42 protein-coding genes and 1 pseudogene are annotated in these 44,913 nt (G+C 49.6%); 35 read left to right on the forward strand and 8 right to left on the reverse strand.

What is annotated here, in order from left to right; all coding sequences use genetic code 11:
* From WMO29_RS15790 to WMO29_RS15800, 3 genes are all read left to right on the forward strand, one after another.
* The coding region (locus tag WMO29_RS15790; RefSeq protein WP_349165449.1) for a DNA cytosine methyltransferase at positions 1-465 on the forward strand (465 nt) is incomplete at its 5' end.
* A 72-nt stretch (positions 466-537) separates the two neighbouring features.
* Positions 538-846, forward strand: a complete 309-nt coding sequence (locus WMO29_RS15795; RefSeq protein ID WP_186871860.1) for a type II toxin-antitoxin system RelB/DinJ family antitoxin — start codon at positions 538-540, stop codon at positions 844-846.
* Positions 843-1,172 carry a type II toxin-antitoxin system RelE/ParE family toxin gene (locus WMO29_RS15800; RefSeq protein ID WP_186871859.1) on the forward strand — a complete coding sequence of 110 codons (330 nt, stop codon included), beginning with the start codon at positions 843-845 and terminating at the stop codon, positions 1,170-1,172. Before WMO29_RS15795 ends, WMO29_RS15800 begins: the two co-directional genes overlap by 4 nt.
* Positions 1,173-1,467: 295 nt before the next feature.
* Here WMO29_RS15800 and WMO29_RS15805 read toward each other — a convergent pair whose 3' ends face one another.
* Positions 1,468-1,638, reverse strand: a complete 171-nt coding sequence (locus tag WMO29_RS15805; protein ID WP_186871858.1) for a toxin-antitoxin system protein — start codon at positions 1,636-1,638, stop codon at positions 1,468-1,470.
* 255 nt (positions 1,639-1,893) lie between these two features.
* On the opposite strand from WMO29_RS15805, the gene WMO29_RS15810 reads away from it, so the two are divergent.
* The 6 genes from WMO29_RS15810 (at position 1,894) to xylB (ending at position 9,146) form a co-directional block, all read left to right on the forward strand.
* Positions 1,894-2,328: a bacteriohemerythrin gene (locus tag WMO29_RS15810; protein WP_349165450.1), complete on the forward strand. Its 435-nt coding sequence runs from the start codon at positions 1,894-1,896 to the stop codon at positions 2,326-2,328.
* 396 nt (positions 2,329-2,724) lie between these two features.
* Positions 2,725-3,327 (forward strand): Type 1 glutamine amidotransferase-like domain-containing protein, encoded by a 603-nt coding sequence (locus WMO29_RS15815; RefSeq protein WP_186871855.1) that lies wholly within the window; start codon positions 2,725-2,727, stop codon positions 3,325-3,327.
* A gap of 837 nt (positions 3,328-4,164) precedes the next feature.
* Positions 4,165-4,677: a flavodoxin gene (locus WMO29_RS15820; RefSeq protein ID WP_178039520.1), complete on the forward strand. Its 513-nt coding sequence runs from the start codon at positions 4,165-4,167 to the stop codon at positions 4,675-4,677.
* A 72-nt stretch (positions 4,678-4,749) separates the two neighbouring features.
* On the forward strand, positions 4,750-5,337 hold the full coding sequence (locus WMO29_RS15825) for an HD domain-containing protein (protein ID WP_178039521.1): 588 nt from the start codon (positions 4,750-4,752) through the stop codon (positions 5,335-5,337).
* 99 nt (positions 5,338-5,436) lie between these two features.
* The gene (locus tag WMO29_RS15830) at positions 5,437-7,413 is read left to right on the forward strand and encodes a hybrid sensor histidine kinase/response regulator (RefSeq protein ID WP_349165452.1); all 1,977 of its coding nucleotides are present in this window, start codon (positions 5,437-5,439) and stop codon (positions 7,411-7,413) included.
* 245 nt (positions 7,414-7,658) lie between these two features.
* On the forward strand, positions 7,659-9,146 hold the full coding sequence (gene xylB, locus WMO29_RS15835; protein ID WP_349165453.1) for a xylulokinase: 1,488 nt from the start codon (positions 7,659-7,661) through the stop codon (positions 9,144-9,146).
* A 64-nt stretch (positions 9,147-9,210) separates the two neighbouring features.
* Here the strand turns inward: xylB and WMO29_RS15840 are convergent, their stop codons facing one another.
* Both WMO29_RS15840 and WMO29_RS15845 read right to left on the reverse strand, forming a co-directional pair.
* Positions 9,211-10,050 carry a Cof-type HAD-IIB family hydrolase gene (locus WMO29_RS15840; protein WP_178039524.1) on the reverse strand — a complete coding sequence of 280 codons (840 nt, stop codon included), beginning with the start codon at positions 10,048-10,050 and terminating at the stop codon, positions 9,211-9,213.
* Between the two features lie 11 nt (positions 10,051-10,061).
* Positions 10,062-11,984: a PTS sugar transporter subunit IIA gene (locus WMO29_RS15845; protein WP_178039525.1), complete on the reverse strand. Its 1,923-nt coding sequence runs from the start codon at positions 11,982-11,984 to the stop codon at positions 10,062-10,064.
* 264 nt (positions 11,985-12,248) lie between these two features.
* Here WMO29_RS15845 and WMO29_RS15850 point away from each other — a divergent pair, with 264 nt between their 5' ends.
* The 5 genes from WMO29_RS15850 (at position 12,249) to WMO29_RS15870 (ending at position 17,250) form a co-directional block, all read left to right on the forward strand.
* Positions 12,249-12,566, forward strand: coding sequence for a PTS sugar transporter subunit IIB (locus WMO29_RS15850; RefSeq protein WP_178039526.1), 318 nt, complete (start codon positions 12,249-12,251; stop codon positions 12,564-12,566).
* Between the two features lie 148 nt (positions 12,567-12,714).
* Entirely contained in the window at positions 12,715-13,953 is a 1,239-nt protein-coding gene (locus WMO29_RS15855) for a PTS transporter subunit EIIC (protein WP_178039527.1), read from the forward strand.
* Positions 13,954-13,980: 27 nt separating this feature from the next.
* Complete coding sequence (locus WMO29_RS15860) at positions 13,981-14,319, forward strand: PTS sugar transporter subunit IIA (protein ID WP_349165454.1); 339 nt, start codon at positions 13,981-13,983, stop codon at positions 14,317-14,319.
* Positions 14,320-14,336: 17 nt separating this feature from the next.
* Positions 14,337-15,779: a family 1 glycosylhydrolase gene (locus WMO29_RS15865; protein ID WP_178039529.1), complete on the forward strand. Its 1,443-nt coding sequence runs from the start codon at positions 14,337-14,339 to the stop codon at positions 15,777-15,779.
* A 19-nt stretch (positions 15,780-15,798) separates the two neighbouring features.
* A complete protein-coding gene (locus WMO29_RS15870) occupies positions 15,799-17,250 on the forward strand; it encodes a glycoside hydrolase family 1 protein (RefSeq protein WP_349165455.1) in 1,452 nt (483 codons plus the stop codon).
* A gap of 71 nt (positions 17,251-17,321) precedes the next feature.
* Here the strand turns inward: WMO29_RS15870 and WMO29_RS15875 are convergent, their stop codons facing one another.
* From WMO29_RS15875 to htpG, 3 genes are all read right to left on the reverse strand, one after another.
* Positions 17,322-17,738 carry a putative toxin-antitoxin system toxin component, PIN family gene (locus WMO29_RS15875; RefSeq protein ID WP_178039531.1) on the reverse strand — a complete coding sequence of 139 codons (417 nt, stop codon included), beginning with the start codon at positions 17,736-17,738 and terminating at the stop codon, positions 17,322-17,324.
* A 2-nt stretch (positions 17,739-17,740) separates the two neighbouring features.
* A complete protein-coding gene (locus WMO29_RS15880) occupies positions 17,741-18,061 on the reverse strand; it encodes a type II toxin-antitoxin system RelB/DinJ family antitoxin (protein ID WP_178039532.1) in 321 nt (106 codons plus the stop codon).
* 183 nt (positions 18,062-18,244) lie between these two features.
* Positions 18,245-20,296, reverse strand: coding sequence for a molecular chaperone HtpG (htpG, locus tag WMO29_RS15885; RefSeq protein ID WP_178039533.1), 2,052 nt, complete (start codon positions 20,294-20,296; stop codon positions 18,245-18,247).
* A 198-nt stretch (positions 20,297-20,494) separates the two neighbouring features.
* Here htpG and WMO29_RS15890 point away from each other — a divergent pair, with 198 nt between their 5' ends.
* Genes WMO29_RS15890 through WMO29_RS15910 form a run of 5 tightly spaced genes read left to right on the forward strand, consistent with a single transcriptional unit; the run spans position 20,495 to position 26,459 of the window.
* Positions 20,495-22,561, forward strand: coding sequence for a hypothetical protein (locus WMO29_RS15890; RefSeq protein WP_349165457.1), 2,067 nt, complete (start codon positions 20,495-20,497; stop codon positions 22,559-22,561).
* Between the two features lie 60 nt (positions 22,562-22,621).
* Positions 22,622-23,383, forward strand: a complete 762-nt coding sequence (locus WMO29_RS15895; RefSeq protein ID WP_349165458.1) for a GDSL-type esterase/lipase family protein — start codon at positions 22,622-22,624, stop codon at positions 23,381-23,383.
* Positions 23,380-23,865, forward strand: coding sequence for a DUF4358 domain-containing protein (locus tag WMO29_RS15900; protein WP_349165460.1), 486 nt, complete (start codon positions 23,380-23,382; stop codon positions 23,863-23,865). Before WMO29_RS15895 ends, WMO29_RS15900 begins: the two co-directional genes overlap by 4 nt.
* Before the next feature lie 22 nt (positions 23,866-23,887).
* Positions 23,888-25,279, forward strand: a complete 1,392-nt coding sequence (locus WMO29_RS15905) for an MBOAT family O-acyltransferase (RefSeq protein ID WP_349165461.1) — start codon at positions 23,888-23,890, stop codon at positions 25,277-25,279.
* A 31-nt stretch (positions 25,280-25,310) separates the two neighbouring features.
* Positions 25,311-26,459 (forward strand): DHHW family protein, encoded by a 1,149-nt coding sequence (locus WMO29_RS15910; protein WP_349165462.1) that lies wholly within the window; start codon positions 25,311-25,313, stop codon positions 26,457-26,459.
* Positions 26,460-26,497: 38 nt separating this feature from the next.
* On the opposite strand, the gene WMO29_RS15915 is transcribed toward WMO29_RS15910, so the two are convergent.
* A complete protein-coding gene (locus WMO29_RS15915) occupies positions 26,498-27,001 on the reverse strand; it encodes a DUF5721 family protein (RefSeq protein ID WP_349165463.1) in 504 nt (167 codons plus the stop codon).
* Positions 27,002-27,206: 205 nt separating this feature from the next.
* Here WMO29_RS15915 and WMO29_RS15920 point away from each other — a divergent pair, with 205 nt between their 5' ends.
* From WMO29_RS15920 to WMO29_RS15930, 3 genes are all read left to right on the forward strand, one after another.
* Positions 27,207-28,490, forward strand: coding sequence for a M18 family aminopeptidase (locus WMO29_RS15920; protein ID WP_349165464.1), 1,284 nt, complete (start codon positions 27,207-27,209; stop codon positions 28,488-28,490).
* A gap of 148 nt (positions 28,491-28,638) precedes the next feature.
* Complete coding sequence (locus tag WMO29_RS15925) at positions 28,639-29,478, forward strand: DegV family protein (RefSeq protein WP_178039540.1); 840 nt, start codon at positions 28,639-28,641, stop codon at positions 29,476-29,478.
* Between the two features lie 112 nt (positions 29,479-29,590).
* Positions 29,591-29,824 (forward strand): hypothetical protein, encoded by a 234-nt coding sequence (locus WMO29_RS15930; RefSeq protein WP_178039541.1) that lies wholly within the window; start codon positions 29,591-29,593, stop codon positions 29,822-29,824.
* A 109-nt stretch (positions 29,825-29,933) separates the two neighbouring features.
* Here WMO29_RS15930 and WMO29_RS15935 read toward each other — a convergent pair whose 3' ends face one another.
* Positions 29,934-31,757, reverse strand: coding sequence for a Na/Pi cotransporter family protein (locus tag WMO29_RS15935; protein ID WP_178039542.1), 1,824 nt, complete (start codon positions 31,755-31,757; stop codon positions 29,934-29,936).
* A 282-nt stretch (positions 31,758-32,039) separates the two neighbouring features.
* Between WMO29_RS15935 and WMO29_RS15940 the strand changes: the two genes are divergently transcribed.
* From WMO29_RS15940 to WMO29_RS16000, 13 genes and pseudogenes are all read left to right on the forward strand, one after another.
* Entirely contained in the window at positions 32,040-33,161 is a 1,122-nt protein-coding gene (locus WMO29_RS15940) for a M20 metallopeptidase family protein (RefSeq protein ID WP_349165465.1), read from the forward strand.
* Positions 33,162-33,193: 32 nt separating this feature from the next.
* The gene (locus WMO29_RS15945) at positions 33,194-34,921 is read left to right on the forward strand and encodes an ABC transporter ATP-binding protein (protein WP_349165466.1); all 1,728 of its coding nucleotides are present in this window, start codon (positions 33,194-33,196) and stop codon (positions 34,919-34,921) included.
* Entirely contained in the window at positions 34,921-36,789 is a 1,869-nt protein-coding gene (locus tag WMO29_RS15950) for an ABC transporter ATP-binding protein (RefSeq protein ID WP_349165468.1), read from the forward strand. Before WMO29_RS15945 ends, WMO29_RS15950 begins: the two co-directional genes overlap by 1 nt.
* A 352-nt stretch (positions 36,790-37,141) precedes the next feature.
* The gene (rsxC, locus tag WMO29_RS15955) at positions 37,142-38,506 is read left to right on the forward strand and encodes an electron transport complex subunit RsxC (protein WP_178039546.1); all 1,365 of its coding nucleotides are present in this window, start codon (positions 37,142-37,144) and stop codon (positions 38,504-38,506) included.
* A pseudogene (locus WMO29_RS15960) lies at positions 38,503-39,423 on the forward strand (RnfABCDGE type electron transport complex subunit D); the annotation flags it as partial. The gene rsxC and the pseudogene WMO29_RS15960, both read left to right, overlap by 4 nt.
* Positions 39,424-39,426: 3 nt before the next feature.
* Positions 39,427-40,050, forward strand: coding sequence for an RnfABCDGE type electron transport complex subunit G (locus tag WMO29_RS15965; protein ID WP_349165475.1), 624 nt, complete (start codon positions 39,427-39,429; stop codon positions 40,048-40,050).
* 3 nt (positions 40,051-40,053) lie between these two features.
* The gene (gene rsxE, locus WMO29_RS15970; protein ID WP_349165469.1) at positions 40,054-40,731 is read left to right on the forward strand and encodes an electron transport complex subunit RsxE; all 678 of its coding nucleotides are present in this window, start codon (positions 40,054-40,056) and stop codon (positions 40,729-40,731) included.
* Complete coding sequence (gene rsxA / locus WMO29_RS15975) at positions 40,732-41,313, forward strand: electron transport complex subunit RsxA (RefSeq protein ID WP_178039549.1); 582 nt, start codon at positions 40,732-40,734, stop codon at positions 41,311-41,313.
* 10 nt (positions 41,314-41,323) lie between these two features.
* Complete coding sequence (locus tag WMO29_RS15980; RefSeq protein ID WP_349165470.1) at positions 41,324-42,112, forward strand: RnfABCDGE type electron transport complex subunit B; 789 nt, start codon at positions 41,324-41,326, stop codon at positions 42,110-42,112.
* A gap of 26 nt (positions 42,113-42,138) precedes the next feature.
* A complete protein-coding gene (locus WMO29_RS15985) occupies positions 42,139-43,209 on the forward strand; it encodes an FAD:protein FMN transferase (protein WP_349165471.1) in 1,071 nt (356 codons plus the stop codon).
* A gap of 127 nt (positions 43,210-43,336) precedes the next feature.
* Positions 43,337-43,735: a NusG domain II-containing protein gene (locus WMO29_RS15990; RefSeq protein ID WP_349165472.1), complete on the forward strand. Its 399-nt coding sequence runs from the start codon at positions 43,337-43,339 to the stop codon at positions 43,733-43,735.
* A gap of 118 nt (positions 43,736-43,853) precedes the next feature.
* Positions 43,854-44,342 (forward strand): Gx transporter family protein, encoded by a 489-nt coding sequence (locus WMO29_RS15995; protein ID WP_349165473.1) that lies wholly within the window; start codon positions 43,854-43,856, stop codon positions 44,340-44,342.
* 328 nt (positions 44,343-44,670) lie between these two features.
* Positions 44,671-44,862: a hypothetical protein gene (locus tag WMO29_RS16000; RefSeq protein WP_349165474.1), complete on the forward strand. Its 192-nt coding sequence runs from the start codon at positions 44,671-44,673 to the stop codon at positions 44,860-44,862.
* The last annotated feature ends 51 nt before the right edge of the window (positions 44,863-44,913 follow it).

A 44,913-nucleotide genomic window follows, 5' to 3' on the forward strand; every position in this document is an offset into this window, starting at 1 on the left:
TTATTTAAGTGCCGCCCAGTGCTCCCGGATTCTAAGGTATGCGGCCAGTCTGGGCTGCCGTCCGTCGGAGAAAGTGGAATATTTTTTGAAGAAACAGGGCGGCACATACCCGTCATTCTTCCCATGCAGGAGCGGCAAATGCGTGGAGCGGTCAAAGAAAAAGACGAAGCCAAGTTCCTTACCAGCTTTGGACGGCCAGATGAGCCTTTTCCCACACTTCTTGCCAGCAGCGCAAATAGCTTTAGCTTCTGGTACGAAGGAGAAGACTGGAGAAAAGAGGGAGGTATCCGATACCTGACACCACTGGAATGTGAGCGCCTGCAAGGACTGCCGGATCACTGGACGGCCTACGGGTGCGAAGGAGAGACGATCAGCGACAGTGCCCGGTACCGGGCACTGGGTAATTCCATTGCCCTGCCATGCGCGGAGTATGTGATGGCGGGAATTTGTGAGGTTGAAAAATGACTTGCTATTGTGCGGACATTTGCGTATAATAAGGGTAGAAGAAAATGCAGCATAAGAAAGGAGACATTCTATATGGCAGCAAAATCAGCGAATTTATATGCGAGAATAGAACCGGATGTGAAAGAGCAGGCGGAAAGCATTTTATCTACCCTTGGGATTCCGGCTTCTAATGCAATCAATATGTTTTATAAACAGATTATTTTACAGAGAGGACTTCCGTTTGAAGTAAAAATTCCATCTGCAAGACCTGTTGATATCAGCGCATTATCGGAAGCAGATTTCCATGAAGAATTGGAAAAGGGATATGCAGATGTGCAGGCGGGACGCACAAAAAATGCAAGAGAAGTATTTGATGCGATACGTAAGGATTATGGCTTATGATATATGAAGTAAAAATGACGGGGCAGGCGGAGCTTGATTTAAGAGGGATCTATGAATATATTGCCTTTGAATTACAAGCACCAGAAAATGCAGCCGGACAAGTTCGACGCCTGGAAGAACAAATCATAAGTTTGGAAACCATGCCGGAACGATACAGGAGATATGAAACGGAACCATGGAAAAGTAGGGGACTTCGTATATTACCAGTAGATAACTATGTGGTATTGTATATTCCGGATGAAGATAGGAAAACAGTTGAGATCCTGCGTGTGATGTATGGCGGACGCAATATTGATAAGCAATTAAATCTTTATACAAAGCAATAAAAACCAGTGAGGTGTGTATGGAAAAAAATTTTCCATACACACCTTTTTCATTTTGGCGTGAAATCAGCTTTCAAAGATATTCTGGATTGTACCTGTAGCAGGTGTAGTTCTATAGTTAAGAAAAATAAATAAAAATTTTGTAGCTATTCAGAACAGCCCAAAGTACTAGCTGCTGAGTGCGTATGAACATGATATATATTGCTAAAAGTAAAAGAGAGGTATTACCGTTGGTAAGTGAAGTGAGCAAAATACTGGAAACTATGTAACTCCATAGGGAGTGGGAAAGGCTATATTCCTAGGTGGGGAATTTTTTGTCAAAGGTAAATTTTTGAATATGCTCTTTTAAGACCTTGTTGATATAGGAACTGAAATTCCGGTCATCCTGTTCAGCGAGGGCTTTTATTATTTGAATAATATCCTCATCCGGGGAGACGGATACTTTAACTTTATAAGGTTTATTTTTCATACTAATTCTCCTTTTTTGCTACTTTACTATTGCATAAAGTAGTAATAAATATGGAGCGAAGGAAATGAAAAGTAAGATTTTTTATAAACTATTCCCATGATATATACAATATGTAAATGTGCAATTCAAATAGCAGTTTATGCTAAGTGTGAAAGAAAATAATAATAATTACTATTATTGACAAAAGAATAATTATCATGTATAATACAGATATACAAGAAACAAAGTATTTATAAAAGAAATGGAGGTCAAATTATGACTTACGATTTAAACATTACCTTTGATGACAATTTAGTAACAGGAAATAAAACAATTGATACACAGCACAAAGAATTGATTGACCGTATTCAGAACTTTGTAATTGCCTGTCAAAATGGCGACAGCAAGGTAAAGGCGATCAAACTTCTGGATTATCTTAATGAGTATACTGACTTTCATTTTAAAGAAGAAGAAGCACTTCAGGAAAAAGCCGGTTATCCAGAGCGTGAAAAACATTATGAAAGACATGAAGAGTTTAAAAAGACAATTCAGGAACTGTATGAATACCTTCAGGAGTATGAAGGACCAACAGATCGGTTTAGTGAACTTGTACAGAAAAATGTAATCGACTGGCTGTTTGGACACATTAAAACATACGACCGCTCTGTGGCAGAATTTATCTTTATGAGACAAAATCCAGACCGATGCTAAAATAAACTAGGGGCTGTTACACAAATACAGCCCCTTTCCTGTTATAGCGATATTCTAGGTAATATATTGCGCTGGCATGCAGGATTTGATAATCCTGACCCGGCTGTGCAGGAAGAATGGAAGAAAATGGCACTTAAAGGAGACAGGCCCACACCGGAAGAAGTAATCAATTACGCAGTAAAAAAATTAGTCCCTATTTACATTTGTGTGTCTGATGTATCAACAGTATAATGATACATTTCACGAATTGCGTATGCAATTAGAAAATCAAGTAGTCCAAATTCCATAAAATGAAATTTTAGGGCAAATTACAGACATTGGCTTGGCTGTAGTATTTTTAAACAACGTGTGTTAGACTACTGTTATACAAATCGGAATTTATAAAGGAGAATATTGATGAAACTATTTTTATGTTCGCACTTTTCAAGTGTAGGAAGTCTGATAAAGGAAGAAATTGAAAATAAGAAAGTCGCATTTATTCCAACAGCTTCACTGCGTGAAGGCTACACCGGTTATGTCGGCTCGGCTCGAAAATTATTCAAAAAGTTGGGAGCAATCGTAACTGAAATTGATATTTCAACGGAGGCTTATTCAACGATACAGTCTGTTTTTGAAGAAGCAGATGTGATATATTTTACCGGCGGAAATTCTTTCTTTCTTATGGACCAGCTCCGTAAAACGGGAACTGATGGACTGCTGAAAAAGGAATTGGTAAATGGAAAATTGATGATCGGCGAGTCGGCAGGCGCAATTATATGCGCTCCAAGCATCCAATATATCGAGCAAATGGATGAAAAGCCGGAGGACTACTCACAAGAAGATGATGCAGGGATTGATTTGATTGATTTCTATGTTCTTCCGCATTATCTTACAGCACCATTTAAAAAAGTTACCGAGAAAATAATGACTGAGTTTTCGGATTTGAATCTATGCCCAATTAACAACCGTCAGGGAATTGTAATTGATGGTGAAGATTCAAAGGTTATTTGCAAAGACTAATTTGAAAATTCCTGTTTTTTGTTGATGCAGAGCAGAGGCGGTAACTATTGATAAGTTCCCACAAACCGATGAGGCACTGGACATGTTTCCACAAACCGATGAGGTAAAAAAGAGAGCAGTTCAGTCGTCTCAACGCATGTCGAGACGGTAGTCTTGATGTCAAGAAAAGATAAATAAGTGCCAGAAAGCGGCGTATTTCCGGGCTTTTTCGGAAGTTGGGATGTAAAGCCTAACCTCTGAAAAAAGCTCGGTTTTCTTATATGGAAACATATCTACTGCGAAATGTGTGTCAGGTTGTAACCTCGGATTAGATGTCACGATTTGAGACAGTGGATTAGATGAAAAATGAGGTGTTGAAGGTGGAGTATGTGGTCTAAACTGACGACAGAGCTGACGACAATTCTGACGACAATCTCGAAAAAAGAGACAAAACGAGATAAGAAGCAAAATGCTGAAAAAGCCTTATTTTATAAGGAAAAATGGCGTTTGACAAGAGGAGATAAAGGGTAGTTGAAAGTATTTCATTCATAACACTCGGGGACTTCCGGGAGGAAGCCCCCACTCCCTCGAACTTAGCGGGTTTCTCAGAAATGTGAAGCCCTTTTTTAATGCCAATTTTGGTCGTTTGAGAATAAATGAAAATCAAAAAAATTAAAATTTATCTGTTTACATGTTATGTTCTTGAGGATTATACTGGAAACAGTGCAATATATAAGCTGTGTAAAAGAAAGTCTGACAGCTGGAGTCGGAATTTTGGTAATACCGCATTTTTTTGTATACCGTATTTGTAATAGAAGGAATTATCAATACAAATAAAGAATAAAAAGGAGTAAAGCTATGAACCATATTTTAATCGCTTATTTCTCCAGAGCCGGAGAAAATTATTTCGGAGGTAAAATCAAAAGCGTAGAAGTGGGCAATACCGAAATTTGCGCAAAGGAGCTTAAGAAGGCTATCGAGGCGGATCTTTTCAAAATCGAGATGAAAGAGCCCTATTCGGACAACTATAAAAAGTGTGTGGCGCAGGCCATGAAGGATATGACCATTAAGAGGCGCCCGGAGCTGAAAAAATTGCCGGAGAGTATCGAACCCTATGATACGATCGTTCTGGGCTATCCCAATTACTGTGGAAGCATGCCGCAGGCGGTCACCACATTTCTGACGGCCTTTGATTTTACAGGGAAGAAGATTCTGCCCTTCTGCACCAACGAAGGAAGCGGCATGGGCCGGAGCGAAGGCGTGATCAAGAAGCTCTGTCCGACGGCGGAAGTGAAAGAGGGACTGCCCGTACATGGAAGCATGGCAGCTCAGGCAGGTCCGACCCTGGCAGAATGGGTGAAAAGAAATTGATAAAGTTATCAAAATGATGGAAAAAATCATGGTAAAGTACAAAAAGAAAGTAAGTAAGGGAGTGGAAAACTCATGGATGAACGCCTGAAACAACAGCTCGAGTTTGCCCTGGAAATCGATAAAGAGAAAAATATCTTCCGACAGACCCATCTGTCCGGACACGGGAGAAATGAGAATGACGCGGAGCATGCCTGGCATATGGCGATTATGGCTTATGTTCTGCGGGAGTACGCCAATGAACCGGTGGATATCGCGCGGGTCATGCTCATGTGCCTGATTCACGATATCGTGGAAATCGACGCAGGCGACACCTACGCCTACGACGCGGAGGGCCTGAAGACCCAGAAAGCCCGGGAGAACGCGGCTAAGGAGCGTATTTTCTCTCTGCTTCCGGATGAACAGAAGCAGGAATTGATGCAATTGTTTGATGAATTTGAAGAATTTGCAACCCCGGAGTCCAAATTTGCCCATGCCATGGACAATCTGCAGCCGTTGCTCCTGAACAACAGCAATGGCGGCGGAGACTGGAAGGAGCATGACGTATCGGCGGAGCAGGTCTACGGAAGACAGCGGAAAACCCGGCTTGGTTCCGAACGGCTCTATGAAGAAACCGATCGCATTCTTCAGGAAAATATTCGGAAGGGCAGCCTGAAAAAGTAAAAAATGAGGAGTGACTGGCTTGCAAATCCCCCTCGGATATACTATGATAATCTTAGCGAAAGACGCGAAAAATCATCGTGTATTCGAGGGGGATTTTATATGAATCAGCTGAATGAGACAGATGCTGAGAAGATACTTTCTGCGGTCCGGATCGGTCTGTGGCGGGTGGAATTTGAGGAAGGAAAACCGACCCGTTTTTATGCGGACGCAGTGATGGACGAGCTGCTGGGTGTGACCGGGGATGTGACGCCGGAGGAGCGCTTCCGGTTCCATATCGCCCATGTGCATCCGGCAGATATGTCCATGTTTCAGGAATATGCGGATAAACTGGCGGAAGTACGGACAGAGATTGTATACCGGTATCTGCACCCCTTAAAAGGGGAAATGATCGTGCGCTGCGGCGGTGTGCGAGACGTGTCGGAGAAGGGCTTTATCTATACCATGGGGACGCATCAGGATATCTCTGAAACCGTAAGGCTGGAGCGGGAACGGGAGATGGAGCGGCGGCTGACGGAGATGAATAAGAGCCTTCAGAGGAATCGGGAACGCCGGGAGGATTATTATCGTGAGCTTCTGGATATACAGAGCTGTGGAATTCTTGCCTATACCATACCGGATCACCGGGTCGTCCATATGAATGCGGAAGCACTTCGCATGTACGGGATAAAGAATATAGGTGATGCACAGGGAAAAATCGGGAATGCCTTGCGGAGCGTATACTATCCGAAACCGGGGACTGTGGAAAGACTGAGAAAGCTTCAGAAAGAAGATGATTCCGTGGATTACGAGTGTATCATCGGAAAAGGCAGTTCCAATGAGAGCCATATTGTGGCCAAGACGAAGATTGTGCAGATTCCGACCGGAGAGCGGGCTGCCCTTACCACCTTTGTGGATATCTCAGAAATGATGGTTCTGAAAAACGCCCTGCGGCAGGCAGAGGAGGGGAGCCGGGCCAAATCAGCCTTCCTCTTTGCCATGTCCCATGATCTTCGGACGCCCATGAACGCGATTATCGGCTACGCGAATCTGATGGAGACCCACTGGGGGGAGCAGGAGCTTACCGCCGGATATCTGAAGAAGCTGAAAGAGGCCAGTCAGTTTTTGCTTGGTCTTATCGGAAATGTGTTGGAGCTTGCGCGGATTGAGAGCGGAAAAGAAAGCTTAAGCGAAGAGGTCTGGGATATGCGGAAGCTGGAAGATACCATTGATATGCTTCTGAATGATGAGATAGTCAGAAAGCATCTGAAGCTGGAAAAGCATATGCGTGTGACGCATCCCTATATCTATTGCGACGCCATGAAGCTGCGGGAGATTCTGATGAATCTCATGAGTAACGCAGTGAAATATACGCCTGCAGGAGGAAAGGTCTGCCTGACAATGGAAGAACTGCCCTCTGAGAAAGCTGGATATGCGCAGTTTCGCGGGATTGTAGAGGACAGCGGCATCGGTATCAGCGCGGAATATCTACCCCACATTTTTGAGGAATTCACAAGAGAACGGAATTCATCGGAAAGCGGAATTCAGGGAACAGGTCTGGGACTGCGAATTGTGAAGTCCTTTGTGGATATGATGGACGGAAGCATCCTGGTAGAAAGCGAGCAGGGAAAAGGAACCCGGTTCACAGTTTTACTTTCCTGCCGGATTGCGGAGAAAAATGCTCTGAAGCAGAAGGAAGCCTCCACGGACAGACTTATGCTTTCGGGAAAACGAATTCTTCTGGCGGAGGATAATGTGCTGAACGCGGAGATTGCCATGACGCTGCTTGCGGACGCCCAGGCGGAGGTGGACCTTGCGGAGGATGGCGTCTGCGCAATTCAGAAACTTCGGGAGGTGCCGGAAGGGTATTATGATTTGATCCTGACGGATATTCAAATGCCGCGGATGAATGGATATGAGATGGCGAAGACCATTCGGGCACTTCCTGACGCCAAAGCGTCCATACCAATCATTGCCATGACGGCCAATGCTTTTGAGGAAGATCGAAGGGCAGCCCTGGCAGCCGGTATGGATGGCTATGTGGTGAAGCCGGTGGAGACGGCAGCGCTTGGAAAAGCCATAGCGGAGCTTAAAATTTAATCTTCTGTAAGGGAAGGCAGGCCGGATAGCCTGCCTTAAATTTCGGGAATATCTGTATTTGCCATAAAAGAAACCCTTTCTTTTGTGAAAAACATACTAAAAAAGCATAGTACAGGGATGAAAAGTTGTCAATAAAAACAGAAAGGTCGTTACAGGAGGTTTACAGATTCCCCTTCCCGGGAGTATAATAGAAACCGGCAAGAAAGTATTGGGAAATATTATGACTACAAGGAGGAGAAGATAAAATGGAACAGTTTCTGATTGCACATGATTTGGGAACCTCGGGGGATAAGGCGACGCTCTTTACCACAGAGGGACGGCAGGTGCGAAGCTACACTGCATCCTATGATGTGCATTTCTTTCATGGTAATTACGCGGAGCAGGATCCGGAAAACTGGTGGGACGCAGTCTGCGAGGCCACAAAGGCAGTGCTGGAAGGGGAAGACGCAAGCCGTGTGGCGGCCATGTCCTTCAGCGCCCAGATGCAGGGTTGCCTGCCGGTGGATAAGAACGGAATACCCCTCAGGGATTCTATGATCTGGGCGGATATGCGCGCGGTGAAAGAGGCGAAGCAGTTAGAGGATGCTATCGGCGCGGACCGAATTTACCGGATTACCGGACACCGGGTAGCTGCCAGCTACAGCATTGAGAAGCTGATGTGGCTGAAAGCCAATGAGCCGGAGGTCTATGAGAAAACCTATAAAATGCTGCAGGCCAAGGATTATATTATCCAGAGAGCGACCGGTGAGTTTGTGACCGATTATTCCGACGCGTCCGGCACCCAGGCGCTGGATCTTCGGAGACTGGAGTGGTCAGACGAGATTTTAAATGCGGCAGGCATTGACAGGGAGAAGCTGCCGGCCTTAAAGCGCTCTATCGATGTGGCAGGCTATATTCAGGACAGGGTAGCCGGTGAAATCGGGCTTCCCGCAGGGACTCCGGTTGTCTGCGGCGGCGGCGATGGCCCGGTGTCCGCAGTGGGCGCAGCCTGCATTAAGGACGGAGAGTTTTACCTGACCTATGGAACCTCCGCATGGATCGGCGGAACCACCACAGAGCCCTTTATTGACCCGGATAAGACGGTATTCTGCTTTGCCCATGTAATCCCGGGTAAATACATGCCCTGCGGAACCATGCAGGCGGCAGGCAGTTCTTATGCTTACATACGGCGGGCTCTCTGCGACGATATGCCCTACGACGAGATGAACAAGCTTATCGAGAAGTCCCCGGCGGGCGCGCAGAATCTGATTTTCCTGCCTTATATGCTGGGTGAGCGGAGCCCCCGATGGAATCCGGACACCAGCGCGGCGTTTCTGGGAATCAAGCCGGAGCATGAAAAGAAGGATTATGTGCGCGCGGTGATTGAGGGAATCGCCATGAACATGGAGCTGATTCTGAAGGCCTATCGGAAGCAGGCGAAGATTGAGCAGATGAACCTGACCGGAGGCGGAGCCAAGGGCGAGGTGGTAACCCAGATCCTGGCAGATGTGCTGAACGTGAAATTTGATATGCCGGACTGCGTGGAAGCGGCCACTTCCATCGGCGCGGCGGTTATAGCAGGCGTCGGCGTAGGCGTCTTCGACAGCTTCGACGAGATCAAGCGCTTCCTGAAGTTTGAGAAGCATGTGGAGCCCAAGAAAGAGAACCAGAAGGTTTACGAGGAGCTGAAGCCGGTCTTTGATGAGGCATATCATTGCCTGGTTCCGCTGTATGAGAAGTTTGCAAAATTGTAAAAGTATATAAAAATTCCCGGGTGAGTTGATTCACCCGGGAGTTTTTTGAAAAAACGCAGGAATCTTATATCAGACACAGTTGTCGTAGAGCGTGCGCGAACCCGTCGTCTGCGATATCCTTTGTAACGTAATCGGCGTTTTCTTTCAACGCATCCACGGCATTTCCCATGGCGATGCCGACGCCCGCGTGGCGAATCATTTCCATGTCGTTCAGGCTGTCGCCCAGCGCAATCGTATCCTTCAGCCCACAATCCCCATAAAACGAAAGCACCCGGTCGATGCCAGCCGCTTTCGTGATATTGCGCAGCGTAATTTCGCCATTGGCGAGGTCACGCTCCATATTTTCATAGAGAAAGCATTGGATATGAGGCGGCAGAGCCTGACTCAGCGCTTCGAGGGCGCTGGGGTCTTTCGAAAAGAGATAGAGCTTCAGAATCTGCCCGAGGTCTGCCTCTGCGATGTCGGAAAAAGGAAACATCCCTACGTCTGCCATAGCGGCCCTTGCCAGTTCGCTGTCATCCGGCTGTTCCGTGAAGATTCCCTGAAAGAGGGAATACGCAAGGGGAGTCAGATAATTGCGCCTGCTGCCCTCCAGCTTAAATTCGATGTGGTGCTCCTGCATAAAAGCGATCAGCCGCTTCAGATCCCCGGTGGGAAAGTTCTGCTCGAAGATAGTCTCGCCCTCTGCAATGATATGCGCACCGCAGGCAAGCACCATACCGCTTAAGGGGAGCTGGCGCAGATCCCCGGTAATATCAGGAAGAGGCCGCCCGGTACACAGAAAGATGCGATGCCCGTTCTCCCTGGCCTGCCGCAGCGCCTCGCATGCGGATGCCGGAATTTTCCCGGTCTCATGGTCAAATAAGGTGCCGTCGATGTCGGCAAATATGATTTTTTTATTCATAAGATGCTCCTTTATTCTTGATTGATGTTGCTGTAGACCAGGGTCTCAAACTCCTCGAAGGTGGTACAGCTGCGGGCCTCCTGCAGGATAGAATCGTTGCTGAACAGTGAAATCAGAGATTCATACAATTCCCGGAATGTTTTCTTATCCGCCTTGTTGATAGCCAGAAGAAATACCAGATGGACGGTATTGTTGTCCCATTGAAAGCCCTTCTTGCTGACGGCGACGGCAATGCTGGTTTTGATGGCGTCCATATCCGTCGAATGGGGGATGGCAATATGGCCGAAGGCGGTGGTAGAGGCATTTTCCCGCTTGTAGACCTTTTCTTCGAAGCCGGCGTCTGTGTAACGCTTCACTTGCAAAAGATCACAGAGATAGGTAAGAATTTGATTTTTGCTTGTCATGTTCGTGTTGGCCACAAACAGATCTTTTTCGAAGAAAGCGTGGAAGTTGGTCTTCAGCTTATGATTCTTATAACGGTTCTGACTGTTGACAATGGTTTCCTGAATGACACTGTATTGCTGCGACAGATTGAACGGTGAAATCTGAATGGTATCGCAGTCATAGGTGTGATATAGCGGAACAGTCGTGAACAACAGACCGAAGGACGAGATGTCCAGGGACTGTAAAGCCTCCTCGCTGTGGACGCTGGACACGATATTGATCTGATTTCCGAAATTCAGCAACAGTTTGTTCAGAAGGTCCACGCCGAGATTACGGTATTCCGGACACAACAATACAGTGGGAATTTTGGAACGGTTGATAGTCTGACGTTCAATCTCCGCGCCGATATGCATGGCCAGAAAAGCTGTTTCATCCTCTGAGACATAGAAATGGTAGCGTTCCATGATATCCAGAGTGATATAAATTGCCATATCGAAGACCACCGGGCTGTTCAGCTTAATGGATTTTGTCAGTGGATTCGCGATATTCTGTCCGTTGCGCAGTCGGAACAGGAGGTTCTTCAAATGCAGGGAAAACGGAGTCACAAAGGATTCATCGGATAAATCAATCAAATAAAGGGTATTGATTTGTCGGATATAATATTCCGTCAGGGATATGACTTCATTGCCTACAAGACTTTTAAGCTCCGCTTTTGAGTCCACGATGGAATAGTTGGCGTTGGCTTTGATCAGCATATAAATCTCATAGCGCTCATAAGAATTCAGCGAAATACCGAACAGAGAATCCAATTCCGCTATCAGCTGCTGAAGTAACGCGTTTTCCTGTTCAGTTTTTATGGAAAAGGTAAATGCGCTGGAATCTAACGGGTTGCCGTTGAGCTTCCGATCGATAATAATGACGATGTGCAGCAGTAAATTAGCGGTGGCAAAATCGTTCAGATAAAAGTTATGCGCCTTAAAGGAGCTGACGACAATGTTATGTAACTGATCGATATCCAGGTCAGGGAAACATTGCTTCAGTTGCTGCAGGGTGATAAAGCAGTTCTTGGATTCCTCGCTGAGGACATAGCTGATAAGTTTCCGCTTATTCTTTTCTTCCCCTTTGATATACAGACAGTCGTTCTCACAGAGAAACTCCACGCCATAAGTAGAAAAGGCTTTATTCATTTTGGAAATCACGGCCTTTACCGTGGAATAGCTGATACACAGGTTTTCGCATAGCTCGAATAAATCCAGATGTGAGGTATGATAGAGAATCAGTTCTTTGATGATAAAAAAGGCGCGCTCTTCACCGGTCTGAGGAATACTCTCGCTGTTGTCGAGGGTCAGAAGAGAGGAAGCCTGACGGTTGAGTTCATACCCGTTTCTGGAGGACAGAATGAGCTTGGTATTGTATAAGGAATTGATATCGCTGACATAATTCTTTACAGAACGCGTGGAGATGGACAGCGCGTTGGCGATTTCTGTACTGGTTATGGGTTTGCTCTGGGATAAGAGATATTTCAGCAGATCATGCTGTTTCTTTTTCACAAACAGTTCGCTTCCTTTCCTTTTTCTATAACATACAGGTGCAAAAACAGGTACTTCGTTTTTTACACTGTTTAAGTACGTATATAAAAACAAGCTTCTTATATTATAAAAAGTCCGATTTGGCTTAGCAACCATTTTTTTTCACTTTAAGGGGCAAACGGAGAGTCTTTTAATTGCCCGTCAGGGTGCAAAAGACAGGATGAAAAAAAGAATTTCGTGAGGTATACTGTGGACACAGACAAAAACAAGAAAGGAGAAAGAAACATGGAAAACCTGAAGGTAATGCTTTGCTGCGGCGCGGGAATGTCCAGCGGATTTCTGGCAAGCAACGCGCGGAAGGTCGCAAAGAAGCAGAAGCTGGCAGTCAGCATAGAGGCGAGAAGTCAATCGGAAGTAGCGGAATATTTATCCTCCATTGATGTCCTGCTTCTGGGACCGCACTACGCAGTGGATCTGGACAAGTTTCAGGATCTGGCGAAGCCGTATGGGGTGGCTGTAGCCGTGATACCCCAGGATGTGTATGGAGCGTTGGACGGCGCGCGGATTCTGGAGATTGCTATGGAACTGGCAAAACAAAAGTAAGAGCTAAGACCGCCATCTTAGCCCTTAAAAGAAATCAAAAATTGCGTAAGACTTCTTTCTGCCTATTATACCCTATCAGGAGAAAATGTGCAAGATAAAGCAGAAAGAGACTACTGAATGACTACTGAAAAAGGGGGACATTTTACAAATGAAAAATATTATGAAATGGCTGTCGGAATCCTTCGCGCCAACCATGAACAAACTTTTCAGCAAACCCTGGCCGTCGGCCATCTCAAGCTGTATGCAGAAGATTATTCCGTTTATCTTAACCGGATCCCTGATTTATTTCTATAACGTATTTGTATCGTTTATACCGGCGCTTCCGGATTTATCACCGATTCTGAATTACAGTTTCGGCGTCATTACCCTGATCGTCGCATTTATGATGGCAAATCAGTGCATGGAGAAACTGAATCATCCGGCTTATGTCATCAATGCGGGAATCACTTCCATCGGAATACTGCTGATGGTCGCAATGCCGGTGGGAGAAAGCGCGGACAGCATTTCCGCACTGCTTTCGAACCTGGGACCTTCGGGAATCGCCGTTGGTATGGTAGTCGGTCTGTATGTGGCAGTGATCTTCCATAACTGGGGAAAACTCCGTTTTTTACAGGACAGCAGCATTCCGGATTTCGTAACAGCCTGGATCAATACCATCGTGCCGAACGTGGTTTCCCTGGGAATTGCGATGATTCTGGTTCATGTTCTGCATATCAATTTATATAATGCGATTATTTCTGTATTCATGCCCATCGCGAACATCGGACAGACGCTTCCGGGCTTTATTCTGTGCTGCCTGGTTCCGGCGTTCTTCTATACCATGGGTATCTCCAGCTGGATGTTCGGAGCGGTTACAACGCCGATTTTCATGGCTGGTATTCAGGCGAACATTGATGCGGTTGCCGCAGGAGGCATTGCGACCAACATCGTGACAAGCGAATCCACCTTTACACTGGCCTTTGTTACCATGGGCGGCATGTGCGCTACACTGGGACTGAATGTTTTAATGTGCTTTTCCAAATCCAAGCAGTTAAAGACACTGGGACGTATCTTTATCGCTCCGTCCATCTTTAATATCAATGAGCCGGTGATGTACGGCGCTTCGGTTGTGTTTAATCCGTTGTTGATGCTTCCGGCCTGGATCAATTCCGTTGTGGGACCGGTGTACGTATGGATTCTGATGAGTACCGGTCTGCTGAACATCCCGTCCAAGATGATTCAGGTGGGACAGATTCCGGCTCCGATTTGCAGTGTGATGGTTACGGAGGATATCCGCGCGCTGTTGTGGTGGGCGATCCTGTTCGTGATTTACCTGGCGATCTGGTATCCGTTCTTTAAGGCATATGAGAAGCAGAAGCTGGAAGAAGAGGCTGTCGCAGAAGCGTAGCCGTTATATGACATAGGAGGAATTGCAATGGGCGAATTTGCAGAAGAAAATGAATTAATATCCGTGGCGATGCAGATTATTTTGCATGCGGGAGACGCCAGAGTCAAGGTGACAGAGGGCCTGCAGGAAGCAAAACGATTTGACTTTGAGAAAGCGGAAGCTTTGATGGAGGAAGCGGAAAAGGCATTCGTATTGGCGCACAAGGCGCAGACAGAAATCATCCAGAATGAAGCGAGCGGCGAGAGTTATGAGTTTTCTCTTCTGTTTGCTCATGCGCAAGATACGCTGATGACCATTCACTCCGAGCTGCGTATGGCGAAGGAAATGGTCGATATTCTGAAGATTATAGAAGAAAAAACAAAGTGAGACAAAGAGGAGAGAGTATGAACAAAGCATTTCCCGATAATTTTTTGTGGGGTGCCGCTACCAGCGCCTATCAGGTAGAGGGCGCCGCCTATGAAGACGGCAAGAAGGCCAGTCAGCAGGACGTGATCAATAAAGAGAATTATGAAAAGCGCGGATTTGCCACGGCGGATATTGCCAGCGATCAGTATCATCACTACAAAGAAGATGTGGCGCTGATGAAAGAGATGGGATTTACGGCCTACCGCTTTTCCATCGCCTGGTCCCGGGTATTCCCGGACGGTGTCGGCGAGGTCAATGAGGCCGGTATCCAATACTATCGTAATCTGATCGACGAACTGCGGGCAAACGGGATCGAGCCTATCGTGACGCTCTACCATTATGATTTGCCCTGGGCGCTGGTGGAAAAGTATAACGGATGGCTGAGCCGTCAAGTGGTGGATGACTTCGCGTATTATGCCCGCTATATTATCAATGAATTTAAGGATAAGGTCAAATACTGGACCACAATCAACGAACAGAGCATCATTGTACAGTTCTGGACACAGAAGTGCTATATTCCGGAAGAACTGCGGGGAAATAATCAGCTGCGTTACCAGATCAACCATCATATGAATCTGGCCCACGCCATTGCCTGCAAGCTGGTTCACGAGCTGGTACCGGGCGGACTGGTGGGCGCGGCCCTTGGCTACGCGCCGGTGTATCCGCTGACGTCGAAGCCGGAGGATGTGATGGCGGCCCAGAACGCCCATGACCTGCGCAACGCCTATTATCTGGATATCTATTTCAAGGGCATGTATACAAAATCCGCGATGATTTATCTGGAGGAGCATGGACTGGCACCAGTGATTGAAGAAGGCGACATGGAGCTGATTAAAGAAGGCTATTCCGATTTCCTGGCACTGAATTATTATGCCAGCGAATGCGCGAAGGCGTGTCCGATGGAAGAAGGAAAAGAGATTCGTTACAGCGGCGTGAACTGGTCCGGTAAAAAGGGCGATATGAACGGCTTTGAAACCCACCCCGGTTTCTATGAGATGTGTAAAAATCCGAATCTGGATACGACGGACTGGGATTGGGCCATCGATCCGACTGGTCTGGAATATATCTTCCGGGATATTTATACGCGCTACAATAAGCCCCTGATGATTACGGAAAATGGTCTGGGCGCTTATGATACGCTGACTGAGGACGGACATATCCACGATAAATATCGGATTGCGTATCTGCGGGATCATATCAAGGCCATGAAAAGAGCCATGGATTATGGCGTGGAGGTACTGGCGTATTGTCCGTGGTCCGCAGTGGATCTGTTATCCACCAGCAACGGAGTCAAAAAACGCTACGGTTTTATCTATGTGGACCGTACAGACGACGATCCGAAGGAATGCGCCCGTCTGCGCAAGGATTCCTTTTATTGGTATCAGAAAGTGATTCAGTCCAGGGGAACAGAGTTGGATTGAGAAAGCAGGAGGAGAAGTAATGAAAAAAGTACCGACCGGATTTCCGGAGAATTTTATGTGGGGCGGCGCTGTGGCGGCCTGCCAGATAGAGGGCGCGTATGATGTGGATGGCAGAGGGCTGTCCACATCCGATATCCATGCCTTTGACAAGCACCTGGATCGGGCGCACATCAAAAAAGAAGGCGGAGGAACGCTGGCGGCTATTAAGGCAGCGATGGAGGATAAAGAAAGCTATTTTCCGAAACGCCACGGCATTGATTTTTACCATACCTATAAAGAAGATCTGGCACTGATGAAGGAAATGGGCTTCCGCGCGTTCCGCACCAGTATTTCCTGGTCCCGGATCTTCCCGAACGGCGATGAAGAGACACCGAATGAAAAGGGGTTGGAGTTTTACGATCGTCTGATTGACGAGATCAAGAAAGACGGCATGGAGCCGATTATCACCATGTCGCACTACGATATTCCGTTGCATCTGGTGACAGAATATGGCGGTTTTGCGAACCGGAAAATGATTGATTTCTTTGTGCGCTACGCAGAGGTGTTATTAAAAAGGTACAAGGGAAAAGTAAAATACTGGATTGTATGCAATCAGGTAAACCTGGTGCCCACAGTGCAGTTCGGAAGCCTGGGAATCTACGATGATCAGGCGGCGCCGGAAAAGATGGAAGAATTAATGTATCAGGCGGTACATAATCAGTTTATTGCCGGTGCGAAGGTGGTGGCGCTGGCAAAAGAGATTGATCCGGACGCTGTAATGGGAACCATGGTTGCTGATGGCACGGCATATCCGGCGAGCTGCAAGCCTGCCGATGTGGTCATGACAATGAAGAAAAACCGTATGCAGTATTTCTTCACCGATGTGCAGCTGAGAGGCGAGTATCCGGTATTCGCGCTTCGTTATTTCAAGGATCATGATATCTGCATCCGGATGGAAGACGGAGATGAGGAACTGTTAAAAAAGAATACGATGGAGTTCCTGGCTATTTCCTATTACTACAGCGGTATCGTAGACGCAGAGAAAAATACCATGAAGCCCTTTGATACCTGCCAGAACCCGTATCTGGATCCGACGCCATGGGAGTGGAGAGCGGATCCACTGGGCTTCTACAACTGTCTGTCCCAGTATTGGGATCGTTATGAAAAGCCGTTGATGATTGCGGAGAATGGTTTTGGCGCGTTGGATAAGGTAGAAGAGGATGGCAGTATCCACGACGATTACCGCATCGATTATCTGCGTAAGCATATTGCGCAGCTGAAAGAGTGCGTAAAGGATGGAGTGGAAATTCTCGCTTACTTGAGCTGGGGTCCCATCGATCTGGTGTCCAGCTCCAGCGCGGAGATGAGCAAGCGCTATGGCTATATTCACGTAGACCTGGACGATTTGGGGCAGGGAAGTGGTAAGCGCAGGAAAAAGGATTCCTTCTACTGGTATCAGAGAGTTATTGAGACGAATGGCGAAGAGCTATAACATTTGCCAGAACTGAAAAAGAGAGGCAGCAGATCATATCTGTTGTCTCTCTTTTGGAAAGTATCATAGCTTTAAGTCTCATTTTCATTCAGAATATCCAACATTTCTTTTGGAGTCACCACATAAGGCTTAACTGGGAAATGCTTAGTATTGCCGGTTACAAGATAAGCGTCAGCGTTTTTCCTTGCTTCCATAACGACTTCATAAAAAATTGCGTCATCGGGGTCAGGAATGGACTCCTGAGTGGTAGCTGCATCCAAAAAGATGCTCCGTTTAATTAAGCCTGTCAATATGAGTTCGATATTATGTCGATCAAATTTAAATTTAGGACGATGCAGAACTTCTTTGTATTCGTCCAGAATATCTTCATGCAACAAAGGAATCACACGGCCTGCGAGCGCTTCCTGCAGAATCATACCGGGAACGGAGGAAAAATTAAATAAAGCGGAAACAACCACATTTGTGTCAAGGACAGCATAGTATTTCATAGTTACACTCCATTCTGAACAGTTCTTGCTGCCCGGGTGGCTCTGGATGCGGCAATTTCAGCATTGATCTCGTCCAATGTCATATCGGATGTGTCATTTTGCTGTGCAGCTTCACTCAGGCTTTGCATGGCGCGAATTGCCCGCTCGGCGTTGTAGTCCTGTCTGGGCAGCGTCATGGAAAATGGAACGCCGTTCACAGCAACAGAACGTTTTAAAAACATGCGGATGGCAGTGGGAAGGTCGATGCCTAGCTCCTCGTAGACAGCGGTAGCCTGGGTACGCAGTTCATTATCAACACGCACTTGCATTACACTTGTAGCCATAAAAACACTCCTTTCAAATATAAATGTATTGGTTTATAATACAATTATATTTGGATATAGAAAAAAAGTCAAGGACTGGATAGTTACTAATATGCTGAATAAAGAAATTATTTTGTCAGAGTTGAAAAAGAGAGGCAACAGAACATTCATCTGTTGTCTCTCTTTTGTAAGTGAATTAGTAATTTATTTCGCCAGCAGCATCATAATCTCATTACTTCTGCTGATGAACTTGGTCATTTTCTCCGGCGCCAACGGCTGGTGGCTGATCATAGCCAGATCGTAAAGCTGCTCGCAGAACAGATTTACATGTTCGCCGTCTTTGTGCTCCAGAATGTACTGAACTAGCTTGTTGTTGGCGTTCAGGACCAGAGTTTCTCCACCGCCGAACATACCCAGATCCATGCCGTTCATGCTGTACATCTTCATCATATCCTGCATTCTGCGGCTTTCCTCGGAGAGGGTAATCATGGAGGAGATATTTTCGTTCTTCATCTTCTCTACTTTCACGTCCAGCTTGTCATTGCCCAGAGCCTTCCGGAAGATTTCAGTCAGGGAATCGGTGGTCTCCTTCAGCTCTGCCTCGTCGGTGGCTTCCACGAAGTCCTCGGTCAGATCTGCGTCGATCCGCTGGAACTTGATCTTGTCATTCTTCATTTCCAGATGGGAAATGAAGGGAGCGTCGATATTGTGCTTCAGGATGACAGCGTTCTTGCCTTCCTCGCGGAAGAGATTGATATACTGGCTCTGCTGTACCTCGTCGGTTACGTAGAAGATGGTCGTCTTTTCCGGCTCCTTCTCCTCGGTATCCTCCTGCTTGTCGTCCGGGTTTTCCACCACGTCCACATCGGCGGCCTCCTCCTCCGGAACCAGATCCTTCAGAGTCTGATACTTGCCGTCCAGATCCTTGAACAGGATATAATCGCTCATCTTGTCACAGAACTTCTCATCCTTCAGGCAGCCGAATTTGATAAACGGGCTGATGTCGTCCCAGTACTTCTCATAGGTTTCCCGATCGGTCTTGCACATACCGGTCAGCTTGTCTGCTACCTTCTTGGAGATGTAATCGGAAATCTTCTTTACAAAGCCGTCGTTCTGCAGGGCGCTTCGTGATACGTTCAGCGGCAGATCCGGGCAGTCGATGACGCCCTTTAAGAGCATCAGGAATTCCGGAATGACTTCCTTGATATTATCTGCGATAAATACCTGGTTGTTGTACAGCTTGATGGTTCCCTCGATGGAATCATACTCCGTATTGATCTTCGGGAAGTACAGGATACCCTTCAGGTTAAAGGGATAATCCATGTTCAGGTGAATCCAGAACAGAGGCTCCTTGTAATCCTGGAACACCTTGCGGTAAAAGGCCTTGTATTCCTCGTCAGAGCACTCATTGGGGTGTTTGGTCCACAGCGGGTGGATATCGCTTAAGGAAACGGGACGCTTGTTGATTTTGACCCGATCCCGGGCCGGGGATACCTCTTTGGTCTCTTTGGTGCCGTCCTCTTTTTCGATCTCCTCCGTCTTGGCGTCCTCATGGATATGCTCGACCACCACGTCGTCTTCGCGTAACTCGGACTCGTCGATGGTTTCGTATTCCTGTTCCGCATTTGCCTTCTCCAGGAAAATCTCTACAGGCATGAAGGAGCAGTACTTACTGATAACCTCCCGGGCGCGGTATTCATTGGCGAACTCCAGGCAGTCCTCATTGAGGAACAGGGTAATCTCTGTACCGATCTCTGTGCGGGTTCCCTCAGACATATCGTATTCGGTACCGCCATCGCACTCCCAGTGAACGGCTTTCGCGCCATCCTTATAGGAAAGGGTGTCGATGTGAACCTCGTCTGCTACCATGAATGCGGAGTAGAAGCCCAGTCCGAAATGACCGATGATCTGGTCGTCATTGGCCTTATCCTTGTACTTCTCCAGGAAATCAGCCGCTCCGGAAAATGCGATCTGGTTGATGTATTCCTCGACTTCTTCTGCGGTCATACCAAGTCCGGTATCGATGAATTTCAGAGTTTTCTCTTCCGGGTTCACAATCACGCGGACGCTGTCCTTGTGGCCTTCCGGATAGTTGTATTCACCAATCAGGGCAAGCTTATGAAGCTTCGTAATCGCGTCGCAGCCGTTGGAAATCAGCTCGCGGAAGAAGATATCGTGGTCGGAATAGAGCCACTTCTTGATAATCGGGAAAATATTTTCGCTGTTAATGGAAAGACTTCCATGTGTATTTGCCATTTTCGTTCACTCCTTTAAGTAGGTATGTTTCGTAACTGATAAATATTGTAACGCGGCGGAATGGAAAAGTCAATAGAAAATCAGCACTCTAATCAGGCGAGTGCTAACAAAATTTCCGTAAAGTTTATAAAAATTCTATAAACAGGGAAAAGAAGATCTGGTATAATAAAACATATATGAGCGAGGGAGATACAAAGGATGAAAGAGTGGAAGAAAAGCAGATGGCTGATGCCGCTGCTGTTGATTTTAGCGGGCATTCTTCTGGAAATATTCGTATTTAATTTCCGACATTGGGAAGCATATCTGTGGAAGGACGAGCATAGGAATTTTGAGGAGCAGATACTGGGCGAAGGCCTGGAGCAGGTGAATGATAGCCTGTATCGTGTTACAGCGGAGAATGGAGAGGAGACATCCTGTATCGAACTGCTCAATATACAGCAGAAGCTTTACAATATTCAGATTGATATGCGTGTGGAAAATCCGGTTTCACCGGAAGACCGGGCTGTCAGTGTTCAGGTGAAGGCGTCGGACGAGGCCAATGAAAAATATTTTCGTCTGCCGGAACGTAAGATCGTAAATGGTGTGGAAAAAAGCCAGTATATGCGGCTGCATCTGAGCGGAAGCTCCCCGGAAATGCTGATTATCATTCACGCGTCCAAAGGACAGCTCATTCGGATTTCCGACATCAGCGGCAATGTGTCCGTGCCGTTTTTCTACTCTCTGGCGCGGCTGCTGGCTGTATGGGGGCTGCTTATCGCTGGCTGGTATCTGCGCCCGTCTTCGGAGGTTCACCGGAAAAAATATGTGGAATGCGGCTATAAGGGCGTTCTTTTTGCGGCAGTGCTTCTCGGACTGGAATTCGCGGCGGCCTTTGCGGTGCAGCAGGAGAATCTGACGGCGGTGGAGCAGGCGCCCACCATGACCTGGATGACCCAGTACCAGCTGCTGGCCCATTCCCTGGCGAAGGGCGAGACACGGCTTGAAATAGAGCCGGGTGAGACATTAAAATCCCTGGAGAACCCTTACGATTACCGGATGCGGAGCGCGGTGATGGAAAATGCGGATGAGAGCTATATGTGGGATACCGCTTATTACAGGGAACATTATTACGTCTATTTTGGAGTCGTACCGGAGCTTCTGTTTTTCCTGCCCTGTTATCTGCTCACAGGCGCGGATTTTTCGACGCTTACGGCAGTTTGGCTGTCCTGCAGCCTGTTTATGGCCGGTGTATTTGTATTACTTGGAGAAATTGTAAAAAATTGGTATCGCAATACGTCCTATTCGGTCTGGCTGCTTTTGAGCCTTTTGATTGCCAATGGCAGCGGTGTCTGGAGCTTTTACCGATATCCCACCTTCTATGACATCCCATTGATGCTGGGCATGGCCTGCGGCGTCTGGGGACTGGCTTTCTGGATGAAATCGCTGAAAGGGGAACGGGTCAATCGGTTGGAAATGGCGGCAGGTTCTTTTCTGATTGCGCTAATTGCGGGCTGCAGACCCCAGCTGGTGCTGGTGAGCGCGCTGGCGCTGCCGCTGTACGGAACTGCGATTCGACAGGGAAAGGTTCTGAAAGAAAAGAAGGTATTAGATTTATTTGCCTTTGCGTTTCCGGTGCTTCTGGTGGCGGCGGGCCTGATGTATTACAATCAGATTCGCTTCGGCAGCGTCACGGATTTCGGAGCCGCCTACAATCTCACCCTGCAGGATATGACCAGGCGGAAGCTGGAAATGGGCAGGACGGTATTCGGCTATTTTACTATGCTGTTTCAGCCGCCGGTAATTACGGGCGTATTTCCCTATTATGAGCAGGTGGCGGTGAAGAGTCAGTTTTACGGCCAGGCCATCATTGAGAGCGGCTTCGGCGGCATCATGGTCAACAATCTGATTTTGTTCCTCAGTCTGATTCCGTGGAAATGTAAGAAGCTGATTCGGCAGAAGGAAGCTTATCTCTGGGCGTGGATGTTTCTGATTCTGGGGCTTGTGACAGCTTTTATTGATATCCAGATTGGCGGTCTGATTCCCCGTTATACGGTGGATGTAATCTGGCTGTTTTACCTGGCAGTGGTGCCGGTGGTGCTGGGAGCGTTGGAAGAAAGCGTGGGTATGGAGCGATGGAAGCTTCTGTACGGTCTGTTTCTGCTTTTGTTTATTCAGGCTATGCTGTTCCATTTCCTGACCATATTTACAGATATCTATGATAAAGTGAAGGATATGAATCCGGTCTGGTTCTACAGGGTAGAGCATCTGATCGAATTCTGGCTGTAGGCTGAAACTTTTTGTAATGCGGATCCGTCTATATACTATAAAGGTAGGAGTGCTTGTAGGATGAGACAGAATGTGAGAATTGCCTGGTATTTTCTGGTGCTGGCGCTGCTTGTCGGCGTATGGTTTGCGCACGGCAGGGCGGACGAAAAAAAGACAGAACCGGAAGGTGGTTTCCCGGCGGTGGCATGGATAGAAGCGCAGGAAAATGCAGATGTAAATAAAATAGAAGTAAAGCTGGAACAGAAAGAAGCGGCAGAGCAGCAGCTGTCAGATCCGGGAAATCCGGACAAAGGTACGTTAAAGGAGCGCTTTGCGGGCGCGGTTCTGGTGGGTGATTCGGTGGCGACAGGCTTTCTGGATTATGAGATTCTGGACGCCACAGAAATCGTGGCGCTTCGGGGACTGCGGACTGACTCAGCCGGACCGGAGATCGAAAAAGCGCTTTCGCTTGCGCCGAAGGTCTTATTTTTATCCATCGGGTTAAATGATCTGGAATACTGCCGGGGTGACAGCAGGCTTTTTATCCGGCATTATGAGGAGCGGCTCACAGAGATCCGGGCTCAGGCGCCCGATCTGCCCGTTTACATCAATGGAATTTTGCCGGTGCTTCCGGAGGCCGTGGAGAAGAAGCCTGCCCTTCAGAATGTGGATACCTTTAATCAGGCCCTTCGGGATATGTGTAAAAAATGGAACCTGACCTATATTGACAACAGTGAGCTGCTGCAGGATCACGCGGACTGGTATCAGAAGGATGCAGTACACCTGAAAAGTACGCCCTATCCGCTGTGGCTGGAGCGCATGGAGGAGGCGGCTGGCTTATGAGAGACTGGATTTTGCGGATAGCGAAGCTTATCCTTCTGGGGCTTCTGGTGTATGGCGGTGTCCTGGTGGTTAAGGGAACCGCCCGGCATGTGGACTTCGGAAAGCTCCGGGCCGATGTGGAGGCCGTAGCGGATGCATCGGATATGAAGCAGGGCGACGCGCAGCTTCTGAGAAGGCTTTACGGGCTGAACGGTGGGGAACTGGCCCATTGGGTACTCTATATTTCTTCTGACAATATGGCCGTAGAGGAGCTGCTTTTAGCGGAGTGTACCTCGACCGCACAGGCGGAGCAGGTGCTTCAGGCGGCCCGGGATCGAAAAGCCACGCAGATTCGGAATTTCGATGGTTACGGTCCGGAACAGGTGCAGCTGTTGAACCAGAGCGCCCTTCGAAGCGACGATGTGTACGTGCTGTTTGCGGTATCGGATCACGTGTCGGATATCAAAAAGGCATACCGAAAAGACCTGTTTCAGACAGAATAAATGAGATATTAGGAGCATAAAAATGGTTTTCAGCAGTATTGTCTTTCTCTTTGCGTTTCTGCCGCCGGTGCTGGCGGTTTATTATCTGGCTCCGGTGAAGCTTCGGAATCTGGTGCTTCTGGTGGCAAGCCTGATTTTTTATGCCTGGGGCGAGCCGGTCTATATCGGGCTCATGGGCTACAGTATCCTGTGGAATTACGTGATGGGACTGGATATTGCGAGATTTAAGGAAAAGGGAAAATCTGGAAAATGGAGCCTCGCACTTGGCGTGGCGGTGAATTTACTGATTCTCGGGTTCTTTAAATATTACGGATTTTTGGCGGAGAATCTGGAGGCACTGCTTCCGGTAAAGCTGCCGGAGCTGACGCCCCGCCTGCCCATCGGACTGTCCTTTTATACCTTTCAGTCCATTTCCTACCTGGCGGATGTGTACAGGGGGAAAGCGAAGCGGCAGACGAATCTCATTTCCTTTGGTCTCTATATCTCCATGTTCCCACAGCTGGTGGCGGGTCCCATCGTCCAGTACGCGGATGTGGACGCCCAGTTTCAGAAGCGGGAAATGTCCCCGGAGAAGTTTGGAAACGGAGTCCGGTATTTTATAAGCGGCCTTTCGAAGAAGGTGCTTCTGGCCAACAATCTGGGCGTTATATTTCAGGAAATTACGGCCCTTTCCGGCCTGTCGGTACTGTCAGCCTGGCTTGGCGTGCTGGCCTATACTCTTCAGATTTATTTTGATTTCAGCGGCTATTCCGATATGGCCATCGGCCTTGGGAAAATGCTGGGCTTTGAATTCCGGCCCAATTTTAACTATCCCTACTGTGCGAAAAGCATTACGGATTTCTGGCGGCGGTGGCATATGTCCTTAAGCTCCTGGTTCCGGGAGTATGTGTACATCCCGCTGGGCGGTAACCGGGTGAAAGCAGGACGGCATATGTTCAATCTGCTGGTGGTCTGGATGCTGACCGGGCTCTGGCACGGGGCCAGCTGGAATTTTGTGGTCTGGGGCCTGTATTACGGAATTTTGCTGATTTTCGAAAAATATGTATTAAAAGGAAAAATCGAACAATGGCCGGTACTAAGACGGGTGTACACGCTGTTCCTGGTGATGACAGGCTGGGTGTTCTTCTTCAGCCCCAGTCTCACGGCGGCGGGGCAATATCTGACGGCGCTGTTCGGACGGGGCGCAGCCGGCCTGGCGGATGCGGCGGGGCTTTATTACCTGACCACAGGACTTGTTCTGTTTATCCTGGCGGCATTATTTTCCACGCCGCTGCCATTTGGAATCTGGCGGAAGCTGCAGGAAAATGACTGGTGGGACGGTCTGATTTTAGTCGGATATCTGGCGCTGTTTTTGTTGGCAGTGGCATATCTGATTCGGGATACGTATAATCCGTTTTTGTATTTCCGATTCTGAAAACGGGAAAATAGATGGACAGAGGCTTACGATGAGAGACAGAAAAAATTTGAATAAAATATTGGGACTTGGCTTCGTGCTGGTGCTGGCCGGTTTTACTGCAGCCAATTTCCTTCATAAGGATATGAAATTCTCCGACACGGAAAACCGGATGCTGCAGCAAAAGCCTGCCTTCGGCCTGGCGGAGCTGGTGGACGGTCGCTTTATGAGCAGCTTTGAAAAATACCAGACCGATCAGTTCGCCTTCCGGGATCAGTGGATTCGCCTGCAGACGGCGGCGGATCAGCTGCTTGGCAAAAATAAATCCGGGGATGTATATCTGGGAGAAAATCAGCTTTTTGAGGAACCGTCGGAAATCGGAAACGAGGTGTGGAAAAATCTGGACGCCATCAATCACTTTTGCAGCCAGTATCCGGACGTGCATTCCTATCTGATGCTAGCTCCGGACGCGGCGTCTGTACAGAAGGAGCGGCTGCCGGGATACGTGCCGGTGGCAGAACAGGAGCAGCAGCTTCAAACGCTTCAGAGGTATCAGGAGGAACAGAACAGTTCGGTGACGGAAATCCCCCTGTATGAGACGTTGCGGGCGCATAAGGACGAATACCTCTATTACCGGAGCGACCACCACTGGACCACGCTGGGGGCCTGGTACGCCTATGAAAAGGCGGCGGAGGTGATGAACATTCCGGGAGTGGCGGAAAAGGCGGAGAACATCGGGGAAAAACTGTATCCGGTGACCGCGCAGTTTCAGGGAACCTTGTCCGCAAGGAGTGGTTATCAGGTTTCGGACGATACCATCGAGGTCTACTGGCCGGAGCCGGAGACTGAATTGGTGGTCACCTACGTGCAGGAGCAGACAAAATCAGCTTCCCTGTATGCGTCAGAGAAGCTGAGTACCAAAGACAAATATGGCATGTTTTTAAACGGCAACCATCCGTTGACCGAGATCCGAACCATGGCCTCCACGGGCCGGAAGCTGCTTCTTGTGAAGGATTCCTACGCCAACTGCTTCGTGCCTTATCTGACCGACGGCTTCGAAGAGATTGTGCTGGTGGATCCCAGGTATTATTACGACAATCTGGAAAAGCTGATGGGGCAGTATGGGTTCACGGATGTGCTGTTTCTCTATAATTTAAATACGTTTTTGGAAGACGACGTGTTACAGTATGTATTGGAATAATAGCCGACAAAATAAGTCGTTTCCCTGGATATAACTACTTATAAGAGTTGAAACGCCAGCTCCTGCTTTAAAAAGAACTTCTGCACCATCTGATCCCAGGCGTGCTCCAGAGACTTATCCATGGTAAATAAGTTCAGCGAGACGGCGGTGGTGCAGATGACTTTACCGTCCTCATAACGGATATTTAAAGCCAGGCCGTTCACATCCCCTGTGGAAAATGGGGAGGCGGTCTGGTTTAACAATTTCTCCGTATTTTCCGGCGAGAGCTGAAAGGTAAAGCGAAAGCCCAGGGGCGTGCGTTTTCCTTTAATAAGCTCCAGGCAGAAAGGCCGGAGTTCCAGCCAGCGCGCGAAGCGGCGGCTTTCAAGGCCCAGGGCTTCCTGTTCTTCTTTTGTATAATAATCCGGATGCAGATGACCGTCGAAGTGGAAGGTACTGTAGGTGATGACACTGCCCTCCACCACATGGAACGCATCGAAGGTCTGAGAAAGTAAAAGCTTATTCATGAACGCTTTTATGTCTTCCATCTGAAAAGAAATCATAGAAACCTCCTGTGAAAATAGAATAAAGTCTGTTTTTAGTATACACAGAACGAACCGTAAATTCAATGAAAACAGAGCCTGGATTTGAAAATATCGTTTTATACTCGTTTTATAGGTAGTAAAGCTTTCTGATAAATAGTTCACAGAAAGTAAAAATTCATGTATACTGTGAGATAGAAAAACACGACAAAGGAGGAACATCCCTATGAATAAAATTGATCACGCCGAAAAACTCCTGCAGCTCACCGAGGAGGGGACTTCGCCCTTCCATGTGACCGCCAGTGTGGAGCGGCAGCTTCAGGAGGCAGGTTTTAAAAAAGTGCAGTTGGGAAAAAACTGGAAACTGGAAAAGGGAGGCCGTTACTATCTGGTTCACCATGGAACCAGTCTGGTGGCGTTTGCCATCGGGAAATGCTACCGAACCGGTGACGCCTTCCGCATGGCGGCGGCTCATACAGACTTCCCGGGACTGCGGATCAAGCCCTCGCCGGAGGTGAAGAAGGCGGGCTACCGCCAGCTCAATGTGGAGATTTACGGAGGCGCCATTTTAAATACCTGGCTGGATCGTCCCCTGTCTGCTTCTGGACGGGTGGCGCTGCGAAGCGACGACGTCTTCCATCCCCAGATGCGCTTAGTGGACTTTAAAAAGCCTTTCCTGACTATCCCAAATCTGGCTATCCATATGAACCGGGAGGTCAATAAGGGCGTGGAGCTGAACCGCCAGAAGGATATGCTTCCGGTCTTCGGCCTGGAGGATTCCGAGGAGTTCCTGACCCGTCTGGCAGAGCAGCTTCAGGTGAAGGAGGAAGACATCCTGGAGTATGAGCTGGGACTGTATAACACGGATACCGGCGATTATCTGGGCCTTTCCGAGGAATTTATTTCCTCACCCCGTCTGGACAATCTGACCAGCGTGCAGGCCATTACCACGGCGCTTCTGGAAGGCGGAAGGGATCGGGGGATCAATGTGGCAGCATATTTTGACCATGAGGAAATCGGCAGCCGTACCAAGCAGGGCGCAGGTTCCACCTTCCTGTCGGCGGTGCTGGAGCGGATTCTGCTGGCTCTGGACGGAGGCCGAGACCAGTTTCTGGAGGCCTACGGGGACAGCATGCTGCTCTCCGTGGACGTGGCCCACGGAATCCATCCCAATCATACGGACAAGCATGATCCCACCAATCAGAACGTGCTGGGAAAGGGCGTCTGCATCAAGGAGGCCTGTAGTCAGTCCTACGCCACCGACAGTGAGGCCGTGGCCATCGTCCAGCAGATCTGCGAGAGTGAGGAGATTCCCTATCAGAAATTCGTGAACCGCTCCGACAGTGCAGGCGGAAGTACCCTGGGGTCCATCGCGTCCTCCATTTTACCCATTCGTACGGTAGATATCGGCGTTCCGCTTCTGGCCATGCATTCCAGCCGGGAGCTGATGGGAACCTCCGACCAGGAAAGCCTGGTGCGGCTGGTGCAGGCATTTTACAGTTTATCATAAAAGGTATTGAAAAGCTCATAGCGTTGTGCTAATATGTAATGTAGTATTTAAAACTACATAAAATAATTTGAAGAACATGAGATTTTGTATGGAAACCGTGAAGATGTTGAGCGGTTGAAAATAGAGACAGTGGAGGAATGGGAACGTTATGAGTTATAAGATTGTCATGGACAGCTGCGGGGAACTGCCGGAAAGCTATAAGAAGGACGGGCATTTTGAACGTGTGCCGCTGACCCTGGATATTGATGGACATCTGGTAGTGGACGATGAGACCTTTGATCAGGCAGACTTTCTGAAAAGAGTGGCTGCCAGCCCCAATTGTCCCAAGTCCTCCTGTCCGTCTCCGCACCGGTACCTGGAAGCCTATACCTGCGACGCGGATCACGTATACGCGGTGACGCTTTCCGCAGAGCTGAGCGGCTCCTATAACAGCGCAGAGCTGGGTAAGAAGCTGTACGAGGAGGAATACGGGGAAAAGAAAATCCATATCTTTAATTCCCGCTCTGCCTCCATCGGAGAGACGTTGATTGCCCTGAAGATTGAAGCCTGTGAAAAGGCCGGCATGAGCTTTGAGGATGTGATTGCTGCCGTGGACGCGTACATTGCGGAACAGCATACGTATTTTGTACTGGAATCTCTGGAAGCGCTCCGGAAGAACGGCCGCCTGAGTAATCTGAAGGCCTTTGTGGCAAATGCCCTGAATATCAAGCCGGTCATGGGAGCTACCCCCCAGGGAACCATCTGCCAGAAGGATCAGGCCAGGGGCGTGAACCGGGCGCTGAAGCGTATGGCCGATTACGTGGCAGAGGAGATAAAGAATCCGGCAGAGAAGATTGTGGCGATTTCCCACTGCAATTGTCCCGAGCGGGCGCAGTTTGTGAAAGAGGAGATCGCAAAACGGATTTCTGTGAAGGATTTCCTGATTCTGGATACAGCCGGAGTCAGCAGCCTCTATGCCAGCGACGGCGGCATTATTGTGGTGGCGTAAGGAAAAAGAATAAATTTTTTCATGGCTTTTTCACAAAGTTATGCTATAATAAGAAAAAGTAGGACAAAGTCCGGCTGGATTTTGTGAAAAAGTGAGAGAGGAAATCGAGATTATGAGTCAGGAAAAAGTAGATCGTTATAAAGAGCAGAAAGCCAACCGCAAGCAGATTATGGCAAGAGAAAAGCACGAGAAGTTCCTCGTGAAGCTTTGCGCAGGCCTGGTAGCGCTGGCGCTGGTTTGCTGGCTTGGCTATTCCATCTACGATAGTGCTAACAAACCGGATACCTCAGATGTAGCGATCACCACTACGGCGATTGATGAGTATGTGAACACATTGCAGCAGTAGGGACAGAATATTTGTATATGGAAGATGAAGAAAACCGCATGCCATTCCGACATGCGGTTTTTGCGTAAAAAAAGATTCGCACACTTTTGCGCGAATCTTTTGGGTAAAATTATTTGGCTTTTTTAGCTTCTTTATTCTCTTTCTTCTCGCTTTTCTCGTTCTTTTCCGGAGCTGCAATATTATACTTCTCCGCATAAGCATTGAAACACTCCTGATAAGCCTCATCCCGCATATGACGGACGCTCTTGACGTACTCGTGGGTATCGAACTCAGAGCTGTTGGTCTCAATCATGGCGACGGCCACGTTGGAGCAGTGCGCTGCGATACGCTCCAGGTTGGTCAGCAGATCGTTGAACGCGAAGCCCTGCTGGAATTCACATTTGCCCTCTCGAAGACGGGTAATGTGACGGTTCTTCAGCTCGTTACAGAGCATACCGATGAGCTCGCGCAGAGGCTCTACCTTTTTCGCCATCTCCAGAGAGTCGGTACAGAAGGCGTCTACCGTTAGGTCTGTGATTTCCCGGATAGAAGCGCTCAATACGCTGATTTCATACTGGGCAGATTCGGAGAAGCTGATCTTCTTCTCTGCCAGCTCCAGGGCCACCTTGGAAATATTGACGGCGTGGTCGCCCAGACGCTCAAAGTCGCTTAAGGTGTGCAGAAATTCGGATACCTGCTGGGTCTGGGTGCTGTTCATGGGCTGACCGGTCAGCTGCATCAGGTAGGTTCCCAGCTTGTCCTCGTATTTATCAATGAGGTTTTCCTTTTCCTGAATCTTGTTGTATTTCTCCTGGGAGAAATCCTTCAGAAGGGCGAAGGAACGGCTCAGATTCTTCCGGGCCTTTTTGGCCATGCCGTTCATAGCGGTATGGCTCTGGGTGATAGCCAGGGCCGGGTAAGCCAGGAAACGCTCCTCCAGCAGATCGAAGTCTGCCTGATCCTCCAGCTCCTCCGGGTCATCCTTCACAAGCCAGAAGACGAATTTCTCGATGAGTCCGATAAAGGGCACCAATACCAGAATGGTCGCCATACGGAACACGGAGTTCATAAGCGCGATGGTCACAGGCCGCATAGTCATATCCATGAACGGAAAATGCACGAAAGTATTGACCGTGTAGAATACAATGGACCAGAAAATCATACCGAACAGGTCGTTCAGCAGATAGATCAGGGCAGTACGCTTACCGTTCTTATTGGTTCCGATGGAAGAGAGAAGCACCGGACATGCCGCGCCGACGCCGATACCCATGGTAATCGGAAGAGCCGCCGCAAAGCTGATGCTGCCGGTCATGGACAGGGCCTGCAGGATACCGACGGAAGCGGACGCGCTCTGCAGCACGGCGGTGAAAGCGATACCCACCAGAATACCCATGAACGGGTTCTCAAAGGTGGTCAGCAGATTGACGAAGTAGGAACTCTCCTTTAAGGGAGAGACAGCGCCACTCATGGTCTGCATGCCTACCATCAGAATAGAGAAGCCCAGCATGATGTCGCCCACATTTTTATAAGTGGTCTTCTTCACGAACATCTTGAAAATGATACCGATGATAGCCACTACCGCGGAAATGGTAGCGGTGGACAGAAGCTGGGCGATGCCGCTGGAGCCGTCGATGTAAGACAGACAGAGGATCCAGCCGGTCACACTGGTACCGATGTTGGCTCCCATGATGATACCGATGGCCTGAGCCACCTTCATCATACCGGAGTTTACAAATCCGACCACCATGACGGTGGTAGCGGAGGAGGACTGGATGATGGCGGTCACGGCAGTTCCCAGAAGAATACCCTTTAAGGGCGTGCTGGTGAGCTTGTAGAGCACCAGCTCCAGCTTATTTCCTGCCACCCGTTTCAGTCCATCTCCCATCATGGACATACCGAAAAGGAATAGAGCGACTCCGCTTAACAGTGTCAGGATAATTGATATTCCATTCATTGTTTTTTCTCCTAAGTGTTTTTTTCATTTACACGAACATTTCTATTATATGATAATTTACGCGGGTTTTACAATCCCTTAACTGCATTTTTATGAAAATTCAATGTAAAATTTACAAAAACAGGGAAGGATGAGGAGGATCTGCCGAAGAACAGGCGCAGCCTCTAAAAACTTGAAAAGGAAAAATGGGTCTGCTAAAATAAATCTGTATCAGAAGAAAAGAAATAAAAGTCCATGGCAAAACGGGATGGACAGGGGATAAAAAGAGAGAAGAGTGAAGCAATGAAACAGACAGAAGAATGGAATACTGCAAAAAGCCGGATCGAGAATCAGATAAAGGAACTGCGGCATCGGCTCCATACCTGCCCGGAGATCTCGGGGCAGGAACGGAAGACGAAGGCCGCCTTAAAGCAATTTCTGGAAGAAAATACCGGTTTGGAACTTCACGACTGTGGCGGAGGCTTTTACGCGGTTTACCGAAGCAGCACGGCGGATTCGGCGAAAAAGGGCGTCGCGTTCCGGGCTGATTATGACGCATTGGCCTTACCGGAGGGCGGCGCGGCCCATCTCTGCGGCCATGACGGTCATGCGTCTGCCCTCTGTGGCGCGGCGCTTCTGTTGGAGCAGCAGATAAAAGAGGGGCGGGAACCGGGAAGAAATGTATTCTTTCTGTTCCAGCCCGCCGAGGAGACCGGCGCGGGCGCGGCGCCCTGCTGTGAACTCTTTGATAAGGAAGAGATCGAAGAAATCTATGGCGCGCATAATCTGCCGGGTTTTGCCTTCGGCGAATTGTATACAAAGGAAGGAACCTTTGCCTGCGGCTCCGAGGGCCTGACCTTACGTTTTATCGGCAAACCCACCCACGCAGCCTATCCGGAGCTGGGAATCTCCCCGGCCCCGGCTGTGGGACAGATTCTGACCGGGATTCCGTCATTTTTAAATAAGAAAGAACACGGCTACAGCGGTATGGCTCTTTGCACCGTCATCGGCGTACAGATGGGAGAAAAAGCCTTCGGCGCGGCGGCTGAGAAAGCGGAGGTCTGGCTGACCCTCCGGGCGGAGCGGGGCGCGGATCTGAAAAAATTGTGTCAAATGGTACTGACCCGTGCGGAAGAACTGGCGGCACAGGACGGCCTTATCCTGGAGACAGAGGAGCAGGACGTCTTCCCTGCCACAGAAAATGACAGCGCCTGCGCCAAAAAAGTATTAAAAGTCTGTGGCGGCCGCATCCTGCAGGAGCCCATGCGCTGGAGTGAGGACTTCGGCCATTACCTGAATCATTGCCGGGGGGCGTTCTTCGGCATCGGAGCAGGCGTGGAGCATCCGGGGCTTCACACAGAGACTTACGAGTACCCGGACGGGCTGCTTATGCGGACGGCGGAGAGCTTTTTAAAGCTCCTGTAAGATAGAAGGACAACATTCGGAGGAACAGAACGATGCTGATACGCTTATTTTCCTACATGAATCAATATAAAAGATACGCCGCCCTGGCGGTCGTCTGCATTATGACAGAGGGGGTATTTGAGCTGCTGGTACCGCTTATCATGGCCGACCTCATCGACGTGGGTGTGTCGAGCGGCGACCGGGCTTATATCTATATGAAGGGACTGCAGATGGTGGGCTGCGCACTGATCGCGCTGGTGCTGGGCGTGGGAAGCGCCCGGTTTGCGGCGCTGACCGGCCAGGGGCTGGGCGCGGAATTGAGAAAGGCTGAGTATGAGAAGCTCCAGGGCTATTCCTTTGCCAATATCGACCATTTCCGTTCGTCTTCCCTGGTGACCCGTCTCACCAGCGACGTGACCAATATTCAGAACGCAGTGTCCATGGGCATGCGCCCCTTCTGCCGTGGACCCATGATGCTGGTGGTGGCCACCGGCGTGGCATTTTCCATCAACCATACCCTGGCGTTGGTGTTCTTTGTGGCATTACCCATCCTGGCGGCAGCCCTGTTTACTATTACCATGAAGGTGCGGCCTTTGTATTCCCGGATGCAGACAGCTATCGACACCGTGAACCGGATCATCCAGGAAAACCTGACGGCGGTGCGTATCGTCAAGGCCTGTGTCCGGGGCGACTATGAAGTAGAAAAGTTTGAGGAAGGCAATCAGAATCTGCGTCAGGAATCCGAGACGGCCTTTCGGTTAGCCGCCCTGAACATGCCGGCCATGCAGTTCGTCATGTACGGCACAATTCTGGCGATTCTGCTTTTTGGCGGTTATCTGATTCAGAAGGGCAGTATGAAGGTGGGCGAGCTCACGGGATTTTTAAGCTATGTGCTGCAAATTCTGAATTCCCTGATGATGATTTCCAATGTATTTCTGTTGCTGACGCGCTCGATGGCGTCCGGCGCCAGAATTCTGGAGGTTATCGACGAAAAGGTGGATCTGACGGACGAAAAAGTCCGGAACATCGAAGTGGAACGCGGCAGCGTGGACTTTGAACATGTGTGGTTCAAGTATAAAAAAGAGGCGAAGGAATATGTGCTTTCGGACATTTCCTTCCATATAGAAGCGGGCCAGACCGTGGGCGTCATCGGACAGACCGGCGCGGCCAAGTCTACACTGGTGCAGCTGATCCCGAGACTTTATGACGCCACCGAAGGCGTGGTGAAGGTGGACGGCGTTCCGGTACAGGAGTATCCGATGGCACATCTTAGGGAGGCAATTGCCATGGTACTGCAGAAAAATACCCTGTTTTCCGGAAACCTCCTGGACAATCTGCGCTGGGGAAAGGAGGACGCTTCCATGGAAGAGATCGAGGAAGCCTGCCGCATCGCCTGCGTGGACGAGGTGTTGGAACGGCTGCCAGAGGGGTATGAGACCGAGATGGGTCAGGGCGGCGTCAATGTGTCCGGCGGCCAGAAGCAGCGGATCTGCATCGCCCGTGCGCTTTTGAAGAAACCGAAAATCCTGATTCTCGACGATTCCACCAGCGCTGTGGATACGGCTACAGAGGCGAAGATTCGGGAGCGCATGGGCGCGGCTCTGCCTGATATGACGAAAATCATCATCGGACAGCGGATTTCCTCTGTCCGGCACGCGGATCAGATTATCATTCTGGACGATGGGCGGGTCAGCGCCATCGGCACTCACGAGGAGCTGCTGGCCCGCAGTGAAATTTATCAACAGATATACGAATCTCAGAAGGAAGGAGTGGAGCTTTAATGGCACGGTATAGTTATGTGGGCTACAAGCGGCCTAAAAATACGAAAAATACCCTGAAGCATCTCCTTCATTATATGGGACTTCATAAATGGATGTTTCTGCTGGTGGGAGTTCTGGTGTGTATCAGCACCGGGGCCAGCGTCATGGGAACCTATCTCTTAAAGCCGGTCATCAACCGCTTTATCATGCCTGGGGATATGAAGGGTCTGGTCAGCGCGGTGGCAGCCATGGGCGTCATGTATTTCTGCGGCGCGCTTGCGACCCTGGCCTACAACCAGCTCATGATCAAATCGGCTCAGACTGTGGTGCAGGAGATTCGAAGCGACCTCTTTGCCCATGTGCAGACCCTGCCGTTACAGTATTTTGACGCCCATACCCACGGGGAGCTGATGAGCCGCTTCACCAATGATGTGGACACGGTGCAGGAGGCCATGAACAACAGCTTCGCCATGGCGATCCAGAGCTTTCTGACCCTGGTGGGCACCATTGTAATGATGATGGTTCTGAGCGTAAGGCTGTCTCTGATTGTTATGGTGTTTCTGGTTATGATGGGCATTTTTATCCGGACAAACAGTAAGCGGAGCCGGAAATATTATCAGCGGCAGCAGGCAGAGCTTGGCAAAATTAATGGCTTTGCGGAGGAAATGATGGCGGGTCAGAAGGTGGAGAAAATCTTCAATCATGAGAAAATCAATTTCGATATTTTCTGCGGTCTCAATGAAAATCTGCGGAAGGAGTCCACAGACGCCCTGACCTACACAGGTATGCAGGTGCCCACGGTGGTCAGCCTTTCCTATCTGAATTACGCGGTATCGGCCTGTGTGGGCGGTATCTTTACTCTGAACGGCTTTCTGGATATCGGAAGCCTGTCATCCTATCTGGTGTTTGTGCGCCAGAGCGCCCTGCCTATGAACCAGTTTACGGCCCAGATTAACCAGATTCTGACGGCTCTTGCCGGGGCAGAGCGGATCTTCGATCTGATGGAGGCCGAGCCTGAGGCGGACGAGGGCGATGTGACCCTCTGCAATGTATTGGAAGAAAATGGAACGCTCAAAGAAATCGCGGAGCACACCGGTCATTTCGCGTGGAAGCTTCCGGCGGAGGAGCCGGGCGGCAGGACGGAGCTGCGGAAACTCCGGGGTGATGTGAAATTCGACAATGTGGTCTTCGGCTATGTGCCGGGAAAGCATATTTTAAATGGGATCTCCCTGTATGCCAAGCCGGGTCAGAAGATTGCGTTCGTGGGCAGCACCGGAGCCGGGAAGACTACGATTATCAATCTGATTAACCGGTTTTATGAGATGGAATCCGGCACCATCACCTATGACGGCATCGACATTCGGCGGATTCGAAAAGATGATCTGCGCCATTCCCTGGCTATGGTTATCCAGGAGACGCATCTGTTTACCGGAACCATTGCCGATAATATCCGTTACGGAAAGCTCGACGCCACCGACGAGGAGGTGCGGGAGGCAGCCCGAATTGCCAATGCGGATTCCTTTATCCGGCGTCTTCCGGACGGCTATGACACCATGCTTTACAGCGACGGCAGCAATCTGTCCCAGGGGCAGCGGCAGCTCATCGCCATTGCCCGTGCGGCCATAGCGAAGCCGCCGGTGCTGATCCTCGACGAGGCCACCAGTTCCATCGATACCAGAACGGAGCGGCTCATCGAGAAGGGCATGGACGCTATTATGGATGGCCGGACGGTCTTTGTTATCGCCCACCGGCTTTCCACGGTCCGTAATTCCAAGGCTATCATGGTGCTGGAGAAGGGTGAAATCATCGAGCGGGGCGATCACGAAGCGCTGCTTGCGGACAAAGGAAGGTATTACCAGCTGTATACCGGACAGTTCGAACTGGAATAAATTGGGAGAAAGATAAATTGTATACAAACAGGATTTCCAAAATCTGGATGATGCAGAGGAAGGATATCCTGTTTTTTTACGATGTGGATATAGAAATAATCTTTTTCGTTCTGAAATTCCGGTAAAAAACAGAATTGTACTGAAAAAAAAACTGGAATATGGTTCTATTCTGCGCTAGAATAAAGTGAACATAAATATGGTGTTTTCGATACAAATTTAACAATATTGTCAAAAAAATCTCGAAATTGTTCTAAGATTGTCTATTTTTTATCTAAAGTTGTATATCAAATCCAAGTGTGATAAAGTAAATACGAGACAAATGCTACAAAAGCATGAAGGAAGGAAAAAGCATATGTTCAAGAAGACATTTAAGGGCGGCGTGCATCCGGACGACGGAAAGCGCTACGCCAAGGACGCGTCTTACCGTACCTATCTTCCCCAGGGCGAACTGGTATTTCCCATGAGTCAGCATATCGGAAAACCGGCGAAGCCTGTGGTAAAGAAGGGCGACATGGTGCTGGCAGGCCAGCTGCTCGGCGAAGCGGACGGCTTCGTATCGGCGAACATCGTCAGCTCCTGCTCCGGAACGGTAAAGGCTGTTGAGAACAGAAGAACAGCATCCGGTGCGAAGGTAATGTCCGTAGTGATCGAGAATGACGGACAGTACACATTGGCAGAAGGCATCGGCGCTGAGCGCGATTACAAGACACTTGGCAAAGAAGAAATTCTCGGAAGTGTACAGAAAGCAGGTATCGTGGGAATGGGAGGAGCCGGATTCCCGGTTCATGTGAAGCTCGCCCCGAAGAACGCGGATGAGATTCGTTATGTCATTGCGAATGGCGCGGAGTGTGAGCCTTATATTACCTGCGATGATCAGCTCATGCGCACAAGGAGCATGGAGCTGGCAGAAGGTATGCGGATTCTTCTGAAGCTGTTCCCGGCGGCAGAGGGTGTCTTCCTGATAGAGGATAATAAACCGGAAGCCATCGCAGCCATGGAAAAGGCCTGCGCAGGCGATGAGAAGCTAAAGGTTCACGCGGCGAAATGCAAGTACCCCCAGGGCGGCGAACGTTCTATTATCCAGGTCATCGCAGGTATTGATCTGAAGCTTGGCATGCTCCCGGCGGACGCGGGCTGCGTGGTAGACAATGTGGCGACCATGTACGCCATTTATCAGGCTGTATGCAAGTCTACACCATTGATGGAGCGTGGCTTTACCGTATCCGGCGATGCGGTCAAGGAGCCCTGTAACCTGATTGTGAAAATCGGAACAAATATGGCGGAGGTTCTGGAGGCTGCAGGCGGCATCCGGGATGGAAAGGAAGCGCAGAAGCTTTTAAGCGGCGGTCCGATGATGGGTATGGCGCTGGCTGATTTGAATGTGCCGATTTGCAAGAACAATAACGCGCTGACCGTGCTGGGGGAGGATCCGGTGGCGCTGGCAGACCAGCAGGAAACAGCGTGTCTGCGCTGTGGCCGCTGTATGAGAGTCTGTCCCTTGGGCCTGTCTCCCCAGGAGATGATGGATGCGGCCAAGAGAAGACGCTTTGTCCGCTATGAGAAGAAGCTGTATGGCCTGGAGTGTATCGCCTGCGGTTCCTGTACCTATGTCTGTCCGGCCAAGCGGCCCCTGATGCAGACCTTCAAGCAAACCAAGGCTGAGATTATGGCGAAGAAGAGAGCCGCGCAGGCGCAGCAGGGAGGTGCAAAGAAATGAGTAAACTGATGAATGTATCCTCCAGCCCCCATGTGCGGAGTAAGCTTACGACCAGACATGTCATGTGCGACGTGATTCTGGCCCTTCTTCCGGCGACGGTCATGGGCGTATACCATTTTGGAATTTCCGCGCTTGTGACGATTCTTACGTCTATTGCTGCGGCGGTTCTGACGGAGTTTTTATTTGATAAGGCAACCGGAAGAGAGAATACGATCACGGACTGCAGTGCCATTGTCACAGGACTTCTCCTGGCGCTCTGCCTTCCGAACGGCGTTCCCCTTTACATACCGGTTCTCGGAAGCGTATTTGCGATTCTGTTTACCAAATGCTGCTTCGGCGGTCTGGGCCATAATTTTATGAACCCGGCCCTGTCCGGACGCTGCTTTCTGCTGATTTCCTTTGCAGGCGTTATGTCCACCTATACGGTAGACGGTGTCAGCAGCGCAACACCGCTGGCAGATCTGGCGTCAGGCAATGCGGTGAACCTGGTACAGACCTTCCTGGGAGCTAATAACGGCGTTATCGGCTGTTCCACAGCAGGACTCCTGCTTGGCGGAATTTATCTGCTGATCGTAGGCGGCATTACCTGGGAGATTCCGGTGTCTGTGCTGGTATCCTTTACCGCATTTATTGCTCTGTTCGGCGGTCAAGGCTTTGATGTGCAGTACCTGCTTATGCAGCTGGCTGGCGGCGGTATTGTGATGGGAGCCTTCTTCATGGCGACCGACCCGGTTACCTGCCCTCTGGGGTCCGGCGGACAGCTGCTCTACGGCGTGGTGCTCGGTATTCTGGCGGCGTTATTCCGTGTATTCGGAAGTTCCGCGGATTCTGTAAGCTATGCCATCATCATCTGCAATATGTTTGTTCCGCTCATTGACGAGATTTCCATTCCGACGCCATTCGGTTACCGGAAGAAGAAAGTGGGCGGAAAGAAGATTCCGGCCGCAGCCATTGCGCTCTGCGTCATTACCCTGATTGCGGGCGTGGCTTTAAGCGGTGTATACAAGCTGACCGAGGGCAGGATCGCCGAGCAAAAGCTGGCGGAAAAGGCAGCTTCTTATCAGGAGGTCTGCCCGGACGCAGTAGAGTTCGCTTATGACGATGCAATTACTGCTAAGGTGGATGCTCTGAACGGTGAAGTATACGGAACTGATTTCGGTAAGGCTTATATCAATGAAGTAATCGTAGGAAAAGACGCTTCCGGCAATGTGGCAGGCTATGTCATCAGCGCTGCCAGCGGCGACGGTATGGACGGCAATATTACGATGTCTGTAGGCATCGCTTCAGACGGAACCGTAACCGGTATTTCTTTTACGGTCCTGAACGAGACCGCAGGTCTGGGCTCTCTGGTAGGAGAGGATGCTTTCAAGAGCCAGTTTGACGGTGTGAAGACGGATAAATTCACGCTGTTCAAGTCCGGCGGAGCAAGCGCGCCCGGCGAGATCAACGGCGTATCCGGCGCAACCATTTCCTCCAGTGCCGTAGTCAATGCGGTGAATGCTGCGGTAGACTTCTTTGAAAATGATATACAGGGAGGGAATTAAGCGATGAAACCTTGTACAGAACGCATCTATAATGGTGTAATAAAAGAAAATCCCACTCTGGTTCTGATGCTCGGCATGTGCCCCACACTGGCGGTTACCACCTCCTGCATGAACGGATTCGGAATGGGCGTATCCACGCTGGTGGTACTGGTGATGTCCAATCTGGTCATCTCCGCGCTTCGGAAGGTGATACCGGATGCGGTACGTCTGCCGGCTTATATCGTCATCGTAGCTTCACTGGTTACCGTAGTGGAGCTTCTGATGGAGGCTTATGTGCCTGACATCTATGACGCGCTGGGAATCTACATTCCCCTGATCGTAGTAAACTGTATCATTCTGGGCCGTGCGGAGGCTTATGCTTCCAAAAATCCGCCTCTTCTGTCCGCCATGGACGGACTTGGCATGGGTCTCGGATTTACAATTTCCCTTTCTGTCATCGGACTTATCCGTGAGCTTCTGGGTGCAGGTACCGTATTCGGCATGCAGGTGATGCCGTCCGCTTATAAGCCTATTGCTATTTTCATCAAGGCTCCGGGCGCGTTCCTGGTACTGGCGGTTCTGGTTATTATTATGAATTCCCTGAAGATCAAGAATCGTGCAAACGCCATGGTGCAGGGCTGCGACGGATGCTGCGCGACCTGTGCCCATGCGAAGGAAGAAGGAAAGGAGGCGCAGAAATAAATGAAATCATTACTTCTGATTATCATTACAACGGCGCTGGTGAATAACGTGGTATTAAGCCAGTTCCTGGGAATCTGTTCCTTCCTGGGCGTATCCAGATATATCAAGACGTCCTTCAGTCTGGGCGCAGCGGTTATCTTTGTCATCACGGTAGCTTCCGCAGTGGCGAATCTTCTGTACACCTTTGTACTGACGCCGCTGAATCTGGATTATCTGAAAACCATTGTCTTTATTCTGGTTATCGCGGCTCTGGTACAGATGGTAGAGATGTTTACCAAGAAGACCTCCCCGCCCCTTTACAAGGCGCTGGGAATCTATCTGCCGCTGATTACCACCAACTGTGCGGTTCTGGGCGTGGCCCTGACCAACGTACAGAATGAGTATAATTTTGTGGAAAGTGTACTGGCCGGATTCGGTACCGCAGTCGGCTATACCATTGCCATTGTTCTTTTGGCAGGTATCCGAAGCCGTATTGATGAGGAGGCTTTGCCGGCTCCCTTAAAGGGCGCGCCCATCGTGCTGATTTGCGCGGCGCTGATGGCGATTGCGTTCATGGGATTTGGCGGTCTGGCGCTGTCATAAGGAGGAGAATATGCAGGAAGTTATTATAGCGACATTGGTAGTAGGCGTAATCGGACTTCTGATCGGCGTAGCTCTGGTGGCAGTCAGCAAGAAGTTCGCAGTGGAGACCGACGAGCGCGTTGGCCTTGTAAGAGAAAGTCTTCCGGGAAATAACTGCGGTGCCTGCGGTTATGCAGGCTGCGACGCGGTAGCGGCAGCCATCGTGGAGGGCAAGGCTCCGGTCAATGCCTGTCCGGTGTGCAATGCGGAAGCAGTAAAGAAAATCGGCGATATCATGGGCGTGCAGGCGGAAGCCGCAGAGAAAAAGGTGGCCTATGTACACTGCGCAGGCAGCTGTGATAAGACCTCTGTCCGGTGCAATTATGTGGGTATTCATGATTGCCGGGCAGCGGTACTTTCCGGTATCTCAGTCTGGGAATGTGATTATGGCTGTCTGGGCTTTGGCTCCTGTGTGGAGGCCTGTAAGTTCGGGGCGCTCCGCGTGGAGAACGGCGTAGCCATCGTAGACGAGACGAAATGTGCCGGCTGTGGAAAATGCGCCAAGGCCTGTCCTAAGGGACTGATCGAGTTGGTACCGGCGGACAAGAAGATAGCGGTGCGCTGCGCAAGCCGCGACCGTGGACCGGCTGTGAAGAAGGCCTGCACCGCAGGCTGCCTGGGCTGCGGTATCTGTGCAAAGCAGTGCGAGCACGAAGCGATTACCGTGGACGGCAATCTGGCCCACGTGGATTATACCAAGTGTGTGGGCTGTGGTAAGTGCGCGGAGAAGTGTCCGATGAAGGTTATCGAAATGGTATAAATCATACATATCTGAGGTTATAAAAAATGAAGCGAAGCATGTCAGTCATTCTGGGAGCACTGGCTCTGATGATTACGGTGGGCTGTATCTGGCAGTACCGGAAAGGAGACAGGGACGCGTCCTGTACGAAGCAGCTTTTTGCCATGGATACGGTGATGAGCTTTACCGCATATGGGCCGAAGGCAGAAGAGGCTGTGGATGCGGCCATGAAGGAGATCGAGCGGCTGGATGCTTTACTTTCCACAGGAAATGAATCCAGTGAGATCTCGCAGCTGAATGCTGCGGGATCTTTTCTGATATCTGAGGATACTTTGAAATTACTGGAAGAAGCGGAAAGCATCCGGCAGTCCACGGGCGGCCTTTTTGACGTGACGGTCTACCCGCTGATGCAGCTCTGGGGATTCCCTACCGGGGACTATCGGGTGCCGACACAGGAAGAAATTTCCAGCACACTTTCGCTGGTGGACGCTGCGCAGATTCAGATAGAGGGCGCGCAGGTGACATTGGGCTCAGGACAGCAGGTGGATTTGGGCGGCATCGCCAAGGGATATGCATCTGACCGGGTCATGGAGCTTTACCGGGAGTACGGCGTGACTTCGGGTATGGTGTCCCTGGGCGGCAATATCGAGACCCTGGGGACGAAACCGGACGGGACAGACTGGAAAATCGGAATTCGGAATCCGGAGATTACCGCCGCCTCTGACATTGGAAGCGGGACAGAGGATGTGCTGCTGGCGCTGGAGGTGGAGAACCGGGCGGTGATTACCTCCGGTGGCTATGAGCGGTATTTTGAGGAGAATGGGGAGACCTATATCCACATCCTGGATCCCCGCACCGGCTATCCGGCAGATTCCGGCCTGCTTTCCGTGACCGTCGTATCGGAAAAAGGAATGCTGGCGGACGCCCTGTCTACTTCTCTTTATATCATGGGCGAGGCAGATGCGGCAGAGTACTGGCGGATCCATGGAAATGATGAAGGGAACAGCTTTGAGCTGGTTCTGGTGGATACTTCCGGAAAGGTCTATGCAACGGAAGGGCTGCGTGATAAGATAGAGATGAGGGACGCGGCGCAGAGGCTGGAGATTGTGGAGCGTTAGGGAGCTGTGTGACAGAAAAACGAAGAAAAGTAGTACAGGAAAGGAACAAAGTTATTGTTCACAGGCGCTATTTTAGCACAGCGTGTTATAGTGAACGGAGTGAATAGTAACAGGATAACAGGTTCGAATGGAAGAAGGAACGAAGACGGGACAGAATCGAAAAGCAGTTTACATCGTGGCGGCGCTTTGCGCTGTGCTCTTCCTTGGGGGAATCGGCGGCATGATCTGGAATCTGACCCGGAGCCACGGCAGACAGGTGGAGATCCTGCAGGATGGGAAAATCCTGTATACACTGGACTTGGCTCAGGCGGAGGATCAGACCTTTACCGTGACCTACGGAGGCAGAACCAATGAAATCGAGATCCGGGATCACCAGATCCGCGTGAAAGCAGCGGACTGTCCCGATCAAATCTGTGTCCACATGGACTGGCTGGAGGCTGCGCCCATCGTGTGTCTGCCGAACCGGCTGAGCATTCAGTATGCGGACGGAGAGGGCGCGTCCGGGCTGGACGCGGTGGCGAACTAAAAATGTATATATTTCGTAATGCCAGATGAAGATATAATATAATCTTTAGGTAGGTAAGAATATTTTAGTAGTTAAAAAAGAAAGGGCCGTCATGAAGGAGCATCCATCAGAAAAAAGAATGACAACCGGAAAACTCACTGAGCTGGCGCTGCTGACAGCGGCAGCTCTGATTTTATATGTGGTGGAGCTCCAGATTCCGAATCCCATTCTGATTCCGGGCGCGAAGCTGGGTCTGGCCAATATCGTGACGGTCTACGCAGTCTACCGCTACCGCCCCGGCGAGGTGCTGATGGTGGTACTGGTCCGCATTTTTTTAGGCTCCCTCTTTGGCGGAAGCATGATGACCTTCCTCTACAGTCTGGCCGGAAGCCTGCTTTGCCTGCTTGGCATGCTGCTTCTCCGCCACATGGTCAGCGGCCGCGCCATCTGGCTGGCCAGCGTCCTGGGCGCCGTCCTCCACAACATCGGCCAGATGCTGGTAGCCGTGTTAATAGCCGGAAAAGGCATGATCTTCTACCTCCCCTTCCTCATGACCGCCGGCTGCATCGCCGGAGCCTTCACCGGCCTGTGCGCGCAGCTGGTGCTGAACCGGCTTGGGAGACAGTAAAGAATACTGTAAAATAGTGAAAATTAGTGTAAAAATAATGAAAAAATAAAAGGGTATCCCCACAAAAGGAGAGAATTCAGGATTTTGTGCGAAAGCCGAAATCTAGGAAGGAACAAATCAGTTGCAATACCAAAAAAAGGCAATATAATGAAATTACAAATTATCAGAAAGACAGTGAGGAGATGTTTGATGAAAGAAAGGCATATTGTTCGAAAAATCATAGCGGCACTTATCATTTTCGGCATCTTGGTCGCCGCAGAGTATCTTGTAAAATCTTATTATTACCCGATAAAAACTGAAAAAGAATCGACAGGGACAGGCTGGCTTTGTGATCACAGAAATAGATTTGGACTATTTTCTTGCAGGTTTTCCAAGATCCGAAATAAACGCCCTTCTGGTCTATCCGGCAGAAACAGAAGAACAGGCAAAGGCCATCTTTACAGAAGTAACCGATAACCTGGGCACAGACGTCTGGAAGCTCTGTGGCAGTAGTGAGGTATGGACGTGGAAAAAGGAATGAGACGGTAAAAAAATAAAAAGGATAACAGAAGGAAAGGGGGGCCCGCGGCGG

Source organism: Laedolimicola intestinihominis, from assembly GCF_040096155.1.
In the GTDB taxonomy this organism is placed as follows: domain Bacteria; phylum Bacillota; class Clostridia; order Lachnospirales; family Lachnospiraceae; genus Laedolimicola; species Laedolimicola intestinihominis.

Excerpts from the sequence above, each read along its gene's own strand:
- WMO29_RS15980 (WP_349165470.1), top strand. The coding sequence starts at position 41,324 with ATGCAGGAAGTTATTATAGCGACATTGGTAGTAGGCGTAATCGGACTT.
- WMO29_RS15920 (WP_349165464.1), top strand. The coding sequence starts at position 27,207 with ATGAATAAAATTGATCACGCCGAAAAACTCCTGCAGCTCACCGAGGAG.
- WMO29_RS15945 (WP_349165466.1), top strand. The coding sequence starts at position 33,194 with ATGCTGATACGCTTATTTTCCTACATGAATCAATATAAAAGATACGCC.
- WMO29_RS15930 (WP_178039541.1), top strand. The coding sequence starts at position 29,591 with ATGAGTCAGGAAAAAGTAGATCGTTATAAAGAGCAGAAAGCCAACCGC.
- rsxA (WP_178039549.1), top strand. The coding sequence starts at position 40,732 with ATGAAATCATTACTTCTGATTATCATTACAACGGCGCTGGTGAATAAC.
- WMO29_RS15880 (WP_178039532.1), bottom strand. The coding sequence starts at position 18,061 with ATGGCTACAAGTGTAATGCAAGTGCGTGTTGATAATGAACTGCGTACC.
- WMO29_RS15855 (WP_178039527.1), top strand. The coding sequence starts at position 12,715 with ATGAAAAATATTATGAAATGGCTGTCGGAATCCTTCGCGCCAACCATG.
- WMO29_RS15865 (WP_178039529.1), top strand. The coding sequence starts at position 14,337 with ATGAACAAAGCATTTCCCGATAATTTTTTGTGGGGTGCCGCTACCAGC.
- WMO29_RS15850 (WP_178039526.1), top strand. The coding sequence starts at position 12,249 with ATGGAAAACCTGAAGGTAATGCTTTGCTGCGGCGCGGGAATGTCCAGC.
- WMO29_RS15935 (WP_178039542.1), bottom strand. The coding sequence starts at position 31,757 with ATGAATGGAATATCAATTATCCTGACACTGTTAAGCGGAGTCGCTCTA.
- WMO29_RS15890 (WP_349165457.1), top strand. The coding sequence starts at position 20,495 with ATGAAAGAGTGGAAGAAAAGCAGATGGCTGATGCCGCTGCTGTTGATT.
- WMO29_RS15950 (WP_349165468.1), top strand. The coding sequence starts at position 34,921 with ATGGCACGGTATAGTTATGTGGGCTACAAGCGGCCTAAAAATACGAAA.
- WMO29_RS15905 (WP_349165461.1), top strand. The coding sequence starts at position 23,888 with ATGGTTTTCAGCAGTATTGTCTTTCTCTTTGCGTTTCTGCCGCCGGTG.
- WMO29_RS15875 (WP_178039531.1), bottom strand. The coding sequence starts at position 17,738 with ATGAAATACTATGCTGTCCTTGACACAAATGTGGTTGTTTCCGCTTTA.
- WMO29_RS15840 (WP_178039524.1), bottom strand. The coding sequence starts at position 10,050 with ATGAATAAAAAAATCATATTTGCCGACATCGACGGCACCTTATTTGAC.
- WMO29_RS15860 (WP_349165454.1), top strand. The coding sequence starts at position 13,981 with ATGGGCGAATTTGCAGAAGAAAATGAATTAATATCCGTGGCGATGCAG.
- WMO29_RS15940 (WP_349165465.1), top strand. The coding sequence starts at position 32,040 with ATGAAACAGACAGAAGAATGGAATACTGCAAAAAGCCGGATCGAGAAT.
- WMO29_RS15795 (WP_186871860.1), top strand. The coding sequence starts at position 538 with ATGGCAGCAAAATCAGCGAATTTATATGCGAGAATAGAACCGGATGTG.
- WMO29_RS15925 (WP_178039540.1), top strand. The coding sequence starts at position 28,639 with ATGAGTTATAAGATTGTCATGGACAGCTGCGGGGAACTGCCGGAAAGC.
- WMO29_RS15990 (WP_349165472.1), top strand. The coding sequence starts at position 43,337 with ATGGAAGAAGGAACGAAGACGGGACAGAATCGAAAAGCAGTTTACATC.
- WMO29_RS15805 (WP_186871858.1), bottom strand. The coding sequence starts at position 1,638 with ATGAAAAATAAACCTTATAAAGTTAAAGTATCCGTCTCCCCGGATGAG.
- xylB (WP_349165453.1), top strand. The coding sequence starts at position 7,659 with ATGGAACAGTTTCTGATTGCACATGATTTGGGAACCTCGGGGGATAAG.
- WMO29_RS15820 (WP_178039520.1), top strand. The coding sequence starts at position 4,165 with ATGAACCATATTTTAATCGCTTATTTCTCCAGAGCCGGAGAAAATTAT.
- WMO29_RS15910 (WP_349165462.1), top strand. The coding sequence starts at position 25,311 with ATGAGAGACAGAAAAAATTTGAATAAAATATTGGGACTTGGCTTCGTG.
- WMO29_RS15895 (WP_349165458.1), top strand. The coding sequence starts at position 22,622 with ATGAGACAGAATGTGAGAATTGCCTGGTATTTTCTGGTGCTGGCGCTG.
- rsxE (WP_349165469.1), top strand. The coding sequence starts at position 40,054 with ATGAAACCTTGTACAGAACGCATCTATAATGGTGTAATAAAAGAAAAT.
- htpG (WP_178039533.1), bottom strand. The coding sequence starts at position 20,296 with ATGGCAAATACACATGGAAGTCTTTCCATTAACAGCGAAAATATTTTC.
- WMO29_RS15995 (WP_349165473.1), top strand. The coding sequence starts at position 43,854 with ATGACAACCGGAAAACTCACTGAGCTGGCGCTGCTGACAGCGGCAGCT.
- WMO29_RS15830 (WP_349165452.1), top strand. The coding sequence starts at position 5,437 with ATGAATCAGCTGAATGAGACAGATGCTGAGAAGATACTTTCTGCGGTC.
- WMO29_RS15810 (WP_349165450.1), top strand. The coding sequence starts at position 1,894 with ATGACTTACGATTTAAACATTACCTTTGATGACAATTTAGTAACAGGA.
- WMO29_RS15825 (WP_178039521.1), top strand. The coding sequence starts at position 4,750 with ATGGATGAACGCCTGAAACAACAGCTCGAGTTTGCCCTGGAAATCGAT.
- rsxC (WP_178039546.1), top strand. The coding sequence starts at position 37,142 with ATGTTCAAGAAGACATTTAAGGGCGGCGTGCATCCGGACGACGGAAAG.
- WMO29_RS15900 (WP_349165460.1), top strand. The coding sequence starts at position 23,380 with ATGAGAGACTGGATTTTGCGGATAGCGAAGCTTATCCTTCTGGGGCTT.
- WMO29_RS15915 (WP_349165463.1), bottom strand. The coding sequence starts at position 27,001 with ATGATTTCTTTTCAGATGGAAGACATAAAAGCGTTCATGAATAAGCTT.
- WMO29_RS15815 (WP_186871855.1), top strand. The coding sequence starts at position 2,725 with ATGAAACTATTTTTATGTTCGCACTTTTCAAGTGTAGGAAGTCTGATA.
- WMO29_RS15800 (WP_186871859.1), top strand. The coding sequence starts at position 843 with ATGATATATGAAGTAAAAATGACGGGGCAGGCGGAGCTTGATTTAAGA.
- WMO29_RS15985 (WP_349165471.1), top strand. The coding sequence starts at position 42,139 with ATGAAGCGAAGCATGTCAGTCATTCTGGGAGCACTGGCTCTGATGATT.
- WMO29_RS15870 (WP_349165455.1), top strand. The coding sequence starts at position 15,799 with ATGAAAAAAGTACCGACCGGATTTCCGGAGAATTTTATGTGGGGCGGC.